This window comes from Sphingobium sp. BYY-5 (genome assembly GCF_022758885.1).
GTDB lineage: Bacteria > Pseudomonadota > Alphaproteobacteria > Sphingomonadales > Sphingomonadaceae > Sphingobium.
On record NZ_JALEBH010000002.1, the window covers coordinates 1,180,134 to 1,236,257 of the forward strand.

The 56,124-nt window shown below is 64.5% G+C and carries 54 protein-coding genes and 1 pseudogene (1 of these 55 cut by a window edge); 29 read left to right on the forward strand and 26 right to left on the reverse strand.

Translation table 11 applies throughout. The features are described from left to right. Window positions 1-74: 74 nt before the first annotated feature. Window positions 75-347, forward strand: a complete 273-nt coding sequence (locus MOK15_RS21290; protein ID WP_242933811.1) for a hypothetical protein — start codon at window positions 75-77, stop codon at window positions 345-347. 376 nt (window positions 348-723) lie between these two features. Further along, on the forward strand, window positions 724-1,557 hold the full coding sequence (locus MOK15_RS21295) for a PAS domain-containing sensor histidine kinase (protein ID WP_242933667.1): 834 nt from the start codon (window positions 724-726) through the stop codon (window positions 1,555-1,557). Window positions 1,558-1,593: 36 nt separating this feature from the next. Here MOK15_RS21295 and istB read toward each other — a convergent pair whose 3' ends face one another. Together istB and istA are read right to left on the reverse strand one after the other, a co-directional pair. Continuing rightward, window positions 1,594-2,400, reverse strand: coding sequence for an IS21-like element helper ATPase IstB (istB, locus tag MOK15_RS21300; RefSeq protein ID WP_242930106.1), 807 nt, complete (start codon window positions 2,398-2,400; stop codon window positions 1,594-1,596). Next, window positions 2,390-3,913, reverse strand: coding sequence for an IS21 family transposase (gene istA / locus MOK15_RS21305; RefSeq protein WP_242930107.1), 1,524 nt, complete (start codon window positions 3,911-3,913; stop codon window positions 2,390-2,392). The genes istB and istA overlap by 11 nt, the downstream gene beginning before the upstream one ends. A gap of 641 nt (window positions 3,914-4,554) precedes the next feature. On the opposite strand from istA, the gene MOK15_RS21310 reads away from it, so the two are divergent. The 5 genes from MOK15_RS21310 to MOK15_RS21325 all read left to right on the forward strand — a co-directional run bounded on the left by MOK15_RS21310 (window position 4,555) and on the right by MOK15_RS21325 (window position 9,313). Further along, entirely contained in the window at window positions 4,555-4,770 is a 216-nt protein-coding gene (locus tag MOK15_RS21310; protein ID WP_242933668.1) for a hypothetical protein, read from the forward strand. A gap of 301 nt (window positions 4,771-5,071) precedes the next feature. Then, complete coding sequence (locus tag MOK15_RS21960) at window positions 5,072-5,200, forward strand: hypothetical protein (RefSeq protein WP_278254338.1); 129 nt, start codon at window positions 5,072-5,074, stop codon at window positions 5,198-5,200. A gap of 341 nt (window positions 5,201-5,541) precedes the next feature. After that, a complete protein-coding gene (locus MOK15_RS21315) occupies window positions 5,542-6,636 on the forward strand; it encodes a glycosyltransferase family 4 protein (RefSeq protein ID WP_242933669.1) in 1,095 nt (364 codons plus the stop codon). Window positions 6,637-6,648: 12 nt separating this feature from the next. Further along, window positions 6,649-8,865 carry an amylo-alpha-1,6-glucosidase gene (locus MOK15_RS21320; RefSeq protein WP_242933670.1) on the forward strand — a complete coding sequence of 739 codons (2,217 nt, stop codon included), beginning with the start codon at window positions 6,649-6,651 and terminating at the stop codon, window positions 8,863-8,865. A gap of 229 nt (window positions 8,866-9,094) precedes the next feature. After that, on the forward strand, window positions 9,095-9,313 hold the full coding sequence (locus MOK15_RS21325) for a DUF1778 domain-containing protein (RefSeq protein ID WP_242933671.1): 219 nt from the start codon (window positions 9,095-9,097) through the stop codon (window positions 9,311-9,313). Between the two features lie 46 nt (window positions 9,314-9,359). Here the strand turns inward: MOK15_RS21325 and MOK15_RS21330 are convergent, their stop codons facing one another. Next, a complete protein-coding gene (locus MOK15_RS21330) occupies window positions 9,360-10,022 on the reverse strand; it encodes an RES family NAD+ phosphorylase (protein ID WP_242933672.1) in 663 nt (220 codons plus the stop codon). A gap of 82 nt (window positions 10,023-10,104) precedes the next feature. Next, complete coding sequence (locus MOK15_RS21335) at window positions 10,105-10,800, reverse strand: hypothetical protein (protein ID WP_242933673.1); 696 nt, start codon at window positions 10,798-10,800, stop codon at window positions 10,105-10,107. Between the two features lie 233 nt (window positions 10,801-11,033). Here MOK15_RS21335 and MOK15_RS21340 point away from each other — a divergent pair, with 233 nt between their 5' ends. Beyond that, on the forward strand, window positions 11,034-11,291 hold the full coding sequence (locus MOK15_RS21340; RefSeq protein ID WP_242933674.1) for a hypothetical protein: 258 nt from the start codon (window positions 11,034-11,036) through the stop codon (window positions 11,289-11,291). Between the two features lie 95 nt (window positions 11,292-11,386). Then, window positions 11,387-11,579, forward strand: a pseudogene (locus MOK15_RS21345) (IS110 family transposase); the annotation flags it as partial. Window positions 11,580-11,746: 167 nt separating this feature from the next. Here the strand turns inward: MOK15_RS21345 and MOK15_RS21350 are convergent. From MOK15_RS21350 to MOK15_RS21415, 14 genes are read right to left on the reverse strand one after another with little or no spacing between them, the layout of a single operon-like run. Next, window positions 11,747-12,361, reverse strand: a complete 615-nt coding sequence (locus MOK15_RS21350; protein WP_242933675.1) for a hypothetical protein — start codon at window positions 12,359-12,361, stop codon at window positions 11,747-11,749. Further along, window positions 12,351-14,033 carry a glycoside hydrolase family protein gene (locus MOK15_RS21355; protein ID WP_242933676.1) on the reverse strand — a complete coding sequence of 561 codons (1,683 nt, stop codon included), beginning with the start codon at window positions 14,031-14,033 and terminating at the stop codon, window positions 12,351-12,353. Before MOK15_RS21355 ends, MOK15_RS21350 begins: the two co-directional genes overlap by 11 nt. A gap of 58 nt (window positions 14,034-14,091) precedes the next feature. Next, window positions 14,092-14,721 carry a hypothetical protein gene (locus MOK15_RS21360; RefSeq protein ID WP_242933677.1) on the reverse strand — a complete coding sequence of 210 codons (630 nt, stop codon included), beginning with the start codon at window positions 14,719-14,721 and terminating at the stop codon, window positions 14,092-14,094. After that, the gene (locus MOK15_RS21365) at window positions 14,718-15,170 is read right to left on the reverse strand and encodes a hypothetical protein (RefSeq protein ID WP_242933678.1); all 453 of its coding nucleotides are present in this window, start codon (window positions 15,168-15,170) and stop codon (window positions 14,718-14,720) included. Before MOK15_RS21365 ends, MOK15_RS21360 begins: the two co-directional genes overlap by 4 nt. Beyond that, entirely contained in the window at window positions 15,167-16,480 is a 1,314-nt protein-coding gene (locus MOK15_RS21370) for a FliI/YscN family ATPase (protein ID WP_242933679.1), read from the reverse strand. The genes MOK15_RS21365 and MOK15_RS21370 overlap by 4 nt, the downstream gene beginning before the upstream one ends. Next, entirely contained in the window at window positions 16,470-17,075 is a 606-nt protein-coding gene (locus tag MOK15_RS21375) for a FliH/SctL family protein (protein WP_242933680.1), read from the reverse strand. Before MOK15_RS21375 ends, MOK15_RS21370 begins: the two co-directional genes overlap by 11 nt. Further along, window positions 17,060-17,503 carry a hypothetical protein gene (locus MOK15_RS21380; protein ID WP_242933681.1) on the reverse strand — a complete coding sequence of 148 codons (444 nt, stop codon included), beginning with the start codon at window positions 17,501-17,503 and terminating at the stop codon, window positions 17,060-17,062. Before MOK15_RS21380 ends, MOK15_RS21375 begins: the two co-directional genes overlap by 16 nt. Next, entirely contained in the window at window positions 17,500-18,237 is a 738-nt protein-coding gene (gene sctJ, locus MOK15_RS21385) for a type III secretion inner membrane ring lipoprotein SctJ (RefSeq protein ID WP_242933682.1), read from the reverse strand. The genes MOK15_RS21380 and sctJ overlap by 4 nt, the downstream gene beginning before the upstream one ends. A 22-nt stretch (window positions 18,238-18,259) precedes the next feature. Further along, window positions 18,260-18,649 (reverse strand): hypothetical protein, encoded by a 390-nt coding sequence (locus tag MOK15_RS21390; protein ID WP_242933683.1) that lies wholly within the window; start codon window positions 18,647-18,649, stop codon window positions 18,260-18,262. Continuing rightward, window positions 18,646-18,960 carry a hypothetical protein gene (locus tag MOK15_RS21395; protein ID WP_242933684.1) on the reverse strand — a complete coding sequence of 105 codons (315 nt, stop codon included), beginning with the start codon at window positions 18,958-18,960 and terminating at the stop codon, window positions 18,646-18,648. The genes MOK15_RS21390 and MOK15_RS21395 overlap by 4 nt, the downstream gene beginning before the upstream one ends. A gap of 28 nt (window positions 18,961-18,988) precedes the next feature. Next, entirely contained in the window at window positions 18,989-20,140 is a 1,152-nt protein-coding gene (locus MOK15_RS21400; RefSeq protein WP_242933685.1) for a hypothetical protein, read from the reverse strand. Beyond that, window positions 20,137-21,936 carry a type III secretion system outer membrane ring subunit SctC gene (gene sctC, locus MOK15_RS21405; protein WP_242933686.1) on the reverse strand — a complete coding sequence of 600 codons (1,800 nt, stop codon included), beginning with the start codon at window positions 21,934-21,936 and terminating at the stop codon, window positions 20,137-20,139. Before sctC ends, MOK15_RS21400 begins: the two co-directional genes overlap by 4 nt. Continuing rightward, on the reverse strand, window positions 21,933-23,894 hold the full coding sequence (locus MOK15_RS21410; RefSeq protein WP_242933687.1) for a flagellar biosynthesis protein FlhA: 1,962 nt from the start codon (window positions 23,892-23,894) through the stop codon (window positions 21,933-21,935). Before MOK15_RS21410 ends, sctC begins: the two co-directional genes overlap by 4 nt. 2 nt (window positions 23,895-23,896) lie before the next feature. Further along, window positions 23,897-24,622 (reverse strand): lytic transglycosylase domain-containing protein, encoded by a 726-nt coding sequence (locus MOK15_RS21415; protein WP_242933688.1) that lies wholly within the window; start codon window positions 24,620-24,622, stop codon window positions 23,897-23,899. A 531-nt stretch (window positions 24,623-25,153) separates the two neighbouring features. On the opposite strand from MOK15_RS21415, the gene MOK15_RS21420 reads away from it, so the two are divergent. The 18 genes from MOK15_RS21420 (at window position 25,154) to MOK15_RS21505 (ending at window position 37,808) form a co-directional block, all read left to right on the forward strand. Next, window positions 25,154-26,281, forward strand: coding sequence for an EscU/YscU/HrcU family type III secretion system export apparatus switch protein (locus MOK15_RS21420; protein ID WP_242933689.1), 1,128 nt, complete (start codon window positions 25,154-25,156; stop codon window positions 26,279-26,281). After that, window positions 26,278-26,586, forward strand: a complete 309-nt coding sequence (gene fliO, locus MOK15_RS21425; RefSeq protein ID WP_242933690.1) for a flagellar biosynthetic protein FliO — start codon at window positions 26,278-26,280, stop codon at window positions 26,584-26,586. Before MOK15_RS21420 ends, fliO begins: the two co-directional genes overlap by 4 nt. Continuing rightward, entirely contained in the window at window positions 26,583-27,266 is a 684-nt protein-coding gene (locus tag MOK15_RS21430) for a hypothetical protein (protein ID WP_242933691.1), read from the forward strand. Before fliO ends, MOK15_RS21430 begins: the two co-directional genes overlap by 4 nt. Before the next feature lie 12 nt (window positions 27,267-27,278). Then, window positions 27,279-27,560, forward strand: a complete 282-nt coding sequence (locus MOK15_RS21435; protein WP_242933692.1) for a FliM/FliN family flagellar motor switch protein — start codon at window positions 27,279-27,281, stop codon at window positions 27,558-27,560. Between the two features lie 5 nt (window positions 27,561-27,565). Beyond that, on the forward strand, window positions 27,566-28,216 hold the full coding sequence (gene sctR / locus MOK15_RS21440; protein WP_242933693.1) for a type III secretion system export apparatus subunit SctR: 651 nt from the start codon (window positions 27,566-27,568) through the stop codon (window positions 28,214-28,216). Then, window positions 28,209-28,478, forward strand: coding sequence for a type III secretion system export apparatus subunit SctS (gene sctS, locus MOK15_RS21445; RefSeq protein WP_242933694.1), 270 nt, complete (start codon window positions 28,209-28,211; stop codon window positions 28,476-28,478). Before sctR ends, sctS begins: the two co-directional genes overlap by 8 nt. Continuing rightward, on the forward strand, window positions 28,478-29,275 hold the full coding sequence (gene sctT / locus MOK15_RS21450; RefSeq protein WP_242933695.1) for a type III secretion system export apparatus subunit SctT: 798 nt from the start codon (window positions 28,478-28,480) through the stop codon (window positions 29,273-29,275). The genes sctS and sctT overlap by 1 nt, the downstream gene beginning before the upstream one ends. Next, a complete protein-coding gene (locus MOK15_RS21455) occupies window positions 29,272-29,619 on the forward strand; it encodes a helix-turn-helix transcriptional regulator (RefSeq protein ID WP_242933696.1) in 348 nt (115 codons plus the stop codon). Before sctT ends, MOK15_RS21455 begins: the two co-directional genes overlap by 4 nt. 135 nt (window positions 29,620-29,754) lie before the next feature. Beyond that, window positions 29,755-30,384, forward strand: coding sequence for a hypothetical protein (locus MOK15_RS21460; RefSeq protein ID WP_242933697.1), 630 nt, complete (start codon window positions 29,755-29,757; stop codon window positions 30,382-30,384). 93 nt (window positions 30,385-30,477) lie between these two features. Next, a complete protein-coding gene (locus MOK15_RS21465) occupies window positions 30,478-30,786 on the forward strand; it encodes a hypothetical protein (protein WP_242933698.1) in 309 nt (102 codons plus the stop codon). A 336-nt stretch (window positions 30,787-31,122) separates the two neighbouring features. Continuing rightward, window positions 31,123-31,668 (forward strand): hypothetical protein, encoded by a 546-nt coding sequence (locus MOK15_RS21470; protein WP_242933699.1) that lies wholly within the window; start codon window positions 31,123-31,125, stop codon window positions 31,666-31,668. Further along, on the forward strand, window positions 31,668-32,315 hold the full coding sequence (locus tag MOK15_RS21475; protein ID WP_242933700.1) for a DUF6683 family protein: 648 nt from the start codon (window positions 31,668-31,670) through the stop codon (window positions 32,313-32,315). The genes MOK15_RS21470 and MOK15_RS21475 overlap by 1 nt, the downstream gene beginning before the upstream one ends. 130 nt (window positions 32,316-32,445) lie before the next feature. Beyond that, the gene (locus MOK15_RS21480) at window positions 32,446-32,919 is read left to right on the forward strand and encodes a hypothetical protein (RefSeq protein ID WP_242933701.1); all 474 of its coding nucleotides are present in this window, start codon (window positions 32,446-32,448) and stop codon (window positions 32,917-32,919) included. A 31-nt stretch (window positions 32,920-32,950) separates the two neighbouring features. Then, window positions 32,951-33,832, forward strand: a complete 882-nt coding sequence (locus MOK15_RS21485) for a DUF1521 domain-containing protein (protein ID WP_242933702.1) — start codon at window positions 32,951-32,953, stop codon at window positions 33,830-33,832. 76 nt (window positions 33,833-33,908) lie between these two features. Beyond that, window positions 33,909-35,273: a DNA/RNA non-specific endonuclease gene (locus MOK15_RS21490; RefSeq protein ID WP_242933703.1), complete on the forward strand. Its 1,365-nt coding sequence runs from the start codon at window positions 33,909-33,911 to the stop codon at window positions 35,271-35,273. After that, on the forward strand, window positions 35,270-35,578 hold the full coding sequence (locus MOK15_RS21495) for an immunity protein YezG family protein (protein WP_242933704.1): 309 nt from the start codon (window positions 35,270-35,272) through the stop codon (window positions 35,576-35,578). Before MOK15_RS21490 ends, MOK15_RS21495 begins: the two co-directional genes overlap by 4 nt. Before the next feature lie 347 nt (window positions 35,579-35,925). After that, window positions 35,926-37,365 carry a hypothetical protein gene (locus MOK15_RS21500; protein WP_242933705.1) on the forward strand — a complete coding sequence of 480 codons (1,440 nt, stop codon included), beginning with the start codon at window positions 35,926-35,928 and terminating at the stop codon, window positions 37,363-37,365. A 41-nt stretch (window positions 37,366-37,406) separates the two neighbouring features. Then, entirely contained in the window at window positions 37,407-37,808 is a 402-nt protein-coding gene (locus MOK15_RS21505) for a hypothetical protein (protein WP_242933706.1), read from the forward strand. Here the strand turns inward: MOK15_RS21505 and MOK15_RS21510 are convergent. Then, on the reverse strand, window positions 37,803-38,552 hold the full coding sequence (locus MOK15_RS21510; RefSeq protein WP_242933707.1) for an isocitrate lyase/phosphoenolpyruvate mutase family protein: 750 nt from the start codon (window positions 38,550-38,552) through the stop codon (window positions 37,803-37,805). The two genes, MOK15_RS21505 and MOK15_RS21510, sit on opposite strands and share 6 nt — an antisense overlap. A gap of 204 nt (window positions 38,553-38,756) precedes the next feature. Next, window positions 38,757-39,566, reverse strand: coding sequence for a class I mannose-6-phosphate isomerase (locus tag MOK15_RS21515; protein WP_242933708.1), 810 nt, complete (start codon window positions 39,564-39,566; stop codon window positions 38,757-38,759). A 163-nt stretch (window positions 39,567-39,729) separates the two neighbouring features. On the opposite strand from MOK15_RS21515, the gene MOK15_RS21520 reads away from it, so the two are divergent. Both MOK15_RS21520 and galA read left to right on the forward strand, forming a co-directional pair. Then, window positions 39,730-40,473, forward strand: coding sequence for a copper homeostasis protein CutC (locus MOK15_RS21520; RefSeq protein ID WP_242933709.1), 744 nt, complete (start codon window positions 39,730-39,732; stop codon window positions 40,471-40,473). Continuing rightward, window positions 40,470-43,337 carry a beta-galactosidase GalA gene (galA, locus tag MOK15_RS21525; protein WP_242933710.1) on the forward strand — a complete coding sequence of 956 codons (2,868 nt, stop codon included), beginning with the start codon at window positions 40,470-40,472 and terminating at the stop codon, window positions 43,335-43,337. The genes MOK15_RS21520 and galA overlap by 4 nt, the downstream gene beginning before the upstream one ends. Before the next feature lie 45 nt (window positions 43,338-43,382). On the opposite strand, the gene MOK15_RS21530 is transcribed toward galA, so the two are convergent. The 6 genes in view from MOK15_RS21530 to MOK15_RS21555 are tightly spaced (each overlapping or abutting the next) and all read right to left on the reverse strand, a layout consistent with a single transcriptional unit that may run on beyond the window. Continuing rightward, on the reverse strand, window positions 43,383-45,290 hold the full coding sequence (locus MOK15_RS21530) for an alpha-L-fucosidase (RefSeq protein ID WP_242933711.1): 1,908 nt from the start codon (window positions 45,288-45,290) through the stop codon (window positions 43,383-43,385). Next, on the reverse strand, window positions 45,287-47,557 hold the full coding sequence (locus MOK15_RS21535) for a hypothetical protein (RefSeq protein WP_242933712.1): 2,271 nt from the start codon (window positions 47,555-47,557) through the stop codon (window positions 45,287-45,289). The genes MOK15_RS21530 and MOK15_RS21535 overlap by 4 nt, the downstream gene beginning before the upstream one ends. Next, a complete protein-coding gene (locus MOK15_RS21540) occupies window positions 47,554-49,848 on the reverse strand; it encodes a GH92 family glycosyl hydrolase (protein WP_242933713.1) in 2,295 nt (764 codons plus the stop codon). Before MOK15_RS21540 ends, MOK15_RS21535 begins: the two co-directional genes overlap by 4 nt. Then, window positions 49,845-51,266 (reverse strand): glycoside hydrolase family 125 protein, encoded by a 1,422-nt coding sequence (locus tag MOK15_RS21545; RefSeq protein WP_242933714.1) that lies wholly within the window; start codon window positions 51,264-51,266, stop codon window positions 49,845-49,847. Before MOK15_RS21545 ends, MOK15_RS21540 begins: the two co-directional genes overlap by 4 nt. Further along, on the reverse strand, window positions 51,263-53,803 hold the full coding sequence (locus tag MOK15_RS21550) for a glycoside hydrolase family 3 C-terminal domain-containing protein (protein ID WP_242933715.1): 2,541 nt from the start codon (window positions 53,801-53,803) through the stop codon (window positions 51,263-51,265). The genes MOK15_RS21545 and MOK15_RS21550 overlap by 4 nt, the downstream gene beginning before the upstream one ends. After that, window positions 53,800-56,124 carry the 3' portion of a glycoside hydrolase family 2 protein gene (locus MOK15_RS21555; protein WP_242933716.1) on the reverse strand. The gene runs 297 nt beyond the window's last position, so the window shows 2,325 of its 2,622 coding nt (coding positions 298-2,622); the start codon falls outside the window, past its right edge; the stop codon is at window positions 53,800-53,802. The genes MOK15_RS21550 and MOK15_RS21555 overlap by 4 nt, the downstream gene beginning before the upstream one ends.

Genomic DNA, 56,124 nt, shown 5'->3' on the forward strand with positions numbered 1-56,124 from the left:
GTTTCGTCGCATTGACGAAGGGGCGAAGCGGAGATCCAAATCCCGTAACGCTAAAAAGCCTGCCGAGTAGGGCGGTGAAGGACATCCTGCGGGCGACCCGGTGGCATTTTTCGGCGGAAGACAAGATCCTGATCGTGTTGGAAGGCTGGCGCGGCGACGACGGCATCAACGGCGCGATAGATTTCCTTGATCGGGGTCACCGGCTCTTTCTTTCTGAGTGCTTTCGACATAAACGAAACTCATTCCGGCCTTCGATCGGATGTGCCGAGCGGTGCAAGTCCGCTTTCTCGATCTCCAGCGCCACCTATTATATCACGCGTTCATCCTCTTCGCCGCAAGAGAATTAGACTGCGATCCATAATGAATGTCGGTCTCGGTTGTATCGCTCCCCCCATAACCAACCTACGAACGTGAATATATCATCGGATGACAGAGAGGATACGCGAAGGCACGCTGGCGCATTCTCAACGACAATCGCCAACGGATGAGCTGATAGTCGATCCGCCAACATTGTCACCGGCAGGAGAGGAAGCGATCAGGCGGATCAGCGGGCGCTCCGAACCGAAATATCCTCCCTTGATCGAATAGACGCCGGGTCTCGGCGTTATCCATGCTACGGAGCGGATGCGAGTCCATGTTCCCGACCGGGGAGCAGTATGTCGCCGCTACCCGGACCGGCTTTCATCCCCGCAAGCTCCCGGCTTCCCCGGAAGGGGGCATATCGTGAACCGAACGAGCCATACCGACATTGCGCACAATCTGGCGCTGGCTATCCTTGCTTCCTCCACCGCGCCCGCGCTGCTGCTTGATGGTGATCTGTCCGTGATCGCCGCCAGCACGTCCTTCTACAGCACTTTCGCCCTCGATCCGCAGAATGCGGCCGGACGGCCGCTATTCCAGCTAAACGCGCGCGAGTGGGATGTGCCGCAGCTTCGATCCTTGCTCGCGGCAACCCTCTCCGGTCATGCAAAGATCGAAGCCTATGAGATGGAACTCAGGGGCGATGCCGTACCGCGCCGCCTCGTCCTCAACGCACAGAAGCTTGAATATGGCGATGCCGAACAGGTCCGCCTGCTCCTGACCATTTCCGACGTCACCCAGGCACGGATCAGCGAAAAGCTAAAGGATGACCTGCTGCGCGAAAAGGCGATACTGCTCCAGGAAATCCAGCATCGCGTCGCCAACAGCCTGCAAATCATTGCCAGCGTGCTCATGCAGAGCGCGCGGCGGGTGCAATCGGAAGAGACCCGCGGCCATCTCCATGATGCGCACCACCGGGTCATGTCTATCGCCACCCTCCAGCAGCAGCTTGCGGCATCGCGATTGGGCGATGTGGAACTGCGCACCTATTTCACCCAGCTTTGTCAGAGCCTGGGCGCATCGATGATCCGCGATCATGATCAACTGTCGCTTGAAGTGACTGCCGACGACAGTAGCGTGAACGCGGACATTTCGGTCAGTCTGGGACTGATCGTCACCGAGCTTGTGATCAATGCGCTCAAACACGCCTTCCCCGGCGATCGCAGCGGCAAGATGTTGATTTCCACTGAGAAGTGACCCGGGTTTTCCATCGAGAAGTGACCCGTCTGCGGATTATGTTTCGGGTGTCATGGGCGGGTCAACCCGTGGTTTTCTCCTTTCGGTTCTGATCTGCTTGGCAGAGCTGTTTTTGAAGCGGAAGCTATCGTTGCCGGTCTCCAGGATGTGGCAATGATGGGTAAGCCGATCGAGAAGCGCCGTGGTCATTTTGGCGTCGCCGAACACGGTGGCCCATTCGCTGAAGCTGAGGTTTGTGGTGATGATGACGCTGGTGCGCTCGTAGAGTTTGCTCAGCAGATGGAAGAGCAGCGCGCCCCCTGAAGCACTGAACGGCAGATATCCAAGCTCATCCAGGATAACGAGATCAGAGTGCAGGAGGCGATTGGCGATCTGACCGGCCTTGCCCTGTGCTTTTTCCTGCTCGAGCGCATTGACCAGTTCGACCGTCGAGAAGAAGCGGACGCGCTTTCGATGATGTTCGATGGCCTGGATGCCCAGCGCCGTTGCCACATGGCTCTTGCCGGTGCCAGGACCGCCGACCAGCACGATATTGTCGGCGATGTCGATGAAGTCGCAGCGATGCAACTGACGCACCAGAGCTTCATTGACCTCGCTACTGGTAAAGTCGAAGCCGGCCAGATCGCGATAGACAGGGAAGCGCGCGATCTTAAGCTGATAGGCCACAGATCGAACCTCCCGTTCTGCTGTCTCGGCTTTGAGCAACTGGGAGAGGATCGGAATGGCGGCTTCGAAGGCTGGAGATCCCTGTTCCATGAGATCGGTGACGGCCTGCGCCATGCCATGCATCTTGAGGCTGCGGAGCATGACGACGATGGCGCCGCTGGCAGGGTCATGACGCATGACGCTTCTCCTTGCGCAGATCATCATAGCGTTCGACATTGGCCATCGGCTCGCTGACCAGCTTGAGCGCCTGGGGCGCCGTCACCGGCGGCGTGGAGATCGGTTTTCCGTCGACCAGCCTGTAGAGCAGATTGAGGATATGGGTCTTGGTCGGAACGCCAGCCTCCAGCGCCATGGTGACCGCCGTCAACACCAGTTGCTCATTATGATGAAGAACCAGCGCCAGTATTTCGACCATTTCCCTGTCGCCGCCAGGATTGCGCAACAGATGTCGCTGCAGACGCTGGAACGCATCGGGTAGCTCAAGGAAGGGCGCACCGTTGCGCAGGGCGCCGGGCTTGCGCTGCACGACCGCCAGATAATGGCGCCAGTCATAAACCGTATGACCTGGACCGTCGTGAGAGCGGTTGATGATGCGCTGATGCGTGCAGATTGGCTGTCCCTCGGCGACGACCTGGAAGCGATCAGGATAGACGCGCAGGCTGACAGTGCGATTGGCGAAAGAGGCCGGTACGCTGTAGCGATTGCGCTCAAAGTGGATGAGGCAGGTCGGCGATACCCGTTTGCGATATTCCACAAAACCATCGAAGGGCCTGCCCGCAACCATCAGACACTCAGATTCATCGGCCCAGGCATTGGCAACCGATCCGGGTTCGATCCCGTGAGGGATGTCCTCCCATAACGCCTTGCAGCGCTCCTCCAGCCACAGGTTCAGCGCATCAAGGCTCTCGGCCTGCGGCGTTGGTTGCCACAGACGGTGCCGCGCATCCTGGACATTCTTCTCGACCTGCCCCTTTTCCCATCCCGCAGCCGGGTTACAGAACTCAGCTTCGAACAGATAGTGGCTGACCATCGTCAGGAAGCGTGCGTTGACGGTGCGTTTCTTGCCACGCCCGACCTTGTCGACGGCAGTGCGCATATTGTCATAGATACCCCGGCGCGGCACGCCGCCCAGCACGCGGAAGGCGTGATTATGGGCGTCGAACAGCATCTCATGGGTTTGCAGAAGGTAGGCACGCACGATGAATGCCCGGCTGTAACTGAGCTTGAAATGCGCGACCTGCAGCTTGGTCCGAACCCCGGCGATGATTGCCCAGTCCTCGCTCCAATCAAACTGAAAAGCTTCCCCCGGCGCGAACGATAGGGGCACGAATGTCCCACGCCCGCCAATCTGTTGCTGGCGCCGATAATCTTCGCGCCAGTCCCGAGCAAAAGCGGCAACCCGGTTGTAGGATCCTTCATAGCCCAGGCTCACCAGATCGGCGTGAAACTGCTTGATCGTGCGCTTCTGCTTGCGCGATCGGCCCATCTCGCGCCGCAGCCAGGCCGCCAGATGCTCAGCAAATGGGTCCAGTTTGCTTGGTCGATCGGGCACCTTGAACCGCGGATCGATCGTCTCGGACCGCAAATATTTGCGGATCGTGTTGCGTGATAGTCCGGTGCGCCGCGCTATCTCCCGGATCGGTAGATGATCGCGAAAATGCCAGCGCCGGATAACGCTTAATAACGCCATGTCCAACACTCCATATACCCTCGCTTGTCAAAGCCAGGGACGAGTTCAACATGGGTCAATTCTCAGTGGAAATTTACGCCCTACCCGGGTCACTTCTCAGTGGAAATCAACAGGCAAGGACTTCAATGTTCACGATGCAGCTAACCAGTCGCGGGGGGCGAGAGCAAACCAAGCTCGCTGAACCGATGTGGCCCGGATCGTTCGAACTGCATAACGGCCCGTGGCCCCAGCAAGCCACACCAGAGGCCTGACACACGACCGATGAAGCGCTCTGCCGAGCAAAGTCAGAAAATCACCTTGCAATCTGGGAGGCTCACCTTTGTCCTCGTACCACCCCACGCCGCCGCTAGCGGCGTCGAACATTTCGATGCGCAGAATAATTTCGTCGTCTTTCAAGGTGAATTTATAGCTGCCATCAGGTCATAGCGTATGCTTCGTTACCTAATCGTACAAAGTCGAGCTGAAGGTTGATGTAGTCGCCCCGTTTGAATAACTTGTCAGACTGGATAGAAATTGTGCGATTTCAGGCAAGGAATGCCGCCGGATGTGATATAAGCTGCTATCGCGCGAAAATTGCTTGCAGGCATTCGCTGTGACCGAGAGACTATTGTGCTCCCGCTTGCCAAGCCGGAGCAGTCCTCATGGAAGATTTCAATTATTTGCTAAAGCGCGAGCAGGAGGAAATCATGCGCGCCAAGGCATCAATCTGTTTTGCGGCAAGGACGGCACATGAAGGCCTAGCTCAGGGCTATGCCAAGCGTATCCGCGACCATCGACTGCCTTATCGCTCGCTCATGGCCGATACACGATCTGCTTTTGACCCCACTCCTTACGGCGGTGGGGGAACTCGATCGTGAAAGGCAAGGTGATAACCGGGACAGCTATGAGATCGCCTGCGCATATCATACAATGGTCCACTCCATGGCGGTGATCGCGAGGGAAAATCAGGTCTACCTAAAAAGGATAACGCTTGCGGATCTGGACCATGTGGCGACGGTGACATGCCCCGTGGCCAGGTTACGACATGAAGAACTCACACGGGCCCACGCAAAGATCTTCAATGTTCGTGAGCGGGAGAAGCAAGCCAGAAGACGTCAGAGTGTTCGAACGCCTACCAATGTGTCCGGGGCGCTCATATCTATAGATGGGAATTGAATTATGGCTAAAAGCCAGAAGAAATCCAACCGTGAAGTCCGTAAGCCCAAAGCGGCAAAGCCCAAGAAGACCAACGTTTCCAATCCGTCATCCAAGCCTGGCGTGGTGGGGATTGTTACCCTGAAGGGCTGATCTGGCCGATCCGGCCCAGATAATGTGCCCGCGGACAATGCGGCACGACAAACGGGCGGATAACTCCGCAGCGCCCTGCTTGACGCCACAAGACTCACGTCAAACAGCCGTTTAACGCGCCATCTATACGATCCATGTCATGAGATGTCTGGATCGAGCTGGCCCGCACACTAAGCGGCGACTGACGATATCCAATATGAAGGCGTGGCAAGCCTGCCGCTGCCGCTTGAGGCGAACCGAGTTCGTTCATGCAACCTATATAGCCCGTCGACACTTATAGCCCTGCAGCCTGCCGCATGTCGGGGACCGGAGGGCTTTACTCCCTTGAGAGGAATGCCCGCATGAAGATCGCGCAAATCGCCCCTTTGGCCGAAAGCGTGCCGCCCAAGCTCTATGGCGGCACCGAGCGTATCGTCTCCTACCTCACCGAGGAGCTTGTTCGTCAGGGTCATGCAGTGACCCTGTTCGCCAGTGGAGATTCGCAGACCAGCGCCGAACTGGTGCCGGTCACGGACATGGCGCTGCGCCTCAATCCTGCCGTGGTCGATACCATTCCCTATCATATGATGATGTTGGAACAGGTTCGCCGTCGCGCCGACGAATTTGATGCACTGCACTTCCATATCGACATGCTGCACCTACCCATGGTCCAGGACTTTATAGGCCGCACGGTCACGACCCTGCATGGCCGACTGGACCTGCCGGACCTGCCGCCCTTCTACCGCGCCTTCCCCCAGCACAGCCTGGTATCGATTTCCGACCATCAGCGCTTGCCAATGCCGCCGGTCAATTGGGGAGGAACCATCTACCATGGCCTGCCGGCCGACCTCTTGACGTCGCGCCTTGGTAAGGGCGGGGATTATCTGGCGTTCCTGGGCCGGATATCGCCGGAAAAACGACCGGATCGCGCGATCCGGATCGCGGCACGTTCGGGCCTGAAGCTCAAGATCGCGGCCAAGATCGACGCCGTCGATCGCGCCTATTGGGAACAGGAGATCGCACCGCTGGTTGATCACTACCCCAATGTCGAGTTCATTGGCGAGATCAACGAGCAGCAGAAGGCTCATTTCCTGGGCCAGGCGAGTGCGCTTCTGTTCCCGATCGACTGGCCTGAACCTTTCGGTCTGGTAATGATCGAGGCGATGGCCTGCGGGACGCCTGTAATTGCCTTTCGTTGCGGGTCGGTGCCCGAAGTGATTGAGCATGGCGTGTCGGGCTTCATTGTGGCGACGGAGGACGAAGCGGTCGCTGCGGTGGCGGCCCTGCCTCATCTCGATCGAGCCGGGGTGCGCGGTGCATTTGACGCACGCTTCACGGCGGAGCGGATGGCGGCCGACTATGTCGCGCTGTATCGCCGTCTGCCCGGCGCCCGCACTGACGCGGCCCGGCTTCGCCGCCAGCGCGGCGAAGAGGCCGAACTGCAGGTCGTTGCATAAGGAGTTGCCGCCATGCCGCTGATCCAGTCCCAGTTGGAGGCACCCGGTATCGACGGAGGACAGGCGCTCTCCCAGGCACAGACCCAGTTTTTCATTCCTGCGACAGCCTCACTCCATGAGCGTAGGCCACGGACGCTGAAGCACGGCGACAGTTTCGCCATGTTCGATCATAGCGGGGATGCCATTTCCGGGGTGGGCAGTCCAGAAGGGCTATATCATCGCGACACCCGGCACCTATCGCACCTGTATCTCACCATCAACGACATGCGGCCGATCCTGCTCAGTTCCGCGCTCCGGGACGATAATGCGATGCTGACCTGCGACCTCGCCAATCCCGATTTCCTGGGTGATGACGGTCGGGTCATGGTAGAGCATGATATCATTCACTTGCGACGGACCCGTTTCCTGTGGAAGGACGCGCTGTACGAGCGGGTCACGATCCGCAATTTTGACACCGAAACCCGACAAATAGCCGTCGATCTGGGTTTTTCCGCTGACTTTGCCGATCTGTTCGAAATCCGCGGCATGACCCGGCTGCGGCGAGGTACGCTACGCACGCCCAGGGTGGGCGCCAGCGATGTGCTACTCAGCTATCTCGGACGGGACGATCGCGAACGGCATACGCATCTGCATTTCGATCCGATGCCGACCGAACTGACCGAAAGCCACGCGCGCTTCGACGTGACCGTGCCCCCCGGCCAGCGCTGCACACTCTTCACCCGCATCTCCTGCGAGCAAATCGAAGCCAGCGACGCGCTGCCCAAGCAATTTCTCAAATCCCTGCGCGAAGCGATGCAGGCGCTCAGGCTTGCCCGCAAACGCGGAGCGGCGATACAGTCTTCCAACGTTCTGTTCAACGAAGTGGCGCGCCGTTCCGTTGCCGACATCTCGATGCTCTCGACGGACACCGAATTTGGTCCCTATCCCTATGCGGGCATTCCCTGGTTCAGCACCGTGTTCGGCCGCGACGCGATCATCACCGCGCTCGAAACATTGTGGATGGACCCGGCGATCAGCCGCGGGGTGCTAGGTTATCTTGCCGCGCATCAGGCAACCAGCTTCGATCCTGCCGCCGACGCGGAACCGGGCAAGATCCTGCATGAGGTCCGCCATGGCGAAATGGCGGAACTGGGCGAAGTTCCCTTCCGCCATTATTATGGCAGCATCGATTCTACGCCGCTCTTCGTCATGCTGGCTGGCGCGTATCTGGAGCGCACGGGCGACACCGCTTTTCTGGCCACGATCCTCCCTCATGTCGAAGCCGCGCTTGGCTGGATCGACACGTATGGCGATCGTGATGGCGATGGCTTCGTCGAATATGGCCGCCTGACCGATCAGGGTCTGCAGAATCAGGGCTGGAAGGACAGCCATGATTCGATCTTCCATGCCGACGGCACCATCGCACGCGGGCCAATCGCGCTCGCGGAAGTCCAGGCCTATGTCTATGGCGCCTGGCAGGCTGCGCACGCCTTGTTCGGCGCGATCGGCGATCATGAGCGCGCGACCGATTATCGCAGTCGCGCCGCACAACTGCAGGATCGCTTCGACGCTGCCTTCTTCGATACCGAACTCGGCACCTATGTCCTCGCGCTCGACGGCGACAAGCGTCCTTGCCGTGTTCGCTCCTCCAATGCCGGCCATGTGCTCTACACCGGCCTTGCACGGAAGGGACGAGCTGAAGCTGTGGTTCGTACGCTGATGGCTCCAGCCTCTTTCTCTGGCTGGGGTGTGCGTACCATCGCCTCAACCGAGGCGCGTTACAATCCGATGAGCTATCATAACGGCTCGATCTGGCCGCATGACAATGCACTGATCGCCAGCGGTTTCTCCCGCTATGGTTATCAGCGGGAAGCCGCGCAGATATTCGAGGGATTGTTCGCTGCCGCCACCTATGTTGATATGATGCGCCTGCCCGAGCTCTTCTGCGGTTTCCCGCGACGTCGGTCGCAGGGGCCGACCTTTTACCCGGTCGCGTGCAGCCCACAGGCATGGTCGGCTGCAACACCGCTCGCACTGATCCAATCCAGTCTCGGCTTGCGCTTCGATGTCGCCGCCACGCAGATATCCTTCCACGAACCAACCCTGCCGCACTTTCTTCAGAGCCTTACCATAAGCGGCCTGAGCATTGGTGCAGCGAGGGTCGACATCGGTTTTGACCGCATGGACAACCAGGTCGTGGTCAAGCCAATGGGCCGCGAGGGCATGGCTAGGATCGTGACGGTCGCCTGATCGATTGCGGCGAAACTGTCGCACGTGCATATCGGCATGGGCGGATGAGGCTAGCGTGCAATGGGGAGGGCACTGAAGTGCCGATTCAGCGGAAATAAGCAAAAAAAGGCAGATTTTGGGACTTGGAGGCCGATTTTGCGCTCACGCATCGAGCGCGATGAATCTGGCCATGTGTTTGTTTGGACATTGTCGAGGCAATTCGACAAATACGGGCAAGGAGTTTAGCGATATGGCACGGCAAGCCCGTTCGGATCGAAGTGCCTCTGCACATAAGGACGATGTCATCCAGATCAGAGCGGTGGCCGAGTTCAAGGCGATCCTCGATCAGCACACCTTCATTCTGGATGCCGAGAAACACGAGCAGTTTCTTGCCGCGCTGGATGCGCAGCCGGTCCCGTCGGCGCAGCTTGAAAAGCTGATGAAGCGCGAGCCGCTCTGGAATAGATGATCGGGCGGGCCGTTCGTTTCCATGTCGACGTACCGCTTGATACACCTCATCTCCCAGTGATCTTCACCCCGATATCATCGGCAAGGCTGACCAGAGCGGCATGAGTCGCCGCGTCCGTCACAAGGTCCAGAGATGTGGTGGCCGCGCTCAACGGCTTTGGACCGAGCCGGTCCTCGAAGAGAATGATGGCTCTGGCGGTGTCGTCCTGTCGGGAGACCCAGCAAAGTCCCTGAATATCTGGACACTGCGCATGAAACGCCTCGGCCCATTTCCGTGTCTGGGGATAGATGTTCTTCTCGGTGTCGATTAACTCGCCGCGCTTGATGCCAAGCTTGCGGAGCGCCTTGGTGTTCAGGTCCGCAAGCACCAAATCGAACGACGGCGCCAACTGGGAATAGTGATGCGCTTTCAGCTTGCGCTTGGCGACCGTCTTCAAGCCAGGGGCGAAAGGCACGTCGTGAAAGACCGTTTCCATGGCGGCGCACGCAAAGCCGGTGCCGCCATAGATGGTTGCGATGGAATTCGTCGTGGCGTCAAGGATGGGGCTGAAGCGTGCATTGCCCTTTGGCCCAGGATTGAACTGGCCCGCCTGATAGATGTCGGGATGGATGCGATGGATGATGTCGCCTTTCGGCCATGTCATCCGGGTGACCAGAGTGGCGAGGTTCGCTGGAGGCGATGGGATTATCATCGGAGCCGCGCCGGCCATAGACACTCCCGCACCGCCGGTGGATGCCGACGGTGCGGAAGGTGTGGACGCAGGCGTTTTGGATGAGGCTGGCGTCTTCGGCCTAGCCATGCATGACGCCTACGACTTCGTCCTCTGCTGCTGCCAGCACGCGTTCCGGTGCACGGGCGAGAAGATACTTGGGCGCCTTGCCGCCAAGGAAGCTGTTCGCGGATGCGAACCAGATCGCCATGTCCCAATCGTCGAGTTCGCCGTTAAACCGTTCCAGGATCGGCATGAGGCCCTTCAGGGGTCGGTAATGGACTTCGGGATCCAGCGCATAGCCTGGATAATAGTCGCTCCCGTTGTGGCGCAGGGCGAAGATGCGCTTCTCGCGCTTCCATTTGTTGGGCTGGGCGCTGGCATTGCGGCCGCTAAAGCCGGCGATCTCCGAGAGCCGGGCGGCTGTCAACCAATCGCCGGATTCGAGGACGGCCTTGCGCGCCTCAGCGTTCATCCGGGCTTCGGCCAGCAGATGTTCGGGCAAGGGTATTTGCGGAACAAGGGCATCGACGAGTTTGCTGAGCGTCGCTTGCTCCCGATCGGCGAGCTTCCCGGCGATCAACGGCGCAATCAGCCGAACGGCCTCGGCAAAGGCCTGGGCATATTTTTTGTTGCCGTGTTCGAACTTGAGGGCGACGATCTGATCGCCGTCTGCCGTCTTTAGGCGCTCGCGAATTTCATAGGCAGGCCCCGCAAGCGCCTCGATGCCGAACGCTGCGAGTTCCCTGCTGTGAGTCGTTGCCATAGTGGGCTCCAATCGGATATATTGGATATCTATATACATCGATACCCACAATAATCAATGAGCGACTGGGACGGAACTGACGATAGGGGTGAATGGATCCGCAAAGTCGCGGATCAGCTTCGCATAAGCCAGGAATATGCGGTTTATCGTGCTGCTGCGCTGAACTCGGCCGACCAATGCATTTGGCGGAGTTCGGCTTGGTATTCCCCTAAGGCGTTCCTCATCTGAAAGACATCCGCGCGGCGATGGCCGACGACGAGATCGATGTGCCTCCCAGTATCCGGGAGATCGCAGGCCTCCACCTTGAGCATATCGCCACCTTGTCTGCAAAGATCTACGAGCTTTCGCTCAGACTGCGAGAAACTATGGCGGTCAGCACCGAGCTTCGTCGCCTTGGCGCGGTGCTGGGCGTCGGACCAATAACCGCCGGTGCGATCATGGCATTTACACCAGATTTGCGGACGTTGCCAGCGGCAGAAACTTCGCGGCATGGCTCGGCCTAGTGCCAAAGCAGCGATCGACGGGCGGGAAAGCGGGGCTCGGATCCATGAGCGAGATGGGTTGCTGTCAGGCAAACCCGAGCAAGGAGCCATCCGCCATGGAGATTGCCACGCTTGGCCTGGATGTGGCCAAGAATATTTTCCAGGTTCACGGCATTGATGCCGCAGGTGGGGTCGTTGTTACGTCGGGCCCAATTGTTACCGTTTTTCGCCAGGCTGCCGCCGTGCCTCGTCGGAATCGAGACATGTAGTACGTCACATCATTGGGCGCGGGAGTTAATTGGCCTTGGTCAGCTGGAATCGAAATAAGCATCATTGTTATGCATGCCATGCCGATAGCCATAGGTCGTAGGCGATGGCAGGAAGATAGGCAGAACCCATTTGCACGGCGTACCTATCGTCAGCGTCGAGCATGTCGATAACGACCACGCCGTCCGTGGCCTGGAAACGGATCGGGCTCAGCCGGCCGGTTTCTGCCGTTCGATCAGCAGAACGGCGCCGTCATACCAGCTCATGGCGATCCGGCCTTCACCGGCCGGGAACAGCACCGCGCCGCCCGCCGCGTTCGGCCCCCATTGGCCCGTGTCGCATTCGACGGCATGGGGATCGGGGTGGCTGATCTTTAAGTCGGAAAGCTGGGCGGCAAACTGGCGATCATAGTCCTGCGCCGCAGCGCCGCTCTGCCGTGCCGTCACCGGGCCGTCGCATCTGTCGGAAAGCGTCGCGCCCTTCTGATCCGGCCCTGCGTTCGCCCAAGCGAGCCGGTCGGGGCCGATGTCGAGTAGCTGTCCCATATAGGCGGGATCGTTGGCGATCAGCGCCTGCACGCCGCCGCCGACCACCACTCCAGTCACTTTCCATCGCCCGGCGAGTGCGGCGAAATCGATCCGCGACGCTGCCAGATCGGCAGGCGCGGCGGCGTTCGCTGCGTTGCCGGGGACCGGTGCCGCCTGTTGTCGCGTGGGCGGATCGTCCGCCTTGGCAGGCTGCGCCTGGTTCGCGTCCGGCGCCGCGCCGCCACAGGCTGCAAGGGCCAGGGAGAAGAAGAGGATCAGGCGATCACTAGCGGCCATCGACCAGAACGTAGCTGAACGCCTTCTGCCCGCCAAGGGCTGCGACGAAATCGTCGAATTGCGCCTTGGGAATGGTCTGACACCCGGCAGACCATGTGTTGCTGGCCCCGCCCTGATGGATCAACATACTGGTCCCCGCGCCCGAACGGTCGATGCGGTTCGTATCGGTGGCAGTGAAACGGCCATCCTGGTTGGTGTCGCGCTCGGCCACCTGTGTCCTGGTCGCGCGGAAGAATGTGTTGCCCAGAAATTCGCCCGATTGCTGTTGATAGCGGATCGTCCCCGTCTGCAACCGGCCCAGGTCCATCTTGCCGTCGCCGTTCATGTCGGTGTGCGACCCGCGCGATGCCTTGGGGCCGTCCCACGCATATTGGCCCGATGGCTCGGTATTCCCTTCGAAGAGCTTCGCCTGATAGCGACCGACGTCATCCTTCCACACCACGGCGATCTGGTCGTCATAAACGCCCTTGCCGCCATTGGCGCCGGTGTCCGTATCGGTGCGTAGCGCCACCACCACCTTGTTCCCGGCGGCCAGGTCTGCCCTGGCCTGTGCGTCGCCTTTGGTCGCGATGGTCGCGGCGAGGGCGTCGGGGCTGATGGCGCCCGCTATTAGAGCCGCAGCTTTCTCGACCGGAGCCGCTGCGGCCGCAAAAGGCGCGCCGGGCGTGTTGAACAGTTCCACCTCGTCGGCGCGGCGGTTGATCAGGCCCTGGGACACCTTGCCGTCCGACTTGTTCCACCAGCCCATCGCCTCGGCCGCCCCGGCCGTGTCGCCATCGTTCAACCGGCTGAGCGCGGTGCTGCCTTTGAAACCATCCTGCCCGGTGCCGATATTATAGGCGAAGGACACCAGCGCATCGAACTGGTTCTGCGTCACCGGCACCTTCACCGCATTCTTCACGGCGGCGGCATAGGGCGCCACGGTCTGTCGCAGCAGCGTCTTTTCCTGATCGGCGGTCAGGGAAATCAGATCCTTGTTCGTGGCGGCGAAGTCGCGCGCCGTAGCGCCGGTTAGGCCCGCCCCTTCGCCCGCCTTGCGCGCGGCGGAGGGATCGACGCCGATCGCGGTCAGATCCCGTTCGATCTCGGCCGCGCTGCGCCCCTTCATGTCATAGCCCGGACCCAGCGTGACGCCGCTTGCGGCCTTGGGCCAGTGTAGATGGTTGCTGACGCCCTTCTGCGCTTCATGGTTATAGAGGAAATCCATGCCCTTCTGCGACAGGCCCGACGTGGATGTGGTGTCGCCGGCCGGGGCACTCGCCGCGGCCTGCCGGGTGCGGGTCGCCTGCGTCTGGCCGGTCCTGGGCGCATGGTCCAGCTTCAGCACCTGGCCGACCGACAGCTTGTTGGGATTGGCCAAGCCATTGAGCCGCGCCAGCCCCTCGACGCTGTTGCCGGTCCTGGCGGCGATCGCCCCCAGCGTGTCGCCCTTCTTCACGCTGTAGGTTTGCGCCGCCTGTGGTTTCGGTGCGGTTGCGCGTTCCGCGGACGGCAGGAACTTGTCGAGTATGGAGGGCCGGGCGAGCAACTGGTCTAGGTCGGACACCAGCCCGTCCAGTCCCAGCTTGTCGGCCAGCATATCCAGCCCCTGCTGCGCATCCTTGCCCAGCGACTCCAGCCAGTTCCTGGCCGTAGACCCGAAATCCGTCGCGTTTTCGATGGTGCCGGCCATGCCCGCTCTCCTGATTGCGTCGAGGGCGGCAGGCTAGGTCCGGGCGGCGCCACGCGCGCTAAGCGATCCGACTAGAGGGATCAGCGATCCGATTAGGCTCGGTTCGCGAGACGGTTGCTTTCAGCCCCCGGGCGCGCAGCCGCGCCTCCAATTCCTTGTGCGCTTCATCCTTGCCATCATTGCCTGCTCCCAGGTCGATCGACACCGACAGGCCGCCTGCCTGCTGGTCGATCACCACCTGCTCCGCTCGCCAGAGATCGCCGGGCAACGCTATTTGGGTCGCGGCGGACGCCGGCACACCCGCATCGAACCGCGCGACCAACGCCGCGAAGGCGGCAGCGTCTGCCGCGCTGGCGCCGACCGGTGTGGCAGGGATGGCAACAGGGCCGTTCGTATCCGCCGCCCGCGCCGGACCAGGCGCGGCCTTGTCATCGTGCGGGCCGGGTTTGTCCTGCGCCTTGCGCGGTTCTTGGTAGAGGGGGAGAGATGGGTCCGGCATCGGCGCGGACGCCTGTTCCCGACGGTCCGCCTGCGTCTCTTCCTTCGTCACCCGTTGTTCCCGTCGCCCGCCCCTGCGGGTCATCGCATCGCGGAAGCGCTCGACATCCTCCCGATCCGACCGACTGGCGGATAGGGTAGGCGCGGACATCGCGCGTGGACCGTCCGTCTGGGCCACCGGCGCCGTCATGCCAGCGCCACCGGACGCGGGCGAACCTCGTCATCGGCGCGTCGGCTGACCCGCCGCTTCCATTGCCGCACCGCATTTTCCAGTTCCTTGAGGATCGCGTCATGCCGCGCCTGCGCGCGCAGCCATTCGCGCTTCAACCCGTCGAACATTGCCCGCGCTTCGGCCAGTGCCGCGCTGGCAGACGCGCGTAATTGCTGCGCAGCATCCGCCCGCTCCTTCGCCGCCCGGCAATGGAGTTGGACCAGCGGATCGCAGGGCGTCTGCGCCTGCTCCACCATCGCCTTGGCGCAGCGCGACAAGGCCAGAGCATGGGCGGCGGCCGCATTGCCTTGCTGCATTTCTGCGGCGGAGACATGTTTGCGCGCGCCTACCACCGCCTGCTCGCAACATTCCAGGTCGCGCTTGCGCAGGCGCAGCAGGGTGTTCAGCTGGTCGATCTGCTCCGTCATGCCTCAAATCCTCTCAATATCGTGCGTGTCATCAGCAGCGGTGCCGCTTCATGGGTCGATTGCCGCAGGAATCCGTTCATCTCGTCGCGCCGGGCGATGGCGCGGTCGGCCAGTGCATCCTGGCCGGGCTTATAGTCGCCGACCTGCAACAGCAGTTCGATCTCGTCGAGTTTGGCCAGCATCGCCCGGAAGGAGAGGGCGGCGCGCCGTTCGCCTTCGCCCACCAACTGCCCCATCAGCCGGCTCTGGCTGACCAGGATATCGATGGCGGGATAATGCCCCCGCGCCGCCAGCTTGCGCGACAGGATGACATGGCCGTCGAGCAGCGATCGCACCTCCTCGCCGACCGGATCATCCTCCTCATCCTCCAGCAGCACGGTATAGATGCCGGTGATCGCACCCCGCGCGTCGCAGCCCGCCCGCTCGAACAGCCGAGGCAGTTCCGCGAAAACCGAGGGTGGGAAACCGCGCCGCACCGGGGGTTCGCCCGACGCCAGCCCGATCTCGCGCAGCGCACGGGCAAAGCGCGTCACCGAATCCATCAGCAGCAGCACATGCCTGCCTTCGGCCCGAAACCCTTCGGCGATGGCGGTTGCGGCATGGGCGGCGCGCGCGCGTTCCAATGCTGGCCGGTCGGACGTTGAGACGATCACGACCGACCGCGCCAGCCCCTTCGTACCCAGATTATCCTCGATGAACTCGCGCACTTCGCGCCCGCGCTCGCCGATCAGCGCGATGACGATGATATCGGCCTGCGCCTGCCGCGCCAGCGTGCCGAGCAGCGTGCTCTTGCCCCCGCCAGCGGCCGCGAACACGCCGATGCGCTGTCCGCGTCCCAACGGCAACAGTCCGTCCATCGCGCGCACGCCGGTTTCGACCTGGGCGTCGATCCGCTGCCGCTCCATCGGGTTGGGCGCGGCGGCATATAGCGGCTGGCTGGCCGGTGCCTCGACCGGGGGCAGGCCGTCCAGCGGTTGCAGCCGCGCGTCCAGCACCCGGCCCAGCAATGCGCCCGACACCGGCACCTTGTCCTCGCCGACGCGCACCATCACCTCGGTCTCGCCCGACAGGCCGCGCAGGTCGCCCATCGGCGACAGGATCGCCTCATGTTCGGACAGGCCGACCACTTCGGCCAACAGCGAGTGCCGCCCCGTCGGACTGGCCAGCTCGCAAATATCGCCGATCCGCACGGTGACGCCGCTGACCCGGATCGAGGTGCCGATCGCGCCGCGCACCTTGCCCCGCTGCTCGAAGGCGGGGCCGGCCTCCAGCGTGTCGAACAGCGCGGAAAGGCGCGTATCAGACCGCATCGGCCACCTCCCAACGTGTGGCGAAGGACTGGATCTGCACGCCGACATCGGCGACGATCCGCCCGTCCGGCGCGGTCAGTCGGCACTGGTCGTCGGCCAGCCCTTCCTGCGCCCGCACGGCAATATCCACCGTTGAAGGCTGATCGGCGAAGGCGCGCTCGACATAAGGCAGCATCGTCGCCGACACCTCGATCCGTACTGGCCCGCGCGATCCCAGCGCTTCGACAGCGCGCCGGGCGATGCCGCTCATCCTCTCCCCGGCGGGCAGCACGCCGACCATCTGCCGCAGCGCCGCCAGGGCCAGCGCGGCGATATCCTCCTCGCGGCGCAGTGCATCGACCTGCGCCTGCTCGCTCACATCCGCGATCGCCGCGGCAAAGGCGGCGCGGCCTGCTTCCTCGCCCGCCTGCCGTCCTTCCGCCGCCGCCGTGGCGCGCGCCGCCGCCAGCGCGTCACCCTGCCGCTCATGCCAGTCGCGCACCGTGTCCAGCAACATCGCGGCTTCGTCGATCGGCTGGCGCTCGCTGGCGCGTAGCACCGGCCGATCGCTCGCCAACAGGCTGCGTCCATCGGCATGGATCAGATGGAAGGCCATGCACCCATCTCCCTCAGCATCCTTTCGGCCTGCGCCATGCGCTGGCGAGCCTCGCTCTCTTGAGCCGCTGCGGCCAGCAGCCGGTTCGCCGCGCTGGGCAGGGCGTCGACCGCCGGCAATGGATCGCGGCCGCCATCCTCCAACATCCAGATGCGCTCCAGCACAGGCGCGCCGACCAGCAGGGCATAGCCCCGCAGCGTCGCGCCATCGATCAGGCGGGACAGCGCCGATTGCGCCCCGATCAGCAACGCGACCATGGCGATTTTTTCCTGCGCTTGGGCGTCCAGCACTACCCAGCGCGGCATCGCTTGCAACGCGGCAAAGCCGGGTCGCACCCCAGCGCGATACCGCGCACCGCGCGTGCATGGCCAGCCGCTCATCGCCGCCGCCTGCGCCAGTTCGCGCCGTGCCGCCGATCCGCTCGTCACGCTTCCTCGCCCTCCACTCGCGCGGGCAAGGCAACGGGCTTGCGCCGCCGCCAGAAGAGCGCGACCAGCCCGCCCGCGCCGACCAGCGCCAGCAGGATGCGGCTCGCCCAGTTGTCGAAGCTCGCGACCAGCGTGGACGGCTCGGTCGGCGGCGCGGCCTGGCTCGGCACCATCACCACCGACACCTTGTCATAGGTCAGGCCCTCGATGCTGTTGGTGACGAGCGACTTGATCGCCCCGGTCTGGCCGCGCAAGTCGTAGCCGGGCTGATATTTGACGAAGATCGCGGCCGACGCGGGTTTCACCGTATCGGACAGCGGATCGGCCTCCGGCATCGCCAGATGCACCCGCGCCTGCACCACGCCGTCAATCTCGCTGACCGTGTGGCTCAATTCCTGGGACAGGCCGTAGATCAGCCGCGCCCGCTCTTCGGTGGGGGAGGAGACCAGCCCCTTCTTCTCGAACAGCGACCCCAGATTGGCGAAATCCTCGCGCGGCAGCCCCTTGGCCCGCAGCAACTGGATCGCCTTGGAAAAATCGTCGGGGTTGACCGCGACGCTCCATTGGCCGTCCTTATCCGACGCCTTGGCCGCGTCGATATGCGCGTCGCGCAGCGCCGCGATCATATCGTTGGCCTGGCTTTCCTTCAGGTGGCCGTAAATTTCCTGGCTCCCGCACCCCGCCAGCGCAAGCGCGGCGAGGAGGGGGAGACCGCCTTTGCCGATGATCTTCATCACCTCTCCTCTCGCTCTTTCGTCAGCCCTGCTGCCGGAACAGCTGTTGCACGCCGTCCGAACTGCGGTTAGCGATGTTGGACGTCAGTTGGCAATGGAACATGAATTCCTGGCACCGCATGGTCAGCTGCACGATCTCGCCGGGGGTCAGTTCGCCGCCTGTGCCCTCGACCGACCGCGCATAGTCGGCCACGGATTTCGCCTCGCCATTCACCTTGTCCAGCGTGCCCAGCATGTCGCGGACGGCGGGGGACATATCCTTGCCTCCCATATGCTCGGCCGCTGCGACCTTCAGCGACGCCTGGAAATCGGCCATTGCATCCTGCCCCGCCTGCTGCGGCATAGCGGGGGTAAGGTCGACCTGGCGCACGGGAGCCGCCGCCTGCGCGACGACGGGATCGACCATGGTCATTGCTTGCGCGCCATGGTTTCCAGCGCCTTCGACACGCTGTCGATCGAGCTGTGCGAGCTGTTGGACAGGAAGCTCATTTTCATCGCTTCCGCCGTCAGCATGGTGATCTGCGACGGATTGTCGCCGCCCTCATTGGCGATCAGGTCGGACTTCTGCTCGATGCGGGCGGCCTGCTGGTCCAGCGCCTTGCCCCAGGCGGCGGCGAAAGCTTCGAACCAGTTGCCGGACGCATCGTCCTGCCGCATACGCGCGCCGGTCAGCGGCGTATTGGCGAGGGTGGCCATGTCGGCGCGGGAAATGCTGTCGGTCATCTCATACTCTCCTTTGTGGCAATCCAAGTCAGGGGGTGATCTGTTCCAGCCGCCCATCCTTTTCGAAGGTGACGGCATTGGGGGTAACGGACACCAGATGATGTCCGGTTGGCAGGGTCGATCCGGGGAACCAGTGCGATCCGTCGGCGGTGACGATATGGGCGGGATCGGTGACGATGGTGGCCAGCCCCGCGCCGCTCTGGGTGAAGAAGGCCTGCAACGGGCTGGCGTCCAGCCTGTCGTCCACCTTGAAGCCCACCTGCCGGACGGCCGGCAGATCCTTTTGCAGGTCCGCCTTCACCACTGCCTGCCGATCGGCCGGCATATAGCCCGCCCGCACGACCAGCACGCCCGGCTGGGCGGGACTGACCCGTGCGGCGACGCCCTTGCTCTGGAGGATATCGGTCGCGGCGGCCGCCAGTTGCGGCCCGGTCTGCGCGTCGACAATCACGCCGTCCCCATGTTGCAGCGCCAGCGCGCGCAGCCGGGCGAGTTCCTGTTCGTCGCGCACCACCCCGCCCACGGTCAGGCTCCCATCGGCCGCTTCGCCGACGCTGACACCGGTGAAGCCCGCCTGTCGAACCTCGCGCTGCAAGGCGGCTGCGTCGCCGCGCCCCGCCACCAGCGTGCCGAGCGGTTGCGCCGCCGCCATGCCCAGCAGCGCGATGCATGTCGCCCCGGCCGCCAGCCGCGCTGTCTTCCGGTCGATCCGGCCCAGCCGCGCGCGGCCCATGTCCAGCAGCCGGTCGAACAGGCGCGGCGCCTGCAATGGCCCCACCGCCACGCCGCAGGGCGTATCGGCGATCTTGCTCGCATCCTCCCAACGTGGCGACACCGGCGCGCCATGGGCGACCAGATATTCGCCCAGGCGAAAGGGCAGATAGGCCGGCAACACCGCCTGCTCGCCCGCTTCCAGCGTTCGCCCCAGCAGTTCGACCCGTCCCTGCAACACGCGCAGTTGCGCGGTGTCCGGGTTGATCTGCAATTCGATCGAACAATCGCGCGTGCCCGCGCCGCGCAGCACCACGTCATTGGCCAGGCCATGGCCGATGCTGATCCGGTCGCGCCCGTCGAGGGGATAGGCCTTGCCCGACAGGCGGCCCGACAGCAGCTTCAAGACCCGTCGGCTGATCGTCGTGCCGCGCGGGCTGGCGATATGTCCCATAGTGGCGGTGGTCATTGCAGGCTCTCCATCGGCAGGCGCGGCGCCGTTGGCGCCACGCCCAGCGTCGTGGGGGCGGGGCGCGTCACGGCCGGTGAATCGAGCCGGGTGATGCGCGGTGAGATCAGGAACAGACGTTCGGTATGCTGGCGCCGCTTGGACCGGGTCTTGAACAGTTCGCCGACCACCGGGATCTGCCCCAGCACCGGGATGCTGCTTTCCGAATCCATGTCCGAATTGACGGTCAGGCCGCCCAGCAACAGGCTTTCCCCTTCCGCGATCAGCGCCTGGGTATTGACGCTGGCGCGCTCCACCACCGGGATGCGATCGACTGTGCCGTCCAGCAGTGCGCCGTCCTCGACATGCACCACCATGCGGATGCGTGGCTGGCCGTTGTCGGTCAGGACATGGGGATTGACGCGCAGCACCGTGCCCGCCGTCACGTTGAACAGGTCGACCTGCCGGTCGCCTGCTACCCGGACATAGAAGGTGCGGGTGCGGTCGAACACCGCCTCGACATTGGAAAGGGTGACGAGCTGCGGTCGCGACACGATCTTGGCCGCGCCCTTTTCCTCCAGCGCGTTGATGCGGGCGATGAACTCGTTGTTCGCGCCGATGATGCCGGACAGTGACAGGCCGCGATTGGCCGCGCCGTTGTTCAGCGTATCGGTCAGCGGATTGCCGGTTCGTCGCACGATGTCGCCGCCGAACAGCGCGCCCCAGTCGCCGCTCTGAAAACGCCAGTTGATCCCCAGTTCGCGCAGCCGGTCGACATTGATGTCGACGATCGTCGCTTCCAGCTCGACGATCTGCGGCGCGATGTCCAGCGACCGGACCAGCCCTTCATAGGCGGGCATATTTTCCGGCCGGTCCCGCACGATGACCGCATTGAGCGACGGGTCGACGGTGATGCGCGGCCCGGCCTGCGGCAAGGGCTGAGGTTGCGCGCTGGCCCGGACACCGCCCGGCAGGCCCAGATAATCTTCCTCGTCATTGTCATAGGGGGTGGATCGCGATGCGTCGGGGGCGACGCTGTCCAGCCCCCGGCCCATCAGGCGCGGCGCTGACTGGCGTATCTTCTGATCGCCATAGGTCGCCCCGACCGCGCCGATCGGCTGGCCGTCGCCCATGATGCGCGACACGGTGGTGGCGACGCCCGGCACCCGTACCTCGCGGTCGCCGCTGTTCAGCGTGGTGTCGTCGGCGCGGGCATAGCGCAGGTAGAAGACGCGCAGTTCATAAGGTTCGATGCCGCTCGGCGTCAGCGGTTGCGCATGTCCGGGGGCGATGGCGGCGACCGACGGCTGCTCGCGCACCGCCGTGCGGGGCAGGGCGGTGGCGATCTGCTGCACCTGGTCCAGGAAGCGCGGCACGCCGGTCGCCAGCACCGCTTCGGCCGACGTGATGCGCACCCGGTTGTTGGCGTCGCTCAACTGCCCGCGCGCCACCGCGCCCGACAGGTCGGCGGCCCGGCCCGGCGCGACCGCCATGGTCCGGCTCTGCACGTCATTGGCGTTGTAGATGGTGACGACCGATCCGTCATAATAAGCGATCAGGTTGAAGGCGCTCGCCACCTGCCGCCAAATATCGGCCGGAGGGCCGGAAAAGCGGCCGTTGATCTTGCCATTCACCGATCCGTTGACCGCGACGCGCAGGCCCGATGCGGCGAAGAATTGATTGAGGAAATCCACCGCCGGCTGGTCGCGCGCGCTGATATGGATATTCTTGTCGCTAAAGGGCGGTGGGGCGGCATGGAGCGCGGGGGCGGCGCAGGCGATCGCCAGCCCGCAGCCCAGATGCAGCAGCCTCTTCATGCCGCCGCCTCCATCGGCTGTTCCTCGATCGCTTCGGGCGTCCGATCCAGCGTGCCGACCACGTCCAGCGGCAACGCCGGGGTCAGTTCATTATAGCTGAGGATCGGCAGGCCGAAGAGGTCGCCCGCCGTCAACTGCCGCAGCGGCCGGCGCAGGTCATAGGCGGTGACGATCGCCCGCGCGCCGCATTTCGCCGCCTCGGTGCGGATCATGCCGATCAGGGTGCGCGCCTGGTCGGGCGGCATGGCCAGATGCGCGACACCCTCGACGGTTTGCAGATTGTCGCGGAAAAAGCGCTCTAGCCGTCCACCCACGACCAGCACCGGAAAACGCCCGTCGGCCATATAGGGCACGGCGATATAGCGGCGCAGCGCCACCCGTGTCCGGTCGGCGATCGGCACGGCATTGCGTTCCGACTGGCCGATCTCGGCAATGGCTTCCAATACGTCGCGCATATTCCGCAAACAGACCTCCTCTTCGGCGAGCAATCGCAATATTTCGGCAATGCGGGGCGAGGACACGGCGCGAACGACTTCCTTGACCAGGTCGGGATAGTCGGCGCCGATCCGGTTGAGCATCGCGGTGGTTTCCTGAAGACCCAGGAAGCGGGCGGCATTGCGGCGCAGCAGCGCCTCGACTGCCGCCGCCATTCCATCCTCCAGCACTCCGTCGGCGATGCCGGACCCGACTGGCGCTTCATAGGCGTACAGCGCCCAGCGCGGCGTTTCGCCGTCGGGCAGCAGCCGGGTCACGATCTCGCCCGCCGGCATGGGCAGGCCCAGGCGCGTCTGCACCGCCTCGATCACCTGGACGAAATGGGCACGGGCCGTTTCCGCGCGGTTGGCGTCCAGCCCCGGCGCGGCGATCTCCAGCACCAGCGGGCGGACCGGGCGCGGTGCGGCCGGCTCGGCCGCCAGCGTCTCGGGCAGCATCTTCTCGCGCGTGTCGAACCGCGCCGTTTTGGCGCCGATCCAGGCGCGCGACACGGGATGCTGCCAGGCCGCGGCCCCGCCCAGCGCCAGCGCGATGCCGATGAACACGGCGGTGGGGAAGCCGGGGATCAGCGCCATCAGCAGGCACAGGATCGCGGCGGGCACCAGCACCTTGGGCTTGCTGCCGATCTGATGGACGATGGCGGGGCCAAGGCTGCCGTCGCGGCTTTCGTCGGTGGTGCGTGTCACCAGCAGGCCCGCTGCCATGGCGCTGAACAGTGCTGGAATCTGGGCGACCAGGCCATCGCCGATGGTCAGGATGGAAAAGACGTGCATCGCCTCTCCCGCTTCCATCCCATGGCTGAATACGCCTACCGCCAGGCCGCCGATCAGGTTGATGAGAACGATGACGATGGAGGCGATGGCGTCGCCCTTCACGAACTTCATCGCGCCGTCCAGACTGCCGTGCAGCTTGCTTTCCATCTCCAGCGTCCGGCGCCGTTCGCGCGCTTCGTCCTTTCCGACCAGCCCCGATCGCAGGTCGCTGTCGATGGACAATTGCTTGCCGGGCATCGCGTCCAGGCTGAAGCGCGCCGCCACTTCCGCGACGCGCTCGGCGCCCTTGGAAATGACGATGAACTGCACCACCGTGATGATCAGGAAGACGACGAGGCCGACGATCAGGTTGCCGCCCGCGACCATCTCGCCAAATTGCTGGATGATATGCCCACCCTCGGCCGTGGTCAGGATCATGCGCGTCGTCGCGATCGACAGCGACAGGCGGAACAGGGTGGTCAGCAGCAGCACGGTCGGGAAGGTCGAAAAATCCAGCGGCTTGGAAATATGCAGCGTCGCCAGCAGCAGCAGCAAGCCGATCGCGATATTGATCGCGACCAGCATGTCGATGACCAGCGTCGGCAGCGGCAGGATTAGCAGCGCGACGATCGCGACGACGCCGACGATCAGCATCAGGTCGGCGGGGCGTACCGTGCTGCGCGGCAGGCGGGACAGAAGCGAAGCGGCCACGGCTACAGACCCGAACCGCTGCGCAGTGCGGCGTAGCGGCGCATCACCTTGCCGACATAATCCTGCGTCTCGCGATAGGGCGGCACCTGGTTGCCATAGCGTTCCACCGCTCCTTCGCCGGCATTATAGGCCGCCAGGATCAGGGTGAAATCCTTGCCATATCGCTTCTGCAGCGACTTGAGCAGCCGCGCGCCGGTATCGATATTGGTCGCCGGGTCGTAGAGCGCCTCGCCGGCCACGCCAAAGCGCGCACCAGTGTCGGGCATGATCTGCATCAGACCGCGCGCACCGGCATGGGAAATGGCACTGGGTTCATAGGTGGATTCAGTCCCGATGATCGCGTGCAGGAACAGCGGATCGATGCGATAGGCTTGTGCGCTTGCCTGGATATGCGGCTCGAACGCGCTGTCGATCCGCCCGATGCGGATCGGCTGGTCGAGCGTCGCGCTGACGCGCCGCGTGCCGGCGGGCGGGGTTGCCAGTGCGGTCTTGCGGCGTCTGATGTCCTTCTTGCCCTCGCCCTTGACGCCGGTGATCCGCGCCACGTCGGGCGTGGTGCGGATCGGCGCGCGGGGCGCAGCGACGATACGCGCCGCACAGCCCTGCAGGGCCATGTAGCTGTTGACGCTGTCCTGCCCCGCGACGCGCAAAGTCGAATGCAGCGGGCAGGACCCGAAATCGATGTCCCGCCAACTGACATTGTCTTGCGCAACCGCAGTTCCGCCCATGAAGGCGCCTGCGAATAATATGGAGGCGCACAAATAGTGCGCTTTAAGAATCCCCATCCTGACGATCTCCTATCTGGTGACGTCCACACACCAAATTATCGATCTGTCTAAAACAGTATAAAATAACGATTTTCTTGATTATTACTTGGTCCCGCCGACCCTGCGAGCCACCCGTTGGGCAGGCGCCTTGTTGCGCCGGATTTTCAACTAAACCACAGTAACGAGATCAATCGTGCTTCAGGGACGATGAGGCGACGAAGAAAGTAAAATCGAATAAAATGATGAAAAAATAGTAACATAATCATTTCAATTAGATGAAAATCCATATCGCGATCGTAACGTCTATCAATCCAAACGACTCGTCCCGAATTTGAAGTATGGGGTTGACGACATGGCGTGTCCTCTGAGCTTTTACTTGCGTCCACACACACGCATCATGGGCTGTGCTTTGGTTGTCGCTTGCGGTCATTTCCAAGGTAAGGCCCGTATAATCAGACTATTTTCCAGACCATAGCGACGTGTGGAGCGACCATGGCCGAAAAGAATGACGGCGGCGACAAGACGGAAAAGCCGACTCCCAAGCGGCTGCGCGATGCGCGGCGCAAAGGTGATGTCGCCAAGTCGAAGGATGTTGCGCCTGCCATCGGCATGATCCTCTGGTTTCTGTTGCTGCTCTTCGCCGCGGGCCATGCCGGCGCCCAGATCACCGGCCTGATGACCGATACGCTGGGCACGGCGACGACCATGCCCTTTGATCGCGCGGCGCCGACGCTCGGCTGGGCGGCGCTGCTGGTCCTGCTCTCGGTCAGCCTGCTGATCCTCGGACCGGCGGCGATCGTCGGCCTGGTCGCCGAATTTCTCCAGGTTGGTGTGCTCGTCACCACCGAAAAGCTCAAGCCCTCGCTCGACAAGCTGAACCCGGTCGAAGGCTTCAAGCGCATGTTCAGCATGGATAATCTGATCGAGCTGATCAAGACGGTGGCCAAGGCGGCGCTGATCCTGCTGATCGCGGGCGTCATTCTCTGGCGCTCGGCCGACGCTTTTGTCAGCCTGGTCCAGACCGCCGGCTGGTCCCCCGTCGCCCATCATGGCGACAAGGTCGCGCAGGCGATGCTGGCGTTGATCCGCTCGCTCTCGGTCCAGTTGCTCGCCTGGACCTGCGTGGTCTTTCTGTTCGTGGCCGGCCTCGACCGTGCCTGGACGCATCATCGCTTCATCAAGAAATTGCGGATGAGCCGCCGCGACATCAAGCAGGAATATAAGGATAATGAGGGCGATCCGATGCTGCGCGCCCAGCGGCGCCAGCTCCATGAGGAATGGGCCAACCAGAATGCCGTCGGCGCGGCGGGCCGGGCCAATGTGCTGCTCACCAACCCCACCCATCTCGCCATCGCGCTCGACTATGATCCCGACGATTGCCCCGTGCCGATGATCGCCGCGAAGGGTGAAGGCCCGCTCGCCGCCGCCATGCGCGCGGAGGCGGAGCGGGAGGGCGTGCCTATCGTCCGCAACATCGGCCTTGCCCGCGGCATCTGGGCCGAAGGCGAGGTTGGCGGCCCGATCCCGCGCGACAGTTTCGACGCCATAGCGGAAATCATCCTCTGGGCGCGGCGCGCGCGCGACGGGCTGGAATCGGCTGTCCGGGAGGATGCGGCATGAACGCGGGCACCTTCTTCCTCAGCCTGCTGGCGGTGGTCCTCGCGCTCGCGGTCGTGCTGGGCCTCGCCTGGGTCGTGCTGCGCCTGCTGCGCCGTTGGAACGACCATTTCCAGGGCGGGGAAGCGAATGAACAGCCGATCCGCTTCCTGCGCGCCATGGCCGTGGGCCAGCGCGAGCGCATCGCTCTGGTCGAGGTGCGCGGCGAAGTGATGCTGATCGGCGTCACCGGCGGCGGCATCAGCCTGCTTGCCCGCTGGCCCGAAGGCCGCGCCGCCCCCGTTCTGCGGGAACCGCGCCAGCCATGACGCCCGACAAGCCTCAGTTTCCTACGATCAGCGCCGATGAAGCGCATCAGCGCCAGAGCCTGCTCGGCGCGCTGTGCGGCGTGCAGATGGGCGAGGGCGTGCTGCGCGCTAGCATCCCGCCGTGCAGCACGGACGGGGAAGCTGCCTGGCTCCATTGCGCCGAAGACTTGGCCTTCCGCATCGTTCGCCTCGACGACCGACCGATCCGCATCGACCCCGCCGAAGGTCCGGCCATCGCCACGCTGCTCGATGCCGCCGATCTCCTGCTCAGTGCGATCGAAGCCGCGCTTGGCCTGGAACTCGAGCCTACCGACATCGGCCCGCGCCCCGACCGCGCAACCCTTGTCGCCCGGGTCGAAACCGGGGAAGGGGAGGCGCGCATAGACCTCGCCCTCCCGCCCGACGCGGCCCTGCTGCCGACGCCCGCCCCCTTCGCGCCGCTGCTGCTCGGTCACATCCCGGTGCCGCTGCGCATCATCCTTGAAGGCCCGCGCCTGTCACCCGTCGATGCCGCGACCCTTGCGCCGGGCGACCTGCTGCTGCTCGGCCCTGCGATGCCGGAAGCCCGCTTTCGCCTGGCCGACGGAACGATGGTGCAGGGCCGCATCGCGCCGACCGAACGTCTGTTCCGACCGATCCCGCACAGGGATGACGCGCTCACAGCTTCACCTCTCCCCTGAAGGCAGGACGCCATGGATGACACCGATGCACCGACCATTTCTCCAACCCCTGTTCATCCGGCGTTCCCGGCCGATGATTTCCAGGTCCAGCTTCGCTTCGAACTCGACCAGGCCGACGTGCCGCTCGCCCGGCTCCAGGCGGTGCAGGAAGGTGGCGTATTGCCGCTTCAGGATCGCGACGGCGCGCTGGCTGTCCGTATCCTTGCAGGCAGCCGCGCCATCGCCACCGGGCAGATCGTCTCGATCGGCGACAGCTATGGCGTTCTCATAGAGACGATCCTCAAGGAAAGCTGAAGCCCATGGACGTGTCCGCCTTCACGCCCGGCAGCGCGCTGGTCGTCGTTGTCCTCATCGCGCTCGCGCCCTTCTTCGCGGTGATGGTGACAAGCTTCACCAAGATCGTGGTAGTGCTCTCGCTGCTGCGCAATGCGCTGGGTCTTCAGCAGGTGCCGCCCAACGTCGTGCTGAACGGCATGGCGATGATCCTGTCGGTCTATGTCATGTACCCGACGATGCAGCAGATGGCCACCGCCTCAGGTGAGCAGACCATTCCTTCCCAGACCAGCGAAATCTTCTCCGCCGCCGATCGGGCGAAGGAGCCGCTGCGCGCCTTCCTCATCAAGCATAGCGCAGCGGACGAGCGCGCCTTCTTCCTGCGCACGCAACAGCGCGTCGCAAAGCAGAGCGGCACCCAGGCGGCCAGCGCCACCGACTTCATCGTCGTCGTTCCCGCCTTCATCGTGCGCGAACTGACCGTCGCCTTTCAGATCGGCTTCCTCATCTTCCTGCCGTTTCTGGTGATCGACCTGGTCATCTCCAACATATTGCTGGCGATGGGGATGATGATGCTGTCCCCCGTCACCATCTCCCTGCCATTCAAGATCTTGCTCTTCGTGCTGGTCGATGGCTGGGTGAAGCTCTCGCACGGGCTGGTGCTGAGCTATGTCTGACAGCATCATCCGCATGACCATCGACGCGCTCTGGCTCGTCCTCCTGCTTTCCACGCCGCCGATCGTGGCGGCCTCGGCGGTGGGGCTGCTGGTCGCTTTGGTGCAGGCGGCGACGCAGCTTCAGGAACAGACGCTGCAATATATGCTCAAATTCTTCGCCATCGTGGCGACCATCTTCCTCACCGCCTCACTGCTGGCGGGCAGCCTCTATCGTTTCGGCGACACCATCTTCACCGAATTCCCCGCGATGGTGCGGCAGTGATGCAGGGGGGGATGCAGGGTGTTCCGGGATGGACGATGGAATTGCTGCTGGTCGGCATCGCCTCGGCCCGTTTCGGCTTTGCCTTTGCGATCATTCCCCTGTTTGCGCAGAACACCATCCCCGCGACCGTGCGCAACGCGATCATCCTGACCTTCGGCGGTATCGCCTTCGCGCTCCAGCCCAATTTCATGGTGAGGGATATCGGCACCTTCGGCTGGGCGATGATGCTGCTGCGCGAAGCCGGGATCGGCATCGCCATCGGCTTCTTCTTCGCCACCATCCTCTGGGCGATGGAGGCGGCGGGCGAGATCATCGATGCCAAGGTCGGCGCCACCATCGGCCAGATACTGGAACCGAACGGCGGCACCATGACCTCGCTCACCGGGTCGCTGCTGCAACGGCTCGCCCATGTCCTCTTCGTCGCCTGGGGCGGGTTGTTGCTGCTGGTCGGCACGATCATGGAAAGTTTCGCCGTCTGGCCGATCGCGCAAAGCTGGCCGAAACTCGACCCGCACTCGCTGCTGCTGTTCGAAGGGGAGTTTGGCCGCCTCATGACCCTGGCGCTCGTCTTCGCCGCGCCGGTCCTGGTCATGCTCTATGTGATCGACGCCTCGCTCGGCCTGCTCAACCGCTTCGCCCAGCAACTCAATGTCTTCCCCCTCTCCCTCTCGCTCAAAAGCTGGGCGGCGACGGCATTGCTGCTCATTCTTGTGCCGCTGCTGGCGCAGGCGGTGCTGATGGACCTGTCCACCCGCAGCGACGTGGTACGCGCGGTCGCCCGGACGCTCGCCCGATGACCGGCGAGGAGGAGGAAGACGCCCGCCTGCGCGAACTGATGCGCCTGTTGCGGCAGGCCGACGCCCGCGCCGCGCAGGAGGATGTGCCCGTCGGCGAATATCGCATCCCCCGCTCGCGCGTGCCCGAACGGCATAGCGGCGCCATCGGCACGCTCACGAAAACCGAGGTCGCGGTGCTGCGCTTCCTGGGGTGGGGCCGCGCCAATGCCGACATCGCGACGCTGCTGGTCATCAGCGAGAATACGGTGCGCGTCCATCTCAACAACATGTGCCGCAAGCTGGAACTGGACGGGGTGCGCGAACTCAATGCGCTCGCCGGGCTGCTTTTCCACCCGCTCACCTAATCGGATCGCTTAGCCACTTAGTCGGATCGGTGAGGGCGGACATGGCGCGGGCGGTTCATACAGGATGGCGACACGGCCCCCGCCGTTGGTCACGGCCCGCAAGGGGCTCAAGTTTTTTGCATCAGGAGATATGCGATGTTCGGCCTTGATTCCTTCAATCCCGTTTCCCTCCTCGCCACCTCGATGTTCGGCCCGATCGGCGGCGTCGTTGCCCAGCTGGCGCAGCAGGTCTTTTCCTCCTTCGGTCAGAATCTGATCCAGCAGCTCGGCCAGAATCTGGGCCTGCCCCAGTCGACCATCGACCTGGCCCAGTCGTCCTTCGCCGGCTCGATCGGTGACTTCCAGGGCGCGACATCGAACCTCAACGAAGCCGTCGCCGGCTTCGGCGCGGGCACCGGTGCCAGCCCGACCGACGTCGGCAACGCCCAGAAGGGGTTCCAGGACCTGCTCCAGAACTTCATCAACGACCTCAGCCAGAGCGAAGAGTTCAAGAACGCCAAGGCTTCGGGCGGCAAGGGCGGCTCGTCGGGTGGCGTCTCGGGCGCGCCGGGCTGGCTGATGGCGATGGCGCAGGCGCTGGGCAAGGAACTGGATCGTCTGGGCGACGACATGGCGTCGCGCGCGGACTCGCTGAGCGGCGACGATCCAAGCGCATCGGCCGAATTCGGTGTCGTGTCGCAGCAGTTCTCGATGCTGATGAACGCCACCAACAATGCGATCAAGTCGGTCGGCGAAGCGATGGCGAACACCGCCCGCAAGCAGTAACCGCCTGCCCCGCAAAGCGAACGGTTGGAGGCCCTTTCCTTGGAAGGGGCCTCCTTTCGCACTATCAGGCACCTGCACAGACAGGAGGATGCCATGCTCCGTACTGCCATGATCGCCCTTGCTTTGATCCTGCCCGCCGGCTCGGCCATGGCGCAGGACATCGGTCCCGTCATCAGCCCGTCGCAGGCCGCCGAGGGCGCATTCCACCGATCGCGCATGGGCGCGCAGGCGAAGGCGATGCGCGACCGAAAGGGTGTGCGTCCGTCCGCTGGCCCGCAACCCGGCACCCCGGCCTTCCAGCGGCAGGCCTGCGCCAACCGCCCGCTCTACCGCAAGCAATATGGCGCGGATCATCCCCAGGTGCAGAAGCTTGAATCCCTTTGCACCCAGGCCGGATATTAGGACCGATCGGCATCGGTTTGGCCGCGGCCGAAGTTCACAGTGTCGTGGGTCTATTTTGGCCCGATTCGCAGAAATTGAGCCAGAGAAGCGACGGAGACGCGACACCCAAGCGACACTGGCGCGACAGGGGGCGGGCAAGCTGTTCCATCGCACAGGATAGACCAGAGGAAATCCTACATTGAAAGCGCCTTCTATGCGGGGTGCGGTTTCGACCAGGCCCTCAGCATGTCGATCGGCCCTAATCGCATCGACTAGGCCGCTAGTCGGATCGGCGAGTGCGCCGCCGGGGCGAAGGCTTCATCTTGCGGCCCGATATTCCCGCCAAAGGAGACACCCATGGGCATCGGCGTGCTGACCAATCCCGTCGCGGACCTGGTTCCCCTCCTGGGCGGACCGCTCAACAGCCTGCCCTGGTATCTGCCCCCGCGCAGCAGCGCGAACCGCAGCGCCACCACCAGCAGCCTCGCCATGGGACCGGGCATCTTCGGCTCCTTCGGGGACACGCTATCGACCGGGCCGCTCGGCTTCCCCCGGCTCGCGCGCCATTATGACGCGCAGGGCGGCACCCTCGCCGATCCCGAGGCTGCGCCGATCCTTTCCCTGACGCCGCGCGCCGCGATCGACGCCGGTCCCGGCTATCGCCTCCATCTCGACGCCGACAGCGGCCGGATCGCGGTCGAGCATCTGGACAGTGGCACGCAGACGATCCTCTGGGGCGAAGGCGGCCCGGCGCTGGCGCAGGAAAGCTGGTTCGGCCTCGACAACGGCACCGCCCTGGCGATCGACACCGTCCCGGCCGCCGATCATGCGCAGGCGTTCGAGGCGGTTCGCATCGACATCAGTCGCGACGGCGGGACGCTCAGCCTGCACGCCCGCGACTGATGCGCTACGCTTTCCTGCTTGGAGCCGCCCTCGCGCTCGCCACGCCCGCGCTGGCCCTTGACCCTTCCGTCCTGCCGCGCGACCTTGCCGTCCCGCCCGAGGCGGCGACGGCCGACGCACCGCAATCCGCCACCTATCGCCCCGACCCCGCCGTGCGCCGCCGCCTGGCCGACATCATGGCGGAGGGCGCTGCGAAGGAAGGGCCAGCGCAGGCGGCCGAGATGCGCCAACTCGTCCTGTCGGGGCAAGCGGTGCGTCAATATGAGCGCGTCGCCCCGCGTCTTGGCTATCGCGCCAATGACGCGATCGACGGCCTTGCCTTCTACCTGCTCGCCCAATGGGGCGTTGCCAACGATCATCGCCCGGACATCACGCGCGCGCAGGCGGCGGGCGTCCGTCGGCAGGCCGCCGCAGCCTTCGCGTCGGTCGCCGATCAGGTCGCGACCGACGCGCTGCGGCAGGAATTCGGCGAAATGCTGATGATCCAGGGCGCGATCATCGCGGGCACGCATGAGGCGGCGCTGCGCGCGGGCGACCAGGCGACGCTCGATCGCTATGCCGCCATGGCGCGCGAAGGCGGCCATCAGCTCTTCCAGGCCGATCCCGCCGATATCATCCTGACCGACCAGGGTTTCCGGCGCAGATAGACGCTCGTTTCGGCCACGCTAGTCGATCCGACTAGGCGGCTAATCGGATCGCGGAGCGCCTTTCTTCCGCCAATCTGCTCTTATCCTTTTCGACAGCACGGCACGCCGCCGCGACAAACCGAGATATGACATGATGACCATCGACCCCAGCATTAGTGGCACCGGCATCAGCGGCTCTGGCCCGATCGGCGCCCTTGGCGGCGCGAGTGGCGATACGCCCGGCGCGGGTCTGGTCGACGGCTTTCGCGCGCTCGGTACGGATATCGTGGCGCAGGTGGCGGGCAGCTTCGGCCTCCTGCCCGTCAGCGCGCCGGGGCAGGGCGACATTTATGGCTTGCGTGTGATCGCCGATCAGGTCGGCGCGGCCTTCGGCGAGAATTCCGCCGCCAATCTGGGCGCGCTTACCCGCGCGATCGAGGATTTCGCCGGTGCCATCGCCACCGATATGGCCGCCTTTGCCGACGGCCGGACGCTTGATCTGGTGGACGGCGCGCTCGCCGTTTCGCCGCTGTCGACCGCCGCCGATCTTGGCGGCGTTATCGATGCTCTCGACCAGGCACGCACCTCGCTGGAGGCTGCCCGCTCGACCCCATCGCCGGCCTGACGCCGCGACCTGCAAGCAGAAGGGAATGGACATGACGACCATCAACAACAGCTTCAATCTCAACTTCGCGGTCAATAATTTCAACGCCGCCCCTGCGGGCCAACTGGGCGCCAACATGACGCTGCAACTGGCGGCGGGCATCATGGGCAGCTATTTCCAGCCGCTGATGGCCAGCGCCTTCGCTTCGGCCACGCTGCCGATGCTGTTCCAGATGCAGGGTGGCACCATCCTGCCGGGCAATGGCGGTCAGACGCCCCCCAGCTTCACGCCGACCCCGGGCGCTACCTGGACCGCTTCGCTCAAGAATGAGAGCGAAGGCACGATCGACCTGGGCGACGGCTATTCGCTGGAACTGGACGAGCGTAATTCGGAAATCCGCATCTATAATGAGGAAACCGGCGAAACCACGCGCATCTGGGGCGACCCGCATGTCGATATCGACGGCAAGCACGCCTTCGACTTCTGGGGCACCACGACCTTCGAGCTGGAAAACGGCACCAAGATCACGATCGGCACTGAACAGTTCGCCGCCAATCCCAATGAATATGTCGCCAGCAAGCTGACCATCACCAAGGGCGACCAGGCGATCGTTGTCGACGGCATCAGCCAGAATGAGATTGGCGACCTGTCCATTTCGATGTCGAACAACGGCCGGGCGCTGGATGCCCAGACCCGCGACGGCTTCGTGCTGGAGGAAAATGCCAATGGCGCGGGCTGGCGGTCGGAACTGACCGGCAATATCGCCACCCAGGCGGATCTCGACATGACCAAGGTCGGCGCGATGTACGGCCCGGGCAGCGACGCGCCGAGCCTGGGTGAGATCAGCCAGCAGCTTTCCTCCTTCCTGCTGTTCGGCTTCATCAACGCGCTCACCAACGCGGCGCTCCAGGGCGGCCTTTCGGGCCGGGCCTGACGGCGCCGGGGGCGGCCTTCCCCCCCTTTCTCCCGGGCCGCCCCACCCCCTTCCCCCAGGTATCGAGGGTGTAATCATGGGTATGGAAGCTGCAGACAGCATAGGCCAGGGATCGGCCGGCGTCGGATCGACCACGTCCACATCGGCCGCCGTCGCGTCGGACATGGTGAACGAGCATCGCACCGCAGGCACCCTCGATACAACCGCCCTGGCGGCTGATGTCCAGGCCCGCACTGCCGACGACCCGCAGGCGCAGGCGGACCTGAGCGCCGCGCTCGAAACGCAGATGACCCCGGTCGAACAGGGCCAGTTCAGCGCGGCGATGCAGGCGGCGAACGACAATAGCGGCTATGGCGTCTCGATCGAGGGACAGGAATTTGCCGTCGGCGACTTCCCCGATGCACCGGCGGCGGCGACCTGGGGTTCGCAACCGGTCGGCAGCGGTTATAAGGAAGCGTGGGACGCCACCGCCCAGCGGCTGGGCACCACTGATCCGGCCGCCATCACCGCCGCGATCGAGGCGCAACTGACGCCGCCCTCGGCGGTCACGACGCTCGACCCGATCATCGTCGAAGGCGAGGCGGCGCCGGAACAGCCCGCGTCCCTGCCGTCGGAGGAAGGCATCGGCTCCTTCTTCGAAGGGCTGGTGAAGGGCGATTTCAGCGACAATGACAGTTGGTCCGCGACCGCCGGCCAGGTGATCGGCGGCTTCATCCCGGTGGTGGGGCAGATCGGCGACGCGCGCGACACGGTCGCTGCGATCGGCGGCGTGATCGAGGGCAAGGATGGCGCCTGGGGCAATCTGGGCCTGGCCGCTATCGGCTGGGTGCCGGGCCTGGGCGACATCGCCAAGGGGGCGATCCGCGGCGGCGAAAAGGCATTGGACGCCGGTGGCGAAATCGCGCAGCAGGCCGCGCGCCATGGCGACGAACTGGCCGACGCCGTGCGGCCCCGGATCGAAATGGACGGCGGCAGGAAGGGCGACTGGTCGCCCGAACTCAACGCCCGCACGCTCAAGCCCGACGCCGATTATCTCGTCAACGGCTATACCTATCGCACCGACGCGCAGGGCCGCGTCTCCGATGTGGAGGGACAGCTCGACCTCCAAACCGCCGACCGCAACAGCTATCAGCAGGGCGTGTCGGGCCGGGAGGATCGCCTGGCCGACGACCAGGGCGGGCATCTGATCGCGTCGATCTTCAACGGTCCCGGCGACCGGGTGAACCTCGTGCCGATGAACGGCAATTTCAACATGGGTGCTTGGCGCGACCTGGAGCGCAGCTTCCAGGAAGCTCTGCAGGACGGCAAGACGGTTGATGTCAAAATCGAGGTGAAATATGGCACGGACAGTCAGCGCCCTGACAATTTCCGTGTAACCTACGCCATTGACGGCGTGCCGCGCACGCGCATGTTCGATAATGTGCCTGGAGGACAGAAGTGAGCGAAGCCGATCCGCATCTGACCATCGCCCGGCAACTGGTGCAGGCCGCGCCGCCGGGATGGCAGACGCTGTGGACCGAAGGCGAAGTGGGGGAGGGTTATAGCGACCTGCTGTTCGCCTATGCCTCGCCGGAGAAGGAGCGCAATTATTTCGTCCCCTCCTACGAGCAGAATGAGACGATCCACGCGGAACTGGCCAAGCTGCGCGACCGGATGCAGCAGCAGGGCAAGGCCAAGTGGAAGCATTTCATCTTCACGCTCCAGCCCGACGGCAAGTTCAACCTGCATGTCGATTATGAGGATTGAGGATCCGTTTGGGAATGCGCTCTTTCGCGCATTGTCAAACAGCCTCTTAGAGCGGGGCGTAGGGCCGCTGTCCTACGCATCCTGAATCTGTTAATCTCCGGCCAAGGCGCACCATATTCCTGCGGAAACAGGAATATGGTGCGCCTTGGTTTCTGGCCGATGTTGGGAATGATATTTTCAACAGTTGATCGAAAATGTCCGATTCTACGGGAAATATGCGAAGTTAAGCGCGGCATTTCCTATTTCTAATCGGATCGATTAGCCCGCCTAATCGATCTGGCGAGACCCTTTTCCTCCCGCTTGCGCCACAAGAGGCGCCAGTCGCGAAAACCAAGGGAGCGCCCGCCATGACAGACCCCGTCGGCGATGCCGTCAATCATATCCATGACAAGCTCGACACGTCGGGCTGGTTCAACACCGTCACCAACGGCGAAACCCACGACATCGTCAACACGCTGAAGGGGCTTCCGGCCGATCAGGCGGATCAGACAGTCGACCGGCTCCAGCAGTCGGGCGATCTCGATCGCGTCGCCCATGAGGTGATGGATGGTGACTGGTTCGGCAATGGCGGCCTGTCGGGCGACGAGCGCCGCGCCTTCTTCGCCGACATGGCCGGCAAGCTCGACGGGCAGAGCCTCACCGCCTTGAGCGACGCCTTCGCCGGCGCCGACAATGGCGGATTCGATCCCGTGACCGAAATCGGCAAGGCGGTCGCCACCCATGCCGCCCCGCAGACCAAGGTCGATTATATCGCCGCGATGAAGGGTGGGGTCGATGACGCCACCCAGTCCAATTACGGTTTCGGCTACAGCAGCAGCCAGATGCAGGATGCCGAAGCGACGGCGGTCGGCGATGTACTCGGCTCGCTGCGCGGCAGCTACGCCGAATCAGGCTTCAACGCGATCGGCGACAAGTTGCCCGACGTGCTGACCTCCGCCGTCGACGGCCAGCTCATGACCGTCGCGAGCATGGGCGGCGCCAGCAATTCGATTAGCTGGAACGCCGACAGCTATGAAGCGATCATGGGCGCAGCAGCCAGCACGAACAACCCCGACCTCAAGGCGCAGATCTTTGACGCCGGCGTCCAGACGCTGCGCGAGGTGCGCGACACCAACAGCGTGATCGGTGGTCTGACCGTGACCGGCAAGGATGATACGCTGCGCCAGATGACCGATGGCCTCACGAAGATCATTGACAGCGACACGACCGGCGTCATGCGCGAACTGACCTTCAACCAGCAGACGATGGACGGTTCCAGCTTCGGCGCCTATGCCAAGGAAATGCTGAACCAGGGCCGCGAGGATGCGCTGGGCCAGCAGATGGGCCGGCTCCAGGTCGGCAACAACGCCACCGAAAATCCGGTCAACTATCTCAACCAGGTCGAAACCGTGACCGGCACCAACCAGGAACGCCGCGCCAATGCCGGTGCGCTCGGCTATTTCGTCGGCGGTGTCTATGCCGCAACCACGGCACGCTCCGCCGATGTGGCCGAGCAGCGCGAGACCACCACCGCTATCCTCAAATCCGCGCTCACCGTGGTCGACAAGGTTGGCTCGCTGGGCGGCGCGGCTGGCCGCACCATCGCGGCGGGCGCGGCAGTGGGGAAGGAATGGATGCAGATCGCGGTCAAGAACGCCATCGCCGATGAAGGCGCCGCCGCCGGAATCCGGCTGGAACGCGGCGCGCTGCCGGTCAATTCGACGACCGGAGAGCTGGGTGTGGGCGATGCCGTCGCCAGCGCCTTCGAGGATCGCCTCGCCTCCGTCACGCGGACAGCGAAGCCCTGACCGGTATCCTGCGCCATGCATCGCCCATTCTGCTGGCGGCCATGATGATCGGCGGTTGCGGGGATCGCGTCGGGCAGGATCAAGGCTCGCTGCCGGTCTCCCCGCAGCTTGTCTATCGCGAGGAGCTGCCTGTCGGCGACGCCGTCAACGCCCGGCTGACACGCGCGACCAACGCCGTGCGCGACCAACTGGAACCGCAATGGGGACGGTTGGATGGCCGGGTCTACCTCCTGCCCAGAAGCGCGGCGGCGGACTTCCTGCGGCAGACCCCGCCGACCGGCTGGACGGTGGTCGCCGCACCGCACCGACTGGCCAGCGGTGCAGGCTGGCTGATATCCTATGCCCGTGGCCGCCAGTTCATGGCCTATCTGCTGCTGGACGGGACGGAGGGGGAGTATCTGCCCGTCCAGTTGCTCCATAGCCCATCCCCGGCAAGCTCATGAATCAAATTGCCTGAGCCTGTGGGCGGCTTCATCGACCGCTGCCCAGGCCCGATTCGCAAGACTGCCGCCCACGCTGCACCTGCGGACGCCCAGCGCCGCGAAGGCCTGGATCGAAGCGTCATAGTCGTGGATGACGACATTGACGGGTTTCGGAGCCACGGCCGCCACCAGTTCCGCCACGGCGCCCTGGTCGAGGATGAAGGGAACGAACAGGCAATCCGCCCCGGCCTCGGCATAGGCCACAGCGCGCGCGATACTGTCCGCAACCGTCATGTCAGGCGCCCGAAAATTCTCGCTGCGCCCGATCAGCATGACATTGGGATCGATCGCATCAATGGCGGCACGGGCGGCGGCGATACGCTCGCAGGCAAGGTCGGCCGCATATATTTCGCTGCCTGACCAATCCTCGATCGAAATTCCCGCGATGCCGGTTTCGATCGCCATTGCGACATTGGCGGCGACGCCCGCCGGATCGTCGGCAAAGCCATTTTCAAAGTCGGCATTGATGGGCAAATCGGTCGCATCGACCAATAGCTTGAGGTGCTCAAGCACTTCGTCCCGCGAAAGCCCGCCATCGTCCTTCCCGGCAGCCCAGGCCGCGCCCGCGCTTGTCGAGGCGAGAGCCTTGAACCCTAGCTTCGTCAGCCGGACGGCACTGCCCGCGTCCCAGACGTTGGGAATGATGAAGAAGCCCTCTTCATGCAATGCGCGGAATGTTAGGCGTTTGTCGCTGATGCTCGGCATGATCTCGCTCCTCGCCCATCGACAGGTCGGATGATGAGCTTATCCTTTATAGCATTTTCAAGTTGACCGTTTACGGTCAACGGCTCGGAAAATGCGGCAACCAAAAACGAGAGCGTTGCCATTCGATGTGGAAACGCTCCAGATTGAGGTTAGAACGGGCAGCCTGCCTGAGCAATCGGCTTGGTGGCCTTTTACACTCGACATTCAGGGGAGGTAGGCGATCAGGGCGCTCATCTTCTCCTGGGCCGTGATGGTGGCCTTTCCTTCGACCAGCCAGCATTCCCCCTTGCGCCACGCCTGGCCGTCGATCGTGCCGACACCGGCGAGTGGGATGAACCACAGCATGTCGCCTTCGACCTGCCGCTGCGTATCGCTATCCCCTTGAACCATATCCAGGATGAAGGGCGTATCGGGACCGGCGACCAGCCTTTCCCCTGCGGTGATGGGCACGATCCGGTCGGGCATGGCATAGGGCTGGGCGACGCTGACGGCTATGGCCTGGTCCAGATGCAGTTCGCGAGGACGTCCATAATCGTAAAGCCGATAGGTAACGTCGTTATTCTGCTGGACCTCGACCAGCGTCACGCCGCCGCCAATGGCATGGACGGTGCCGGCCGGTATATAATAGAAGCTGCCGGGTTCGACCGGCTTCCAGTCCATCAGCCCTTCGATGCTGCCGTTCAGCGCGGTGGTGCGCAATTCTTCCGGCGTCAGGTCGCGCGTCAGGCCGATGCCCAGCCGGGCGTCGGGCTCGCTGTCCAATATATACCAGCATTCCGACTTGCCACCGGCCAGCCCCTGTTCCTGCGCCTGCGCGTCGTTGGGATGTACCTGCACCGACAGCTTCTCGCTGGTGAAGATATATTTGACCAGCAGCGGCAGAGCCTTGTCCTGTTCGGGCGAGAACCAGACTTCGCCGACGCGGGTGCCGTCGGCGGACGCGATATGGGAAGGAATGTCGGTACGGCCCCAGGGCTTTTCGACCGTATGGGCAAGGAGACGGGTAGTGGTCATGCGGTTCCTTATGGGCTGCCCCTGCGCGAGGCAAGCGATCAGCGGAATAGCCTGCCCGGAAGGTCCGAGGCTTGGCAATGGTAGCGCCCTACAATAGCGTGGAACAGGACGGCCGCCCACATGATTTCCGGCCCTCTGCGACGAATAGGAGCCGAAAAATTTCATGAGCCGCATCGTGTTGGAAATTTGTGTCGAGAGTCTGAACGATCTGGAATGTGCGATCGCGGGCGGGGCGGATCGGGTGGAGTTGTGCGGCGCCCTGGCCCTGGGCGGGCTGACGCCATCGGCGGGCCTCGCGCGGCTGGCGATGGACAGGGTGCGGGCCGGTGGACGGACCCTTCGCGCCATGGTGCGGCCGCGCGACGGCGACTTCGCCTATGACGAAGCGACGTTGGCGACTGCGGTAGCGGAAGGGGCGGCGCTGATCGATCTAGGGGTCGACGGGCTGGTCTTCGGCGCGGCGCGCAATGGGCGGCTGGAGACGGATGTCCTGCGCCTTTGGGTCGGAGCGATGCGGGAGCGGCGGCCGGATATCGGGCTTACCCTGCACCGCGCGATCGACCTGGTGGACGATCCGGTGGCGGCCGTCGACCTAGCCGTCGATCTGGGCTTCGACCGGATATTGAGTTCGGGCGGCGCGGTGAAGGCTTCGGATGCGCTGCCGGTGCTGGCGGCGATGCAGGCGCGGGCCGCAGGGCGGATCATCATCATGCCGGGATCGGGCATCCGGGCGGGCAATGTGAGGGCGGTGATCGCGGCGGTCGGCGCGCGGGAGGTACATGCCTCGGCCAGCGCGGAAGCCGGTGCGGCGGACCGGCGTGCGCTGGACATGGGCTTCGCGCTGGGCGTGATGCGGCGAACATCGCTGGCCGAAGTCAAGGCCCTGCGCGAGGCGTTGGACGCATGACCGGCTTCAGTCGGCGGGAAGCGATGGTTCTGGCAGCCGTCGCGGGCCTTGTGCCGGATACGGCCGGTGCGGTTGAGGGTGATCCGCATCTGGACGGTCTGGGCGAACGGGACTGGACTCCCTTGCCACAGAATGATCCTTCGCGGCTGTTGCTGGATCGGGGCTGGCGGTTCCATGAGGGCGATATTCCGCTGGAGCCACCGGTGGGCCATCATCAAACCTATGTGTCGGTCAAGGCCGGAAATGCCAGGGGCGCCGCGGCGATCGACTGGGACGACAGCGATTGGGAAAGCGTCACCCTGCCGCACGACTGGGCGTCCTTTCAGCCTTTTGTCGAAAGCGCCAATGTGTCGCAGGGTTATCGGCCGCGTGGCATGGGCTGGTATCGGCGCAACGTCCGGCTGGAGGACAGCGACCGGGGCAAGCGACTGGAATTGCAGTTCGGCGGCATTGCGACGCGGGCCACCATCTGGGTCAATGGCAGCGTCGTGGCGCGGAATTTCTCGGCCTATAATGCCATTACCGTCGACATCACGCCCTTTGCGCGCTTCGGGGATGAACTGAACGTCATTGCGGTGCAGGTGGATGCGACCGCGATGGAGGGCTGGTGGTATGAAGGCGCGGGCATCTACCGCCATGTCTGGCTGGCGAAGCGGGCGGCGGTGTCGATTGCGACCGATGGGGTGCATTGCGACCCCCGGCTGATCGATGGACGCTGGCGCGTGCCGGTCGCGGTGACGCTGGAAAGCCTATTGGATGTTCCGGCGGATGTACAGGTGACGGCGGTGCTGCGCGATCCCGATGGTCGAGAGAGGGCGCGGCAAAGCGCATCGGCGCAGGTGGCGCCATTGGCGTCCAGCCTCACCGAACTGCTGATCGAGGCGGGGGATGTGCAGCGTTGGTCGGTCGAAACGCCGCTGCTCTATACCGTCGAGCTGATGGTGGAGGGCGCGCAGGGTTCCGACCGGCGAACCATTGCCATTGGCTTTCGTTCCATCGCCTTCGATGCCGAACGCGGCTTTCTGCTGAACGACAAGCCGGTGAAGCTCAAGGGTGTGTGCCTGCATCAGGACCATGCCGGTGTTGGCGTGGCGGTGCCCGATGCGCTGCTCGCATGGCGGCTCCAGCGGCTCAAGGATTTTGGCTGCAACGCCATACGCTGTTCGCACAATGCGCAGGCGAGCGAATTTTATGCGCTGTGCGACCGGATGGGCTTCCTCGTCATGGACGAGAACCGGATCTTCAATCCGGCACCGGAAAATATGGCGCAACTGCAATGGCTGGTGCGGGCGCATCGCAACCATCCCAGCATCATCCTCTGGTCGGTGTTCAACGAGGAACCGATGCAGGGCACCGAATCCGGCGTCGAGATGGTGCGGCGGATGCGCGCGGCGGTACGGAGGCTGGACGACAGCCGGCCGGTGACGGCGGCGATGAACGGTTCCTTCTATGCCCCGCATAATGTGTCGCAGGTCGTCGATGTGATGGGGTTCAACTATTATCCCAATGACTATGACCGCTTCCACGCGCTGAACCCTGCCAAGCCCGCCACCAGCTCGGAGGATACCAGCGCCTTCATGACGAGAGGGGCATTCGCCAGCGATCCGGGACGCCATGTCATCTCCTCCATGGATGATGAGGCGGCGGGCTGGGGCGCGACCCATCGGGCATCATGGAAGGCGATTGCGGAACGCCCCTTCATCGCGGGTGGCTTTGTGTGGACGGGCTTCGACTATCATGGCGAGCCGACGCCCTATGAATGGCCGACTATCGCCAGTTTCTTTGGCGTGCTGGACCTGTGCGGTTTCGCCAAGACGGCCTATGACATCCGGCGGGCGCAGTGGATCGACGATGCGGTGGTCGTCGGCGTCGCACCGCACTGGACCTGGCCGGGACGCGAGGGGCAGGTCATCGACCTGCTGGTGACTTCCAATGCCGAACGGGTGCGCGTGCTGGTGAATGGGCAGGTGATCGGCGAGCAGGCGTGCGACCGGATCATGGGAAACAAGTTCACAGCCATCTATGCGCCGGGGACGTTGGCGGTCGAGGCGCTGAAAGGCGGACGTGTCGCGGCGCGGGCGGTGCATCATACGGCCGGTCCGGCGGTTGCGCTGAGGCTGACGCCGGTGCGTGGCGCCCTGCGCGGCGATGGTGAGGATGTCGTGGCGGTGACGGTGGATGCCATCGATGCGCGCGGGCATCATGTGCCGGTGGAGCAGCGCAAGGTCGGCTTTGCCGTGTCGGGCGGCACGCTGATCGGGGTCGGCAATGGCGATCCCAATTGCCATGAGAGCGAGAAAGCGCCGGAACGCTCGCTGTTCAACGGGCTGGCGCAGTTGATCGTGCAGGCGGGTGAAGGGCGTGGGCGGTTGACCGTAGAGGCGCGGGCCGAAGGATTGCGGGCGGCACGGCTGGTCCTGCCGGTGATGGCGGCGGATGTACGGCCATTTGTCGGCGTGCAGCCGGGCGTCACGATGGTGCGGGAATGGCGTTTGTCGCCTGCCTTTGCCGAGCGGCCCGATCCGGCGCTGCGGCCTGCGGATGGGGACAATAATCTGTGGGCCTTTACGCGCAGCGGGACGGCGGTGTCGGCGGATGACGCGCCGACGTGGCGGATCTGGCGAGCCGCCTTGCCAGTAAGGAAGCGGATCATGGCGGAGGGCGGACGGCTGGTTCTGGACCGCGTGGTCGGACGGGCGGAGCTTTGGGTCGATGGGCGCCGGGTGGCGGTGAAGGACCAGGCGGCGGCTGGCGCTTTGGCGGGCGATGTGCCTGCGGGTGCGCGGGACGTGGCATTGCTGGTGCAGTCGGCTGCGAGCGAGGCTTCCGGAATTCTGGGCGCGGTGCGCTTGGTGGAGCGGTAAGGCTCATGCCCCCTCTCCCATGCAGGGGAGAGGGGGGATGGACGGTCAGCGAAACGCGCCGATTGTCGCGATGGCGATCGCCGGAGCTGGGACAGCCGGGCGCTGGAAGGTCAGGCGCAGATAGCGGGCCTCGCGCGGTGCGGCAAAGGGAATGCGCTGGGTGGCGCGGGCATAGTTGATGTTCTGGAATTCGCCTTCCTGCGGCTTTGTCCAGTTGCTGCCGTCCGTGCTGGTTTCCACGATGTAGCGCGCGGGCGGGGCCGCCTGCGGGTCGATATGGCGGGTCGGGGTTAGCGCAAAGCCGGCGAGCTTTTCCGTCTTGCCAAGGTCGATGGTGATGCCGGCCGGCGCCGGGGCGATCCAGGCGGTTTTCGCGTCGTCGTCCAGCACCGCTTCCGCGCCGGGTGCGCTGGCTTTGACGATCTTCCAGCTATCGCGCGCCACGACGCTGTTGTCCGTGACCAGGGCCGGGGGCAGTTCCGTCGGGGCGACCGAAAGGAACAGGGCGAATTCACGCAGCGTCGGGCCTGCTTCGGCGGCGGTGGGGCGGAAGCGGATGCGGCGGGGGGTGAGCGGTGCGGGCAGGCGGATGAGGCGCTGAGGACCGACCATATCCTTCGTCGCGATTTCCCGCCAATTCTCACCGTCGTCGGAGGCGTCGATGGCGAAGCTGGTGGTGCGCAGGCCAAGCGGCAGCCATTCCTGGAGGCGGATGGTGTCGAAGCGGGCGCCCGGTTGCAGGTCGAGGGTAAGGGTGGCGTCCCTGGCTTCGGCGGGCGCGCACCAGAAGCTGTCCGGGTTGCCGTCCGTCGCATGGGCCGCCGTGCCGCCAATGTCGGCGCTGGCGCTGGCGACGGCGTTCCGGGCAAGGTCGGTGGCGAAGCTCGCGCGCACGGCATCGCCGAACGCCTGCAGGCTGGCGACGTCGCGGTCGGCGATGCGGCCGCGCTTGTCGGGGGGCAGGTTGAGGTGAAAGGTCGTGCCGTGGCCGATCGACTGGTCGAACATCTCCATCAGCTTTTGCGGGCTTTTGACCTGCGCATCCTCATCGGCATGGTAGAACCAGCCGGGCCGGATCGAGACATTGGTTTCGGCGGGCCACCAGAGTTCCGCGCCGCGAACGCCGCTATTGCCCTTGACCTGGTCATAGGGTTCGTTGGGCATGGTCGGCCAGCAGGGATCGCCGGCATGGCCATCCTCATTGCCAACCCAACGTATGTCCGCGCCCAGCGGATCGAAGGTGCAGGCATCCGGTTGCAGCTTGTGAACCAGGTCGATGATGCTCGGCCAGTTATAATAGGGCACCGCGTCAATCTTCCGCGTTTCGCGGGCGCCGCCATAATAGCCGTCGCCGCCGTTCGCGCCGTCGAACCAGACTTCGAACAGCTCGCCATAGCGGGTGCAGAGTTCGGTCAGTTGCGCGCGATAATAGTCGATATAGCTCGGCTGGCCATAGTCGGCGCGGTTGCGGTCCCAGGGGGAGAGATAGACCCCGAAGGCGAGACCCGCGCGGCGGCACGCCTGTTCCAGCTCGCCGACGATATCGCCCTTGCCGTCCTTATAGGGCGTGTTGCGGATGCAATGGTCGGTCAGCATCGTCGGCCAGAGGCAGAAGCCGTCATGATGCTTGGCGGTGATGATGAGGCCGGTGAGACCGCCCGCCTTGGCCGCCGCGACGATCTGGTCGGGATCGAAATCGGTCGGGTTGAACAGGCGGACATCCTCGTCGCCATAGCCCCATTCCTTGTCGGTGAACGTGTTCATCGAAAAATGGATGAAGGCGTACATGCGTCGGTCGTGCCATTTGCGTTGGCGCGGCGAAGGGGTGGCGCCCCATGGTGCGGGCAGGCCGGGCTTCGCCAGCGCGGTAGCGGGGCCGCGCGGCGCGCAGGCGGTGGCGCCGGCGAGCAGCGATCCGGCCATCAGCGAGCGGCGGGTAAGGTGCGGGGTCATGGCTTGGCCTTCGATGGTTGAGATTCTGGCGATGTTGAGGATTCAGGAATCAGCCAGACCTCGGCGATCTGGCGGCCCCGGCCGCTGCCGCCCATGCCCGGCGGGCGGCTCCAGACGAGATCGAGCGTGCCGCTGGCGGTGAGGGATGGCGGGATGGGGAGTTCGACGCGCTGCGGATTGGTCGTGCGCGCGGGCGGAGCGGGCAGGGCCGTGCCGTTGGCGGTGAGCGTCAGGGGCAGGCTGTAATCCTCACCCGCCCAGGTGTAGCGCAGGCGATAGGCGCGGCCTTTTTCCAGCCCCTCATAATGAAGAGTGAGCGGCTGTTCGAACAACGCCTCGGCATAGCTGAGTTCGGCCATGCGCCAGCCTTCATTGGGCGTATGTTCGCCCACGCCGTCGATTGCCGTATGCCAGAGCTGCGGGTCGGTGGGATAGCCGGGGCCGCGCACCAGATGCGGCTCGTTGGCCGGATCGCCCAGATCGTCGTAGAGCGCGAAGTCCGCCATTCCCCAGCGGTCGCCCAGCGCATAAAGTGCCGCGACCCGCTCGGCTTCGGTAGGGAGGGTAAGGGCGGCGGTCATGTCGCGCTCGACGGCGACACGGTCGTTGAGGTCGATCATCGCGCGGTCGAAATTGGCACCACGCCGCCAGCTGGAGGCGCCATGGCGCTCGACCGAAAGCTGCATCCCGGCATTCTGGCGGAGCCGGTCGGCCAGAGCCGTTAGCTGGCGATAGAGGTCCGCCGATCGGATACTGTCAGGGCGGGCATAGGCAAAGCGGGCGGCAGCCACGGCTGGTTCCGCGCCGATAGCTGGCGTTTGGCGTAGCGTGTAGAGCGCCTCGGCCTGATTGGCGCGGGCGCGAGTCAGACGTTCGCGGATGAGCGCGTCGTAGACGGCGCGGTAGCGGTAGAGGTCGATATGCCAGTCGGCCCATGGCGCGGGGCGAATGGCGTCGATGGCGCTCAGCGTGCGGTCGATGCCGGAGTTCGATGCAGGATCGCCCTGCCAATTGGTTTCCAGCATCGCCGGGATGGCGGCGAAGGCTGGGTCGCCGATATAGAAATTGGCATAGTCGCGGGCGATGTCGGCTTGTCCGTCCCAACCCATGGCGAGCCATTGGTGGACGTTCCAGTCATCGTTGATCCCTTCGGAATAGCTGATCGCGCCCCGCGTCCCCGGCGTGATGTGGGCGAAGATCGTGGCCTCCGCCGATGGGCGCGGATTGACCGGCTCGCGCCCCTGGGTGAGGGCGAAAACGTGGCTCCAGTCGGGGATCGGGAACTGCGCCTGCATGGCGTGGGCAGTGTCGGGATAGAGTTCCAGCGGGTAGCGGCCAGCGAGGCGGCGGAGATGCGAGGCAGCGCTCTCGCGCGTCTGGGGGCCGACGAAGATCGCCGTGAGCCACTTCGGGCGATGGCCAAGTTCGCCGTAAAAGGCGTCGAGATCTCTGGCGTCGAAACCTTGGGTCGAGAGCAGCAGTTCGGCCTTTGGGAAGCGGGTATGCAGCGTCCTGGACAGGCGCTCGACCAGCGGGAAAAGCCGATCGGGGCTGGTGTGGCCGGGATCGCCGCCGGGGAAATAGAGGGCGTCGAGCGCGGGCAGGGTCTTGAGGAAAGTGTCGAGATTGCGCGCCTCCGCGTCATCCGCTGCGCCGCCGTCATAGTCGCCCAGTAGCGGATAGAAGATCGCGACGTCGAGGCCGAGGTCGTGGGTGGCCTGCGCCATGTCCCGCACCGCCTGTTCGGGCGGGACGGGCATCAGGGGCGAGGTCGGCGCGTCGTCGGAGCGTGGCGATATGATCTGGATGCGGTTCGCGCCCCAGAGCGCGAAATCCTCGATCCGGCGCTTCAGCATCGCCGGGATCCAGGCGTCGTAGCTGTTATTCTTGAACCGATAGCCGATCTGGGTGCCGCGAATGGCCTGGGCGGGCTTTTCGTTGACCGGAGCGGTGAGCGAGAGCGCCAGATTGTCGCTATGCCGCAGCAGCCAGCCCGCGCCATAGACGAAACCGCGCGTGCTGGCGGCGCGGATGGTGACGGTCGCGGCCCGTCGGTCGATGCGGAAGGCTTCCTTGGACAGGCTGGCGGGCTGAAAGGCGATGTGCGTGGCGCAGCCCCTGTCGGTCGCGCCGCGTTCCACAAGACGGCGACGCAGGAGATCGGCGGCGGGCTTCGCCGTGCCGCTACCGGTGATGCAGACCGATTGCAGCGGCACGGTCTGCGTCGCACCGGCGGCGAGCAGGGTCAGGGCCGCCGCAACGCTCATGCCGGGCGGCCGGGACGGTCTTCGGGGCGGCTGGCAAAGGCCTTGTTGGGCGCGGCGCTCATCTCGAAGCGCAGCGTGCCGCCCTTCGCCAGATCGGCATGGGCGATCCAGCCCTTGGTCCAGGGCTGGCCATTCCACTGGACCGAGCGGACATAGGGGGTGTCGGGGCCGTTATCGGGCGCTTCCACGATCAACCTTTTGCCATTGCCGAGATTGACCGTCGTGCGGTTGAAGAGCGGGCTGCCCAGCACATAGGTCGCGCTGACCGGATCGACGGGGTAGAAGCCGAGCGAAGACAGGATGAACCAGGCGCTCATCTGCCCGCAATCGTCATTGCCGATCACGCCGTCAGGTGCGGCCTTGTACATTTCCGTCATCAGGCGGCGGACCATCGCCTGCGTCTTCCACGCCGCGCCGCAATAGGCGTAGAGATAGGCGACATGGTGGCTTGGCTCGTTGCCATGGGCATATTGGCCGACAAGGCCCGAAATGTCCGGTGGCGCGCCCTCGGGCAGGGTGGAATCGGCGGTGAACAGGGCGTCCAGTTTCGCCTCGAACGCGGCGTCTCCGCCCATGGCCGCGATCAGGCCATGCACGTCATGCTGGTTGAGGAAGGTCGCCTGCCAGCTGTTGCTTTCGGTGAAGTCGCGCCATTTCTTGGAGTGTCCCACTGCATTGGGCGCGAAAGGTTCGGCCCAGCTTCCGTCGGCGAGGCGCGGGCGGGCGAAGTTCAACTTCGTGTCGAAGACGTTGCGCCAGTTGCCCGAACGCTTGCGCAGGCGCGCGGCCTCTGCGCCGGCACCGGCCGCGTCGGCAATCTGCGCGGCGGCATAGTCGTCATAGCTATATTCCAGCACGCGCGACACGCTTTCGAAAATGCGGTCGGCGGGGATGAAGCCTGTTTCGTCGTAAAATTGCAGGCCGAGGCTGTTGTCGAGATTGGGCGTCGACCAGTCGAAGCTGCGCCGGGCGATGCCGGGCCAGGCGGCGGCATAGTCGGCCGGGATACCCTTGGCGCGCGCTTCGGCGAGGACGGCGACACTGTGCCATCCGATCATGCAGCCGGTTTCCACCCCTTGCAACGGCCAGACGGGCGGGCCGAAGGGGCTTTGCCGGGTCTGGCGGATGAGGTCGGCGGTGAATTCGGCGGCGCGCCTGGGGCGGATCAGCGTCTGAAGCGGGTGAAAGGCGCGATAAGTGTCCCAGAGCGAATAAGCGCTATAGGCTTCCTCGCCCTTGCTCAGCGCATGGACCTGATGGTCGAGGCCGACATAGCGCCCGTCCACATCGGAAAAGAGCGTCGGGCCAAGGCTGGCATGATAGAGGGCCGAGGTCAGGATCGTGCGCTGGTCCGTGGTGCCGCCTTCCGCCACGACATGGCCCAGTTCCGCTGCCCAAGCCTGCGCGGCGGCGGCGCGGTAGCGGTTGAAGTTCCAGTGGGGCGCTTCGGTCTTCAGATTCCTGCGTGCGCCGTCGAGGTCGACCGCTGAAATGCCGCAGCGAATGATAAGCGGGGCTGCGCCTGCATCCTCATAATGGAGGACGGCTTTCAGGCGTTTGCCCTTGGCGCTGCTGGCGCCTGCGGGCTGGTCGTCGTCGGTGAAGAACTCGACCCGGCCCGGCGCATGGGAGAATTGCATCGCGAAGAAGATGCGGCGCCCCTTCGCCCAGCGGAAGACGCGGCGGGTGCCGGTGAGGGTGCCGTCCGGTTCGATCTGGAGCGCGGCTTCGTCGATATAGGGAGACTCGCCCGGCCCCTCCATGACGAGATGGCCCATGTCGATCAGGATATGGGCCGGACCTTGCGGGAAAAGATAGCGGTGGATGCCGGTGCGCGGCGTGACCGTCAGTTCGGCCCGGACGCCGCTCTCCAGGGACACGGCATAATAGCCGGGTTCCGCCTGTTCTTGGCTGTAACGCTGGCGATAGCCCTCCTCGGGCCTGTCGATCGGCCCCGGCTGGAGCTGCACGGGGCCGCGCGTCGGGACCACCAGTATGTCGAGCATGTCGCCGATGCCGGTGCCCGACAAATGGGTATGCGAAAAGCCCAGCAGCGAGGCGTCACCATGATGATAGCCTGAACAGGTGTCCCAGCGCGCCGTGTCGGTGTCGGGCGATAGCTGCACCATGCCGAAGGGCATGGATGCGCCGGGGAAGGTGTGGCCGTCGCCGCCGGTGCCGATGAAAAGGTCGGGCTTGGTCGTGGAGGTAGCGGCTTCGAGGCGGGCGGCGCTGGTGAGGGCGAGGGTGGCGCTGGCGCTGAGCAGGCCACGGCGGGTGAGGGTCATCATAGCGGCGCTCCCAGCAGGTTCGGCTTGCGACGGGCGAGGTCCAGCATCAGTTCACCGAACAGGCCGTTGGCCCAGGCGAACCAGTGGCGTGTGAAGGTGGTGGCGTCATCCTGGTCGAAGGCTTCATGGATGAAGCCGGTGCCGCCATGGCTGGCCTTGAGGTGGCGCAGGCACTGGCGGATGGTTGCGTCGTCGTTGCTATTGAGGGCGTGCATGATGATCGACATCGGCCAGATCATGCGCAGGCCCGCATGGGGGCCGCCTATGCCCTCGGCGGCCGTGCCCTTGAAGAAATAGGGATTGCGATCGCTCCATGCTGCGGCGGCGGTGCGCTGGAACAGCGGGTCGCTTGTCGGGGCCGCGCCCAGATAGGCCAGCGCCGACAGGCTCGGCACATTGGCGTCGTCCATGAAATGGCCGTTGCCGAAGCCGTCCACCTCATAGGCCCAGAGCCGCTGACCCGTCGCCGGATCGATCATCGTGCCATGGGCGCGGGTGGCGGCTTCCACCTCGTCGGCCAGCGCCTTGGCGTCGGTGGCGAGGGCGTTGTCCTTGGCCGCCTCGCTTGCGACGATGGCGAGTTTACGCAGCGCCGCCACTGCAAAGAGGTTGGCGGGGACGAGGAAGGGGAAGATGCAGGCGTCGTCCGAGGGACGATACATGCTGTGGATCATCCCGACCTTCTTCGTCGGTGCGCCATAGCCGTTCAATATCTGCGTTTCGGTGGCCAGCTTGTCGCGGCGCAGGAAGCGATAGGGGCCTGGGCCGTCCTTGCGCTGCTGTGCGCGGAAGGTGCGGATGCTGGTGCGCGCCGCCTCCGCCCAGAGCGCGTCGAAGGGGGCGGCGTCGCCGCTGGCTTTCCAATAGTCATGGGCCAGGCGCATCGGATAACAGAGGGAGTCGATCTCCCATTTGCGCTCCGCGACGCCGGGTTTCATCTCGGTATCGTCGGCCAGCGCCCAGGGAAGGTTGGTCTTCGCCATCGGGTCGCGCATGAAGGCGTTGGCATAGGGATCGATCAGGATCGATCGCGCCTGCCGGGCGATGAGGCCATGAAAAAGTTCGCGCAGCTTCGGGTCTTCACGGGCCAAATGGACATAGGGATTGAGCTGTGCCGAACTGTCGCGCAGCCACAGGCATTCGATGTCGCCGGTGATGACGAAGGCGTCCGGTTTGCCGTCCGCCATGTCCATGAAGACCGTGGTGTCGAGCGTGTTCGGATAGCAATTGCCGAACATCCAGCGCAATTCCGGGTCGCCGATCTTCGCGGAGACGCGGACGAGTTCGCGTTCGACGGCTGGGCTGGTGAAGTGGCGATTGGCGGGACGCTTGCTCTCGAAACGCGGAGCAGCACCGATGACGGGCGTGGCGGTGAGCGCGAGGCTGCCCGCGATCAGGGAGCGGCGGTTCAGCTTCATTTCGGCAGTTCCTGCGTTCCGGTGATGGTGAAGCTGACTTCCGTGCCCTTGGCTTCGCCCGGCTGGCCGCCACCGATGAACAGGCGATAATTGCCGGGACGCACGGCGCGGTTGCCGTCGCGGTCGACCGTGCTCAGCGCGCGGGGATCGAGGGTGAAGCTCAGCGTCTTTTCCCTGCCCTGCTTCAGGTTGGCGCGCTGGAAGCCGACCAGATTATGGCGCAGTACCGGGTCGTTGAACGCGCCGATGGTGCGCAAATTCTCTGGCGGGATGAGATAGGCCTGCGCCACTTCCTCACCCTCACGGGCACCGCTGTTGGTAAGGCGGGCCTTGACCGTCAGCGTACTTCCCGCTGCGATTTCGGCGGGGGCTTGCGCGCGGTCGTAGGCGAAGCTGGTGTAGCTGAGGCCATGGCCGAAGCCCCAGAGCGGAACCCCGTGGAAATAGCGATAGGTCCGCTCGCGCATATTATAGTCGACGAAGGCGGGCAGGTCGAGCGTCCTGGCGTAGAAGGTGACGGGCAGGCGGCCGGACGGGGCATAGCGGCCTTCGATCAGGTCGCTGATCGCGGTGCCGCCCGCCTCCCCCGGATACCAGGCGGCGACCACGGCGTCGGCATGGTCCTTCGCCCATTGCATGGCGACGGCGCTGCCGGACAGCAGGACGACGACCAGCGGCTTGCCAGTCGCCTTGACCGCTTCGAGCAATTGTTGCTGGGCTTCGGGCAGGGCGATGTCGGTGCGGTCGCCGCCGGAGAAGCCGGGCACCTCGATCTGGAGCGCTTCGCCCTCGACGGCGGGGGAGAGGCCGACGAAGGCCACCACCGCATCGGCAGCGCGGGCTTCGGCGACGGCGCGGCTGCGCTGAGGCAGAGCGGGCGCGACCCAGGTGAGGCGGATGCCTTCATCCTCGCTGGCATGGGCGAGTTCCAGGCGAATGCTGTGCGGGCTGGCGTCGGCGAAATGGAGGCGCGCTTCGACGGCGCTGTTGTCGCCATTATCCGTGACCACTGGCTGGTCGTCGATCCAGAGGCGCACCGGGTCATGGCCGCTGCAATCGAAGCAGCGCGGCACATCGACGCGCAAGATGTGGTCGCCGGGGCCTTCGGGCAGCAGCGTGCCGGTCCAGCGGACGCCGTAGCGGTTGGCGGGCACGCCTTGCGCGGGCGAGGTGCGGTTCCAGTCGAAATCGACCTTGCGATGCGTTTGCGTCGTGACCGGCGCGCCGCTGAAGTCGGGACTGGCGAAAAACTCCGCCTTCAGGCCCGGCGCGAAGGCGGTTTCGGGGATGACCACTGGCACACCCTCGGCCAGCGTGGAGCCTTGGGCATAATGGACGTCGAAGCGCTTGCGCAGTGCGCTAAGCGGCGTCACCGGATCGGCGGCGGTGCCGTGATAATTGGCCTCCAGCACGTCGAGGCTGTCGGCATTGGGACCGATGACGGCGATGCGCGCGCCGGGTTTCAGGGGCAGGACGCCGTTATTCTGGAGCAGCACCAGCGACTTGCGCGCCGCTTCCAGCGCGAGATTGCGGTTGGCGAGGGTGTCGACGGCGCTCGCCGGGATGCTGTCCCAACGGCTTTTCGCGCCGAAGGCATCGCCCAGCGCCTTGCGCGCGGCGAAGGTGCGGGCGAGCGCGGTGTCGACTGTTTCCCGCGTCGTCAGCCCCTGCGCCAGTGCCTGATCGAGCGCGGCGTAAGCCTTGCCGCAATTCAGATCCATGCCCGCTTCGATCGCTACGGCCGAAGCGGCGGCGTTGGTCTGGCGGTAACGTTGATAATGGTTGATATTGCCGATCGCGTCGCAGTCCGACACGACAAGACCGGTAAACCCCCAATCCTTGCGCACGCGCTGGTTGAGCAGCCAGTCCGATGCGCAGACGGGGACCCCGTGAACGCCGTTATAGGCGCACATGACCGACAGCGCCTTGCCGTCTGTGAGCGCCATGCGGAAAGCGGGGAGGTAGGTCGCCTCCATGTCATAGGCGCTGGACTGGACGTTGAAACTGTCGCGTCCAGCCTCCGGGCCGCTATGGGCGACGAGGTGCTTGGGCGTGGCGATGATGCGGGGCTGGCTCAGGTCCGGCCCTTGCAGCCCGCGCACATAGCCGACCGCGAGGCTGCCGGTCAGCAGCGGGTCTTCGCCATAGGTTTCCTGTCCCCGCCCCCAGCGCGGGTCGCGGAAGATGTTGATATTGGGCGACCAGATGGTGAGGCCCTGATAGCGCAGCCGGTCCTTGCCGGGCAGGCCGTTATATTTGGCGCGGGCTTCGGTGGAGACGACCGTACCGATGCGCTCCATCAGATCCGGGTCCCAGGTCGCGCCCAGGCCGATCGCCTGCGGAAAGACGGTGGCGACGCCGTTGCGGGCGAGGCCGTGCAGCGCCTCGTTCCAATAATCATAGGCGGGGAGTTGGCGGCCGTCAGCCGGTGCGCCGGACTGGAGCTGTGCCGCCTTCTGCGCCGGGGTCATGCTGGCGATCTTCGCTGCAATGTCGGGATCGACCGACGCGGCAAGGAGGAAGAGGAGCGCGCTCATTGCGCGGCCCCCATATGGCGGAGGTCGAGCGCGGCCTTGATCTTGGCGAGGCCTGCCTTGGAGGTGATGGAGACGGTCACGCTTTCACCGGGGAGAAGGTCGAAATAATTGTCGGACGCGCTGGCGTCGACATCGCCGAAGCCGATCCACAGGCCACGGGCGAGGCGGGCGGCCTTGACGGTGAGTTGCGGCGTGCCGTCCGGCGCGGTGGTCCAGTCGGTCTGGAAGCCCGGATCGGGCAGCGCCATGGCCTTTTCCGGCAGGGCGGAAACGAGCGCGCGGGAGACAGGCTTGCCGTCTACCAACAGTTCCGCAACGGCGAAGGACCGGCTCTTGTCGGCGCTGCCGAACAGGGCATCGTCGGTCAGGTCGCCGACCTTCGTGGCGGAAAGCGGGGCGAGGGTGGCGTCGCCTTCCTTCACGATGCTGTTCTTGCCATCGACATCGATCAGGCGGATGCGCCAGTGGGCGGCGACGGGCGTGGTCTTGTCGGAGATCAGCGATACTTCGGTCGTGCCATTCTCATGGCGGCCTGCCGATATGGCGACGGGGGCGAAAAAGCGGCGGGCGGCATAGTGGAGCGCTTTCCAGCGGCCGAAATAGTCGATGCTGGACCAGGATGCACCGGGCCAGACATCATTTAACTGCCAATAGAGGGAGCCGGTGGTTTCCGGGCGGCAGGCGCGATGATGCAGCGCGCCCAGAGCGATGCCGTCCGCCTGCATGGCCTGGCTCAAATACACGAAATCCGCGAAATCGCGCGGGGTGCGATAACGCTGCTCGATATAGAGGAGCAGGCGCTCTTGTCCTTCGCCCTTGAGGAATTTCTGATGGGCGCGCATCACGGGTGAAGTGATGCTCAGATCCCCGGCTTTGGCGAAGGCGTCGATCGTCGGCATGACGGGCATGGATTGCAGCCCATATTCCGACATGAAGCGGGGACAGGTTTCCAGATAATGGCTGACCGGCTTCTTGCCGCCCCACACGTCCCAGTCATGGCGGTCGCCATCGCTGTCCACGTCCGGCTTGCCTTCATAATTGCTGCTTGGCGAACCGGGCCAATAAGGCACGTCGGGATCGCGGCGCTCTGCGGCGTCGCGCAGCACCTGGTTGAACAGGATGGCAAGGCCGACGCCCACCTTCTCCTGCTCATCCGCGCCGATGCGCCTCTTATAGGCAATTCGATCCGACCAGTTTTCCCAGCCGGAAAGGACTTCGTTATTGCCCGACCACAGGACGATGGAAGGATGCGCCTGCACCCGGTCGACCTGCTCCTCCGCCTCGATCCGCACATTTTCGCGGAAATCGCGATCATAGGGCGTGACGGCGCCGCCGAACATGAAGTCCTGCCAGACCATCAAGCCCAGCCGATCGGCGGTATCGTAGAAGCTGTCGGGCAGATAATATCCACCGCCCCAGATGCGGACCATGTTCATGTTGGCGTCGCGGGCGTCGGTGAGCAGGCTCGCCATTGTCTCCGGTTTCACGCGGGTCGAGAACATGTCGAAGGGGATGATGTTCGCCCCCTTCATGAAGATCGGCAGGCCGTTGATCTTTAGCTGGAAGCCGCGTCCTTTCGCGTCGGCCTCGCGGATGAGGTCGACGGTACGGAGGCCGGTCGAACGCGTGGCGCTGTCGGCTTCCTCGCCCTCGAAACGGACCTTGGCCGTGACGCTGTAGAGCGGCTGCGCGCCATAGCCCGCCGGATACCAGAGCTGTGGATCAGGCAAGGTTACGGGGACGGCGACCTGATTGACGCCCGCGGTCAGGGTCACGTCGCGCGTGGAGACGATGGTGTTGCCGTCAGGGCCTTTCACCACCGTCTCCACCTGAGCGCGGCCGTCACGGCCGGCGATCAGCTCGACGTTCGCGGCGATGCGGGCTTCCGCTTTCGTCACCGCTTCCTGCACGACCCGCAGGCTCTCGATCCGTGCGGCGTCCCACGCATCGATGTGGATAGGGCCGTTCGGCCCGATATTGAGAATGCGCGGCCCCCAGTCCCAGCCGTAATGATATTTGGGCTTGCGGATATAGGGGGAGGTCTGACGCGCTTCCGGCTCGTCGCCGAAGACGCTGTCATATTCGCCGGGCAGCGGATTGGCGAGCGGCAGCACCTTGGGCTGCAAGGCTTTCAGTGGGCTTTGGAAATGGATGGTCAAGTCGTTGGCGCCGGGCTTCAGCAGTTGCTTGACGTCCACGCGCCAGCGGCGATGGGCATTGTCGGCCGACAGGATGGCCTGGCCGTTCAGCTTCACCTGCGCATAGGTGTCGAGGCCGTCGAAGACGAGATCGACATGCTCACGGGCGAGCAAAGCGGGCGT

What these genes read in the sequence shown, in the direction of transcription:
- istB (WP_242930106.1), bottom strand. Translation starts at nt 2,400, where the DNA reads ATGCGTCATGACCCTGCCAGCGGCGCCATCGTCGTCATGCTCCGCAGC.
- istA (WP_242930107.1), bottom strand. Translation starts at nt 3,913, where the DNA reads ATGGCGTTATTAAGCGTTATCCGGCGCTGGCATTTTCGCGATCATCTA.
- MOK15_RS21310 (WP_242933668.1), top strand. Translation starts at nt 4,555, where the DNA reads ATGGAAGATTTCAATTATTTGCTAAAGCGCGAGCAGGAGGAAATCATG.
- MOK15_RS21960 (WP_278254338.1), top strand. Translation starts at nt 5,072, where the DNA reads ATGGCTAAAAGCCAGAAGAAATCCAACCGTGAAGTCCGTAAGCCCAAA.
- MOK15_RS21315 (WP_242933669.1), top strand. Translation starts at nt 5,542, where the DNA reads ATGAAGATCGCGCAAATCGCCCCTTTGGCCGAAAGCGTGCCGCCCAAG.
- MOK15_RS21320 (WP_242933670.1), top strand. Translation starts at nt 6,649, where the DNA reads ATGCCGCTGATCCAGTCCCAGTTGGAGGCACCCGGTATCGACGGAGGA.
- MOK15_RS21325 (WP_242933671.1), top strand. Translation starts at nt 9,095, where the DNA reads ATGGCACGGCAAGCCCGTTCGGATCGAAGTGCCTCTGCACATAAGGAC.
- MOK15_RS21330 (WP_242933672.1), bottom strand. Translation starts at nt 10,022, where the DNA reads ATGGCCGGCGCGGCTCCGATGATAATCCCATCGCCTCCAGCGAACCTC.
- MOK15_RS21340 (WP_242933674.1), top strand. Translation starts at nt 11,034, where the DNA reads ATGGCCGACGACGAGATCGATGTGCCTCCCAGTATCCGGGAGATCGCA.
- MOK15_RS21350 (WP_242933675.1), bottom strand. Translation starts at nt 12,361, where the DNA reads ATGGCCGCTAGTGATCGCCTGATCCTCTTCTTCTCCCTGGCCCTTGCA.
- MOK15_RS21355 (WP_242933676.1), bottom strand. Translation starts at nt 14,033, where the DNA reads ATGGCCGGCACCATCGAAAACGCGACGGATTTCGGGTCTACGGCCAGG.
- MOK15_RS21360 (WP_242933677.1), bottom strand. Translation starts at nt 14,721, where the DNA reads ATGACGGCGCCGGTGGCCCAGACGGACGGTCCACGCGCGATGTCCGCG.
- MOK15_RS21365 (WP_242933678.1), bottom strand. Translation starts at nt 15,170, where the DNA reads ATGACGGAGCAGATCGACCAGCTGAACACCCTGCTGCGCCTGCGCAAG.
- MOK15_RS21370 (WP_242933679.1), bottom strand. Translation starts at nt 16,480, where the DNA reads ATGCGGTCTGATACGCGCCTTTCCGCGCTGTTCGACACGCTGGAGGCC.
- MOK15_RS21375 (WP_242933680.1), bottom strand. Translation starts at nt 17,075, where the DNA reads ATGGCCTTCCATCTGATCCATGCCGATGGACGCAGCCTGTTGGCGAGC.
- sctJ (WP_242933682.1), bottom strand. Translation starts at nt 18,237, where the DNA reads ATGAAGATCATCGGCAAAGGCGGTCTCCCCCTCCTCGCCGCGCTTGCG.
- MOK15_RS21390 (WP_242933683.1), bottom strand. Translation starts at nt 18,649, where the DNA reads ATGACCATGGTCGATCCCGTCGTCGCGCAGGCGGCGGCTCCCGTGCGC.
- MOK15_RS21395 (WP_242933684.1), bottom strand. Translation starts at nt 18,960, where the DNA reads ATGACCGACAGCATTTCCCGCGCCGACATGGCCACCCTCGCCAATACG.
- MOK15_RS21400 (WP_242933685.1), bottom strand. Translation starts at nt 20,140, where the DNA reads ATGACCACCGCCACTATGGGACATATCGCCAGCCCGCGCGGCACGACG.
- sctC (WP_242933686.1), bottom strand. Translation starts at nt 21,936, where the DNA reads ATGAAGAGGCTGCTGCATCTGGGCTGCGGGCTGGCGATCGCCTGCGCC.
- MOK15_RS21415 (WP_242933688.1), bottom strand. Translation starts at nt 24,622, where the DNA reads ATGGGCGGAACTGCGGTTGCGCAAGACAATGTCAGTTGGCGGGACATC.
- MOK15_RS21420 (WP_242933689.1), top strand. Translation starts at nt 25,154, where the DNA reads ATGGCCGAAAAGAATGACGGCGGCGACAAGACGGAAAAGCCGACTCCC.
- fliO (WP_242933690.1), top strand. Translation starts at nt 26,278, where the DNA reads ATGAACGCGGGCACCTTCTTCCTCAGCCTGCTGGCGGTGGTCCTCGCG.
- MOK15_RS21430 (WP_242933691.1), top strand. Translation starts at nt 26,583, where the DNA reads ATGACGCCCGACAAGCCTCAGTTTCCTACGATCAGCGCCGATGAAGCG.
- MOK15_RS21435 (WP_242933692.1), top strand. Translation starts at nt 27,279, where the DNA reads ATGGATGACACCGATGCACCGACCATTTCTCCAACCCCTGTTCATCCG.
- sctR (WP_242933693.1), top strand. Translation starts at nt 27,566, where the DNA reads ATGGACGTGTCCGCCTTCACGCCCGGCAGCGCGCTGGTCGTCGTTGTC.
- sctS (WP_242933694.1), top strand. Translation starts at nt 28,209, where the DNA reads ATGTCTGACAGCATCATCCGCATGACCATCGACGCGCTCTGGCTCGTC.
- sctT (WP_242933695.1), top strand. Translation starts at nt 28,478, where the DNA reads ATGCAGGGGGGGATGCAGGGTGTTCCGGGATGGACGATGGAATTGCTG.
- MOK15_RS21455 (WP_242933696.1), top strand. Translation starts at nt 29,272, where the DNA reads ATGACCGGCGAGGAGGAGGAAGACGCCCGCCTGCGCGAACTGATGCGC.
- MOK15_RS21460 (WP_242933697.1), top strand. Translation starts at nt 29,755, where the DNA reads ATGTTCGGCCTTGATTCCTTCAATCCCGTTTCCCTCCTCGCCACCTCG.
- MOK15_RS21465 (WP_242933698.1), top strand. Translation starts at nt 30,478, where the DNA reads ATGCTCCGTACTGCCATGATCGCCCTTGCTTTGATCCTGCCCGCCGGC.
- MOK15_RS21470 (WP_242933699.1), top strand. Translation starts at nt 31,123, where the DNA reads ATGGGCATCGGCGTGCTGACCAATCCCGTCGCGGACCTGGTTCCCCTC.
- MOK15_RS21475 (WP_242933700.1), top strand. Translation starts at nt 31,668, where the DNA reads ATGCGCTACGCTTTCCTGCTTGGAGCCGCCCTCGCGCTCGCCACGCCC.
- MOK15_RS21480 (WP_242933701.1), top strand. Translation starts at nt 32,446, where the DNA reads ATGATGACCATCGACCCCAGCATTAGTGGCACCGGCATCAGCGGCTCT.
- MOK15_RS21485 (WP_242933702.1), top strand. Translation starts at nt 32,951, where the DNA reads ATGACGACCATCAACAACAGCTTCAATCTCAACTTCGCGGTCAATAAT.
- MOK15_RS21490 (WP_242933703.1), top strand. Translation starts at nt 33,909, where the DNA reads ATGGGTATGGAAGCTGCAGACAGCATAGGCCAGGGATCGGCCGGCGTC.
- MOK15_RS21500 (WP_242933705.1), top strand. Translation starts at nt 35,926, where the DNA reads ATGACAGACCCCGTCGGCGATGCCGTCAATCATATCCATGACAAGCTC.
- MOK15_RS21505 (WP_242933706.1), top strand. Translation starts at nt 37,407, where the DNA reads ATGATGATCGGCGGTTGCGGGGATCGCGTCGGGCAGGATCAAGGCTCG.
- MOK15_RS21510 (WP_242933707.1), bottom strand. Translation starts at nt 38,552, where the DNA reads ATGCCGAGCATCAGCGACAAACGCCTAACATTCCGCGCATTGCATGAA.
- MOK15_RS21515 (WP_242933708.1), bottom strand. Translation starts at nt 39,566, where the DNA reads ATGACCACTACCCGTCTCCTTGCCCATACGGTCGAAAAGCCCTGGGGC.
- MOK15_RS21520 (WP_242933709.1), top strand. Translation starts at nt 39,730, where the DNA reads ATGAGCCGCATCGTGTTGGAAATTTGTGTCGAGAGTCTGAACGATCTG.
- galA (WP_242933710.1), top strand. Translation starts at nt 40,470, where the DNA reads ATGACCGGCTTCAGTCGGCGGGAAGCGATGGTTCTGGCAGCCGTCGCG.
- MOK15_RS21530 (WP_242933711.1), bottom strand. Translation starts at nt 45,290, where the DNA reads ATGACCCCGCACCTTACCCGCCGCTCGCTGATGGCCGGATCGCTGCTC.
- MOK15_RS21535 (WP_242933712.1), bottom strand. Translation starts at nt 47,557, where the DNA reads ATGAGCGTTGCGGCGGCCCTGACCCTGCTCGCCGCCGGTGCGACGCAG.
- MOK15_RS21540 (WP_242933713.1), bottom strand. Translation starts at nt 49,848, where the DNA reads ATGATGACCCTCACCCGCCGTGGCCTGCTCAGCGCCAGCGCCACCCTC.
- MOK15_RS21545 (WP_242933714.1), bottom strand. Translation starts at nt 51,266, where the DNA reads ATGAAGCTGAACCGCCGCTCCCTGATCGCGGGCAGCCTCGCGCTCACC.
- MOK15_RS21550 (WP_242933715.1), bottom strand. Translation starts at nt 53,803, where the DNA reads ATGAGCGCGCTCCTCTTCCTCCTTGCCGCGTCGGTCGATCCCGACATT.